The 57,671-nt window shown below is 64.4% G+C and carries 44 protein-coding genes and 1 tRNA gene (2 of these 45 cut by a window edge); 20 read left to right on the forward strand and 25 right to left on the reverse strand.

Features of this window, described 5'->3' with window-relative positions; genetic code table 11:
• Window positions 1-867 carry the 5' end (the start) of a TonB-dependent receptor gene (locus NCR93_RS18765; RefSeq protein ID WP_239294388.1) on the reverse strand. It extends 1,350 nt beyond the left edge of the window, so the window shows 867 of its 2,217 coding nt (coding positions 1-867); the start codon lies at window positions 865-867; its stop codon lies off the left edge, out of view.
• A gap of 241 nt (window positions 868-1,108) precedes the next feature.
• Window positions 1,109-2,326, reverse strand: coding sequence for a PepSY-associated TM helix domain-containing protein (locus tag NCR93_RS18770; protein WP_175979524.1), 1,218 nt, complete (start codon window positions 2,324-2,326; stop codon window positions 1,109-1,111).
• Window positions 2,327-2,584: 258 nt separating this feature from the next.
• Between NCR93_RS18770 and NCR93_RS18775 the strand changes: the two genes are divergently transcribed.
• Together NCR93_RS18775 and NCR93_RS18780 are read left to right on the forward strand one after the other, a co-directional pair.
• Complete coding sequence (locus tag NCR93_RS18775; RefSeq protein ID WP_175979525.1) at window positions 2,585-4,750, forward strand: TonB-dependent siderophore receptor; 2,166 nt, start codon at window positions 2,585-2,587, stop codon at window positions 4,748-4,750.
• A gap of 170 nt (window positions 4,751-4,920) precedes the next feature.
• Window positions 4,921-5,844 (forward strand): sterol desaturase family protein, encoded by a 924-nt coding sequence (locus NCR93_RS18780; protein ID WP_008352862.1) that lies wholly within the window; start codon window positions 4,921-4,923, stop codon window positions 5,842-5,844.
• A 63-nt stretch (window positions 5,845-5,907) separates the two neighbouring features.
• Here the strand turns inward: NCR93_RS18780 and NCR93_RS18785 are convergent, their stop codons facing one another.
• Window positions 5,908-7,470, reverse strand: a complete 1,563-nt coding sequence (locus tag NCR93_RS18785; RefSeq protein ID WP_175979526.1) for an MFS transporter — start codon at window positions 7,468-7,470, stop codon at window positions 5,908-5,910.
• A 143-nt stretch (window positions 7,471-7,613) separates the two neighbouring features.
• On the opposite strand from NCR93_RS18785, the gene NCR93_RS18790 reads away from it, so the two are divergent.
• On the forward strand, window positions 7,614-8,333 hold the full coding sequence (locus NCR93_RS18790) for a hypothetical protein (protein ID WP_175979527.1): 720 nt from the start codon (window positions 7,614-7,616) through the stop codon (window positions 8,331-8,333).
• Here the strand turns inward: NCR93_RS18790 and NCR93_RS18795 are convergent.
• Together NCR93_RS18795 and NCR93_RS18800 are read right to left on the reverse strand one after the other, a co-directional pair.
• A complete protein-coding gene (locus tag NCR93_RS18795) occupies window positions 8,269-9,447 on the reverse strand; it encodes a porin (protein ID WP_008352860.1) in 1,179 nt (392 codons plus the stop codon). The genes NCR93_RS18790 and NCR93_RS18795 overlap by 65 nt on opposite strands.
• A 117-nt stretch (window positions 9,448-9,564) precedes the next feature.
• Window positions 9,565-9,972: a hypothetical protein gene (locus NCR93_RS18800; protein WP_008352859.1), complete on the reverse strand. Its 408-nt coding sequence runs from the start codon at window positions 9,970-9,972 to the stop codon at window positions 9,565-9,567.
• Between the two features lie 267 nt (window positions 9,973-10,239).
• Here NCR93_RS18800 and NCR93_RS18805 point away from each other — a divergent pair, with 267 nt between their 5' ends.
• Together NCR93_RS18805 and NCR93_RS18810 are read left to right on the forward strand one after the other, a co-directional pair.
• Window positions 10,240-10,497 (forward strand): hypothetical protein, encoded by a 258-nt coding sequence (locus NCR93_RS18805; protein WP_033536715.1) that lies wholly within the window; start codon window positions 10,240-10,242, stop codon window positions 10,495-10,497.
• 76 nt (window positions 10,498-10,573) lie between these two features.
• The gene (locus NCR93_RS18810) at window positions 10,574-12,970 is read left to right on the forward strand and encodes a phosphoketolase family protein (protein ID WP_008352857.1); all 2,397 of its coding nucleotides are present in this window, start codon (window positions 10,574-10,576) and stop codon (window positions 12,968-12,970) included.
• Window position 12,971: 1 nt separating this feature from the next.
• Here the strand turns inward: NCR93_RS18810 and NCR93_RS18815 are convergent, their stop codons facing one another.
• Both NCR93_RS18815 and NCR93_RS18820 read right to left on the reverse strand, forming a co-directional pair.
• Complete coding sequence (locus NCR93_RS18815) at window positions 12,972-15,278, reverse strand: mechanosensitive ion channel family protein (protein WP_175979528.1); 2,307 nt, start codon at window positions 15,276-15,278, stop codon at window positions 12,972-12,974.
• A 96-nt stretch (window positions 15,279-15,374) separates the two neighbouring features.
• Entirely contained in the window at window positions 15,375-15,998 is a 624-nt protein-coding gene (locus tag NCR93_RS18820) for a TetR/AcrR family transcriptional regulator (RefSeq protein ID WP_008352853.1), read from the reverse strand.
• Between the two features lie 272 nt (window positions 15,999-16,270).
• Here NCR93_RS18820 and NCR93_RS18825 point away from each other — a divergent pair, with 272 nt between their 5' ends.
• Genes NCR93_RS18825 through NCR93_RS18835 form a run of 3 tightly spaced genes read left to right on the forward strand, consistent with a single transcriptional unit; the run spans window position 16,271 to window position 22,043 of the window.
• Window positions 16,271-17,392 carry an efflux RND transporter periplasmic adaptor subunit gene (locus NCR93_RS18825; protein ID WP_175979529.1) on the forward strand — a complete coding sequence of 374 codons (1,122 nt, stop codon included), beginning with the start codon at window positions 16,271-16,273 and terminating at the stop codon, window positions 17,390-17,392.
• Window positions 17,389-20,511, forward strand: a complete 3,123-nt coding sequence (locus NCR93_RS18830) for an efflux RND transporter permease subunit (RefSeq protein ID WP_175979530.1) — start codon at window positions 17,389-17,391, stop codon at window positions 20,509-20,511. Before NCR93_RS18825 ends, NCR93_RS18830 begins: the two co-directional genes overlap by 4 nt.
• Window positions 20,508-22,043 carry an efflux transporter outer membrane subunit gene (locus tag NCR93_RS18835; RefSeq protein ID WP_175979531.1) on the forward strand — a complete coding sequence of 512 codons (1,536 nt, stop codon included), beginning with the start codon at window positions 20,508-20,510 and terminating at the stop codon, window positions 22,041-22,043. The genes NCR93_RS18830 and NCR93_RS18835 overlap by 4 nt, the downstream gene beginning before the upstream one ends.
• On the opposite strand, the gene NCR93_RS18840 is transcribed toward NCR93_RS18835, so the two are convergent.
• The 3 genes from NCR93_RS18840 to NCR93_RS18850 form a co-directional block, all read right to left on the reverse strand.
• Complete coding sequence (locus tag NCR93_RS18840; RefSeq protein WP_175979532.1) at window positions 21,968-23,260, reverse strand: chloride channel protein; 1,293 nt, start codon at window positions 23,258-23,260, stop codon at window positions 21,968-21,970. The two genes, NCR93_RS18835 and NCR93_RS18840, sit on opposite strands and share 76 nt — an antisense overlap.
• 91 nt (window positions 23,261-23,351) lie before the next feature.
• On the reverse strand, window positions 23,352-24,353 hold the full coding sequence (locus NCR93_RS18845; RefSeq protein ID WP_175979533.1) for a sulfate ABC transporter substrate-binding protein: 1,002 nt from the start codon (window positions 24,351-24,353) through the stop codon (window positions 23,352-23,354).
• A 95-nt stretch (window positions 24,354-24,448) separates the two neighbouring features.
• Window positions 24,449-25,048 (reverse strand): RBBP9/YdeN family alpha/beta hydrolase, encoded by a 600-nt coding sequence (locus NCR93_RS18850; RefSeq protein ID WP_008352843.1) that lies wholly within the window; start codon window positions 25,046-25,048, stop codon window positions 24,449-24,451.
• Between the two features lie 159 nt (window positions 25,049-25,207).
• Here NCR93_RS18850 and NCR93_RS18855 point away from each other — a divergent pair, with 159 nt between their 5' ends.
• The 7 genes from NCR93_RS18855 (at window position 25,208) to NCR93_RS18885 (ending at window position 32,147) form a co-directional block, all read left to right on the forward strand.
• The gene (locus NCR93_RS18855) at window positions 25,208-26,014 is read left to right on the forward strand and encodes a GntR family transcriptional regulator (RefSeq protein ID WP_008352841.1); all 807 of its coding nucleotides are present in this window, start codon (window positions 25,208-25,210) and stop codon (window positions 26,012-26,014) included.
• Between the two features lie 68 nt (window positions 26,015-26,082).
• Complete coding sequence (locus tag NCR93_RS18860; protein WP_175979535.1) at window positions 26,083-27,819, forward strand: fumarate reductase/succinate dehydrogenase flavoprotein subunit; 1,737 nt, start codon at window positions 26,083-26,085, stop codon at window positions 27,817-27,819.
• A gap of 10 nt (window positions 27,820-27,829) precedes the next feature.
• Entirely contained in the window at window positions 27,830-28,075 is a 246-nt protein-coding gene (locus NCR93_RS18865; protein WP_008352838.1) for a 4Fe-4S dicluster domain-containing protein, read from the forward strand.
• 17 nt (window positions 28,076-28,092) lie between these two features.
• A complete protein-coding gene (locus tag NCR93_RS18870; protein WP_008352837.1) occupies window positions 28,093-29,499 on the forward strand; it encodes an ABC transporter substrate-binding protein in 1,407 nt (468 codons plus the stop codon).
• A gap of 4 nt (window positions 29,500-29,503) precedes the next feature.
• A complete protein-coding gene (locus tag NCR93_RS18875; protein ID WP_208456974.1) occupies window positions 29,504-30,322 on the forward strand; it encodes an ABC transporter permease in 819 nt (272 codons plus the stop codon).
• Window positions 30,319-31,149, forward strand: coding sequence for an ABC transporter ATP-binding protein (locus tag NCR93_RS18880; protein WP_175979536.1), 831 nt, complete (start codon window positions 30,319-30,321; stop codon window positions 31,147-31,149). Before NCR93_RS18875 ends, NCR93_RS18880 begins: the two co-directional genes overlap by 4 nt.
• Entirely contained in the window at window positions 31,146-32,147 is a 1,002-nt protein-coding gene (locus tag NCR93_RS18885; protein ID WP_175979537.1) for a HEAT repeat domain-containing protein, read from the forward strand. Before NCR93_RS18880 ends, NCR93_RS18885 begins: the two co-directional genes overlap by 4 nt.
• Here the strand turns inward: NCR93_RS18885 and NCR93_RS18890 are convergent.
• The 10 genes from NCR93_RS18890 to fdnG form a co-directional block, all read right to left on the reverse strand.
• Window positions 32,113-33,912, reverse strand: a complete 1,800-nt coding sequence (locus tag NCR93_RS18890) for a RecQ family ATP-dependent DNA helicase (protein ID WP_175979538.1) — start codon at window positions 33,910-33,912, stop codon at window positions 32,113-32,115. The two genes, NCR93_RS18885 and NCR93_RS18890, sit on opposite strands and share 35 nt — an antisense overlap.
• A gap of 70 nt (window positions 33,913-33,982) precedes the next feature.
• A tRNA-Sec gene (locus NCR93_RS18895) sits at window positions 33,983-34,078 on the reverse strand.
• A 67-nt stretch (window positions 34,079-34,145) separates the two neighbouring features.
• Window positions 34,146-34,763: a DedA family protein gene (locus NCR93_RS18900; protein ID WP_175979539.1), complete on the reverse strand. Its 618-nt coding sequence runs from the start codon at window positions 34,761-34,763 to the stop codon at window positions 34,146-34,148.
• A 22-nt stretch (window positions 34,764-34,785) separates the two neighbouring features.
• On the reverse strand, window positions 34,786-36,789 hold the full coding sequence (locus NCR93_RS18905) for a VTT domain-containing protein (RefSeq protein ID WP_008352831.1): 2,004 nt from the start codon (window positions 36,787-36,789) through the stop codon (window positions 34,786-34,788).
• Between the two features lie 27 nt (window positions 36,790-36,816).
• The gene (gene selB, locus NCR93_RS18910) at window positions 36,817-38,724 is read right to left on the reverse strand and encodes a selenocysteine-specific translation elongation factor (protein ID WP_175979540.1); all 1,908 of its coding nucleotides are present in this window, start codon (window positions 38,722-38,724) and stop codon (window positions 36,817-36,819) included.
• Complete coding sequence (gene selA, locus NCR93_RS18915; RefSeq protein ID WP_175979541.1) at window positions 38,721-40,166, reverse strand: L-seryl-tRNA(Sec) selenium transferase; 1,446 nt, start codon at window positions 40,164-40,166, stop codon at window positions 38,721-38,723. The genes selB and selA overlap by 4 nt, the downstream gene beginning before the upstream one ends.
• The gene (fdhE, locus tag NCR93_RS18920; RefSeq protein ID WP_175979542.1) at window positions 40,163-41,137 is read right to left on the reverse strand and encodes a formate dehydrogenase accessory protein FdhE; all 975 of its coding nucleotides are present in this window, start codon (window positions 41,135-41,137) and stop codon (window positions 40,163-40,165) included. The genes selA and fdhE overlap by 4 nt, the downstream gene beginning before the upstream one ends.
• A 103-nt stretch (window positions 41,138-41,240) precedes the next feature.
• The gene (locus NCR93_RS18925) at window positions 41,241-41,891 is read right to left on the reverse strand and encodes a formate dehydrogenase subunit gamma (protein WP_008352824.1); all 651 of its coding nucleotides are present in this window, start codon (window positions 41,889-41,891) and stop codon (window positions 41,241-41,243) included.
• Entirely contained in the window at window positions 41,878-42,822 is a 945-nt protein-coding gene (gene fdxH, locus NCR93_RS18930) for a formate dehydrogenase subunit beta (protein ID WP_008352823.1), read from the reverse strand. The genes NCR93_RS18925 and fdxH overlap by 14 nt, the downstream gene beginning before the upstream one ends.
• 10 nt (window positions 42,823-42,832) lie before the next feature.
• Window positions 42,833-45,901 carry a formate dehydrogenase-N subunit alpha gene (fdnG, locus tag NCR93_RS18935; protein ID WP_144403755.1) on the reverse strand — a complete coding sequence of 1,023 codons (3,069 nt, stop codon included), beginning with the start codon at window positions 45,899-45,901 and terminating at the stop codon, window positions 42,833-42,835.
• Window positions 45,902-46,151: 250 nt separating this feature from the next.
• Between fdnG and NCR93_RS18940 the strand changes: the two genes are divergently transcribed.
• From NCR93_RS18940 to NCR93_RS18950, 3 genes are all read left to right on the forward strand, one after another.
• Window positions 46,152-47,486 carry a YihY/virulence factor BrkB family protein gene (locus NCR93_RS18940; RefSeq protein WP_175979543.1) on the forward strand — a complete coding sequence of 445 codons (1,335 nt, stop codon included), beginning with the start codon at window positions 46,152-46,154 and terminating at the stop codon, window positions 47,484-47,486.
• A 325-nt stretch (window positions 47,487-47,811) separates the two neighbouring features.
• On the forward strand, window positions 47,812-48,975 hold the full coding sequence (locus NCR93_RS18945) for a porin (RefSeq protein WP_008352819.1): 1,164 nt from the start codon (window positions 47,812-47,814) through the stop codon (window positions 48,973-48,975).
• A gap of 240 nt (window positions 48,976-49,215) precedes the next feature.
• Window positions 49,216-50,148: a glycerophosphodiester phosphodiesterase family protein gene (locus NCR93_RS18950; RefSeq protein ID WP_008352817.1), complete on the forward strand. Its 933-nt coding sequence runs from the start codon at window positions 49,216-49,218 to the stop codon at window positions 50,146-50,148.
• Window positions 50,149-50,154: 6 nt separating this feature from the next.
• Here NCR93_RS18950 and NCR93_RS18955 read toward each other — a convergent pair whose 3' ends face one another.
• The 4 genes from NCR93_RS18955 to NCR93_RS18970 all read right to left on the reverse strand — a co-directional run bounded on the left by NCR93_RS18955 (window position 50,155) and on the right by NCR93_RS18970 (window position 54,233).
• Window positions 50,155-51,021, reverse strand: coding sequence for a proteasome-type protease (locus NCR93_RS18955; RefSeq protein ID WP_008352816.1), 867 nt, complete (start codon window positions 51,019-51,021; stop codon window positions 50,155-50,157).
• A gap of 67 nt (window positions 51,022-51,088) precedes the next feature.
• Complete coding sequence (locus tag NCR93_RS18960) at window positions 51,089-51,868, reverse strand: transglutaminase family protein (RefSeq protein ID WP_175979544.1); 780 nt, start codon at window positions 51,866-51,868, stop codon at window positions 51,089-51,091.
• A gap of 3 nt (window positions 51,869-51,871) precedes the next feature.
• Window positions 51,872-52,825 carry an alpha-E domain-containing protein gene (locus tag NCR93_RS18965; RefSeq protein ID WP_250532275.1) on the reverse strand — a complete coding sequence of 318 codons (954 nt, stop codon included), beginning with the start codon at window positions 52,823-52,825 and terminating at the stop codon, window positions 51,872-51,874.
• Window position 52,826: 1 nt separating this feature from the next.
• Window positions 52,827-54,233 (reverse strand): circularly permuted type 2 ATP-grasp protein, encoded by a 1,407-nt coding sequence (locus NCR93_RS18970; RefSeq protein ID WP_033536712.1) that lies wholly within the window; start codon window positions 54,231-54,233, stop codon window positions 52,827-52,829.
• A 139-nt stretch (window positions 54,234-54,372) separates the two neighbouring features.
• Between NCR93_RS18970 and NCR93_RS18975 the strand changes: the two genes are divergently transcribed.
• Window positions 54,373-55,947: a 3'-5' exonuclease family protein gene (locus tag NCR93_RS18975; RefSeq protein WP_175979545.1), complete on the forward strand. Its 1,575-nt coding sequence runs from the start codon at window positions 54,373-54,375 to the stop codon at window positions 55,945-55,947.
• Here NCR93_RS18975 and NCR93_RS18980 read toward each other — a convergent pair.
• On the reverse strand, window positions 55,944-56,687 hold the full coding sequence (locus NCR93_RS18980) for an SDR family oxidoreductase (RefSeq protein ID WP_175979546.1): 744 nt from the start codon (window positions 56,685-56,687) through the stop codon (window positions 55,944-55,946). The genes NCR93_RS18975 and NCR93_RS18980 overlap by 4 nt on opposite strands.
• Before the next feature lie 121 nt (window positions 56,688-56,808).
• On the opposite strand from NCR93_RS18980, the gene NCR93_RS18985 reads away from it, so the two are divergent.
• Window positions 56,809-57,671 carry the 5' portion of a LysR family transcriptional regulator gene (locus NCR93_RS18985; RefSeq protein ID WP_250532276.1) on the forward strand. Its footprint extends 40 nt past the window's final position, so the window shows 863 of its 903 coding nt (coding positions 1-863); its start codon is at window positions 56,809-56,811; its stop codon lies beyond the right edge, outside the window.

The following is a 57,671-nucleotide window of genomic DNA, read 5'->3' on the forward strand; positions in this document are numbered from 1 at the left end:
GCGCTGATACAGGAAATCGGCGTACAGACGCAGTTTGTCGCCGCGCCAGTCGAGCGCCACGGCGGTCGTGTTATCCCGCCGATGTTCGTTGTCGATCGACGTCTCGCCGTCGTGATTCGCCTGATTCACGCGGATGCCGAACTGCCCTTCGCTGCCGAATCGGCGGCCGACATCGACATGCGCGCCGATCGTACCGGACGTCTCGCCATCGATCGTCACGCGCGTGAGCGGCTTGTCGTCGGCGCGCTTGAGTTGCAGATTCAGCCCGCCGCCCACCGCCGAGCCGTTCGGCGATGCGCCGTTCAGAAACGCGTTCGCGCCCTTGAACACATCGACGCGTTCGAGCGCATCCGTCGAGACGAGCTGACGCGGCGTGATGCCGTAGAGACCGTTGAGCGAGACGTCATCGCCTTGCAGCTCGAACCCGCGAATGATGTACACCTCGGAGAAGTTGCCGAAGCCGAACGCCGTACGCACCGCCGGATCGTTCGCGAGCACGTCCGAAAGCGTGCGCGCCTGCTGGTCCTCGATCAGCTTCGACGTGTACGTCGTCATGCTGAACGGCACGTCGATCATCTTTTGCTGGCCGAGCACCCCGAAATCCGCGCCGCGCGCGACCTGGCCGCCAGCGTAGGTCGGCGCGAGATCGCCGGGCAACTGTTCCTTCGACGCCTGAACCTTGACGGCGGGCAGCGTGCTCTCGGCGGGCGAATTCGCGCCTTCAGCGTTGCTTGCGCCGGACGATTGCGCGTGAGCGGACAAGGAAAACACCGCCGCGACAGCCGCGACGATGGCTACGCTCGACGCGCGACGGACGAGCGCCTTCGCAGGCGTGGCCTGCAAGGTGGAAACACGGGAAACGGGCATGAATCAGAGAGGAACGTCGAAGTTGGTCGGTCTTCCGTCCCGGGGCGCGAATGGAATCCGGGCGGCATTGTTCTGAGCGTCGAAGCAAGCCGCGCAAGCGCGCGGCAGCCCGAGGCCGTTGTGCGCCGCATTATATTGCAAATAAGAGTCGTTATCATTCCGAAAACGAGAGATTTGTCGTAACGCAACGTCTGACGCGCGTCAGGCTTTTGAATCGCGCTTTATGCGAGGATCCTCGGATTTACGAAGTCATTGAACGTGCCGACCGCGCATCGGCGACGGCGGCCGAATGACGGCGCGCCGCGCGCTTCCTGAACCAGATGATGAGCCCCGTCGCGCTGAGCACCGCGACTGCGATGCCCACGGCGCTCACGAGAATCCGTCCGCCGAGGCCGACGATGCGCCCCGAGTGCAGCGGAAACTGCGCCTGCATGAAGATGTCGCCGGCCGAGCCGCGGCCCGGAATCGTCGATCCCGCGAGCGCGCCCGTCTGGGCGTTGTAGTACAGCCAGGCGTTGCCGAGACCGACGTCGCCGTGATCGTGCCCCGGCGCGAAGAAACCGACGCCGTAAGCCTTGAACATCGGCGCGTAGTAGAGCGCGCCCGGCGGTTCGGTCAGGTTCTCGCGTTTCGCGTCGCGGGCGGCCATCTCCAGAATCTGCTCGCGCGTCGCTGGCGCCTTGCCCGGCGGGCCGGCGCGCACGAGTTCGGGGTTGTCGAGGAAAGAAGGCGAAAGCTTCGAGAACATCGATACGACCGGGCGCATCACGGGTTCGGAAAGATTCATCGAGATCGAGGTGAGCGCCATGACGAGCAGAAGGCCCCAGATCCACACGCCGCCCGAGCGATGCAGGTCGAACGTCAGCGCGTAGCCGCCGCGCTTCACGCGGAACGCGAACGACTTGCGCCACGCCTTCACGCTCGGAAACGACAGAATCAGCGCGATGCCGCTATCGAAGAACCAGAGAATGCCCACGATGCCGATGAGCCACGTGCCGATATCGAAGCCGCCGACGACCGGCAAATGCAGCGTGTAGTGCAGCTTGTAGAGGAACGGCATCAGATCGATGCGCGCGAGCGACACCGCGCCCCACATGCGCTGCGCCTGCACCTGCCCCGTCGCGGGATCGACGGCGATCTGGTTGTACGGCACGTCGAACGGCGCGTTCGTCGCCGGATTCGTGCGCGGCATCACCATCATCTGCGCGGTGTGCCCCGGCTCGATGCCGAGCGGCAGGTACGTCACCTCGACGCGCGGATCGGCCGCTTCGACGCGCCGCGCGAGTTCGAGCGGCGGAAGCGCGGGCGCATCGGTGCGCGCGTTGAAGAACGACGGATTCAGCAGCGCGTCGATCTCGTGATCCCACGCGATGATCGCGCCGGTCAGACCCGAGACGAAGAGAAAGAGCGCGGTCGCGACGCCGAGCCAGCGATGCAGGCGAACCAGAACCGGCCTCATGCCCGCTCCTCGGAGCGATAGTCGTGCGCGACGGCGATCATCTTTTCGACGTGATGTAAATAGGAATTGTTCGCAATTCTATCGACGACTGATCGGCCACACAAGCTTCTCGTAAGCTGCTTACCGATTTTTTGTCGCGAATCCGTGCCGACAGTGGAGCAAAAGTTTACAAGCTCGCGATGTTCAGGGCAGAATGCCGTCGCCCGATAATGCGAACGATTCGCATTTAAAACAACTTCAAACGACGACGGACAGACCATGAAATCAGCGACGCGTTCGCGCGCATTCCCGGCCACATCGACGATGCGGCCTTCGACCCTCGCCGCCCTGCTGCTCTTTGCGATGAGCCAGTCCGCGATGGCGCAAGGCAGCGACGGCGCGCAAGCCGCCGATCAACCCCACGAGGCGTCGCTGCCGGCGGTGTCCGTCACCGCGTCGCAGGACACGCTACAGCATCTGCGCGACGACGTGTCGAGCGGCGCGCTCGGCTCGCGCACGCAACTGGAGACGCCCTTCTCGACGACGATCGTCACCGGCGAGGAGCTCGCCGACCGGCAGGCCAACAAGCTCGGCGACGTCTTCGCGCAGGACGCTTCCGTGTCGGACAACAGCAATCCGTACAACGCGTGGGCGAGCTACATCACCGTGCGCGGCATGCAGCTCGACTGGCAGAACGGCTTCAAGCTCGACGGCCAGCCGTACAACGGTTACGGCATCACGATGCCTTACGAGCAGCTCGAAAGCGTCGAACTGCTGAAAGGGCTGTCGGGCTTCATGTACGGCTTCGGCGCGCCGGGTGGCGTCGTGAACTACGTGACGAAAAAGCCGCCCGCGACCGACAGGCAGATCGCGAGCGTCGATGTCGGCTATCGCTCGACGTCGGTCTGGACCGAGCATCTGGATCTCGGCGGGCGCGTCGGCCCGGACAGCGTGGTCGGCTACCGCTTCAACGCGACGCACGAGGAAGGCAAGACGTACAACGACGGCAACGTGCGGCGCGATTCCTTCTCGCTCGCCGCCGACGCGCGCCTGACCCGCGATCTCACCGCGACCTTCGGCGCGCTGTATCAGGAGCGGCATGCGTCCGGCATCACGACGGCGATTTCGACCGCGCGATATACCGGCACGTCGCTGCCAGCGACGCTGTCCGGCGGCAGCAGCACGCTGCAGACGCCCGATCAGCATCTGAACACCAACCTGCAGATCTACACCGCCGGCCTGCAGTACAACCTGAGCCCGGACTGGACGCTCTCGGCGACGTACAGCTTCAGCAAGAGCACGCGCTATCGCAACGAAGGCACCTGGTATCTGCTCGATCAGGCAGGCGATTACGACGACTATCGCTTCGAAGGCAAGGAAGGGCATCAGCTGAACACGTTCCGCGTGATGGCCGAAGGTCTCGTGAAGACGGGACCGCTCAGGCATCAGCTCGTGTTCGGCGCTGATTACCAGAAGCAGACGACCGACTACGGCGCGAACTCCTTCTATGCGCAGCTCGGCACGGGCAACCTCTATCAGCCGAACGTGAATCGTTACGACAGCTCCGGCTTCTACACCTATCGCGCCGCCGACGTCACGCAGAAGGCGCTGTTCGCGAGCGACACGATCGCGCTGACCGAGCGCTGGTCCGTGCTCGGCGGCCTGCGCTACACGAACTACGAGCAGCACGGTTACGGCCTCGACGGCAGCACGTCGTCGACGTACACGCAAAACGGCGTGCTCACGCCAACCGTCGCGCTGATGTACAAACTCACGCCGGGCACGACGCTCTATGCGAGCTATGTCGAATCGCTCGAAGCGGGCAACGTCGTCGGCGACACCTATGCGAACGCCGGGCAATTGCTCAAGCCGCTGCGCAGCAAGCAATACGAAGTCGGCGTGAAGAGCCAGAACGCACGCTGGAGCGCGACGGCCGCGCTGTTCCGCATCGAGCGCGGCGCGCAGTATGCCAACAGCGACAACGTCTTCGTCGAGGACGGCGAGTCGATCTTTCAGGGTGCCGAAGCGGGCGCGGACGTGCGTCTCGGCCGGGACTGGACCGTCGGCGCCGATCTGATGTGGATCGCGACGCACTACGAGAAAGGCTCGACCAACAACGGCAATCGCGTCGCGGGCGCGCCGGGATTCGTCGCGGCGGCGCACGTGAATTACGCGGTGCCCGTCGTTCCGGGCCTGACGCTCGGCGCCGATGCGAAATTCACCGGCAACACGAGCCTCAGTCCGTCCGGCGACATCAAGGTGCCGGGCTATCTGGTGATGAACCTCGGCGCCACCTACACGACGCGCATCGCCGGACATAACGTCGGGCTGCGCGCGGCCATCGACAATCTGACGAATCGCCGCTACTGGGAATTCCAGTACGCCGATTACATCCAGCCGGGCGAGCCGCGCACGCTCTCGCTCAACGCGCGCGTCGAATTCTGATCCTTGCCGCGCGACATGCCTTGAAATAACTGGTCCGAGAGGCCCGCCCCTTGTGCCGCAAGGCTTGGCGGGCGGGCCGTGACATTCCGTGAAATAGTTTGCGCGTGGTTTTTAACCGGGCCGATCGCCACAATGGGTTCATTCGCAACCACCCACCAAGGCGAACAATCATGGAACTGGAACTGCTCGGAAAAATCTCGATGTACGTGATGGGCATCGTCCTCACCGCGTCGCTGCTCGAGGCCGTCGTCCTGCATTTCAAGTACAAGGGCACCGACAAGGCGTTCGACTGGCACGAGACCTGGATCTCGCTCGTCGATCTCGTCGGCCGCAAGCTCCTCGCGTTCCTGCCGCTCTCGCTCGCGACGCCCGTCTTCAACTTCGCGTGGGAGCATCGCATCCACACGGTCACGACGAACACGGCGCTCACGCTGTTCCTGCTCTTCATCGGACAGGAGTTCTGCTACTACTGGTATCACCGCGCGTCGCACACGATCCGCTTCTTCTGGGCGAATCACGCGGTGCATCATTCGCCGAACCAGTTGACGCTGTCGTCGGCGTATCGGTTGGGCTGGACCACCAAGATCGCGGGCTCGGCCATCTTCTTCACTCCGCTCGTGTGGTTCGGCGTGAAGCCCGACGTGGTGCTCGCGGTCGTGTCGATCAACCTCCTCTATCAGTTCTGGCTGCACGCAACGTGGATTCCGAAGCTCGGCTGGCTCGAATATGTGTTCAACACGCCGTCGGCGCATCGTGTGCACCATGCATCGAACGCGACATATCTCGATGCGAACTTCGGCGGCGTGCTCGTCATCTTCGATCGCCTGTTCGGAACGTACGTGGAAGAGCGCGCCGATGAGCCGTGTGTCTACGGCCTGACGACGCCGGTGACGTCGCATAACCCGATCGTCGTCGAGATGCAGCACTGGGTCAGCCTCGCGAAGGACATGTACAACGCGAAGAGCGTGTCGGATGCGGTCGGCTTCCTGCTGCGTCCTCCGGGCTGGCTGCCGAACGGCGAAGGCGACACCACCGAAGAATTGCAGAAGCGCGCCAAGTCGATCGAACAACAACCGGCCCACGCGGGCCGATAACGAAAGCCTCCCAGCGGTACTTTCGAATCCCGATGTCCGGTTCAGCGCCGGCATCGGGTTTTTTCATTTGCGGCGCTGGATCGTCGCAGCCGCCGCGCCCGCCGCCGCAAACGCGCACGCGGCGGAGAGCGCGGCGACGGCGCGCAACGCATCGGCGATGGCATCGGCTTGCGCGCGGGCGAGCGGCGCCGATGACGCTTCGGACGTCGGCTGGGCGTCCAGCGCGCGCATGCTGTCGCGCGGTACATGCAGCCGATCGAGCCGCGCCGACAAAGCCGCGTCGTGCGACCACACGAACACGATGCCGAGCACCGCGATCGCGAGCAGGCTCGCCACGCGCGCGACCGCGTTGTTGATGCCCGACGCGATGCCCGCGCGCTCGCTTCCCGCCGATGCCATCACGGTCGTCGTCAGCGGCGCGACGGTGATCGTCATGCCGAGCCCGAGCACGACGAGCGCTGGCAGAAAGCCCATCCAGTAGCTGCCCGCGACGAACGGCAGCGCGAGCATCGCGAAGCCCAGACCCGCCACGCACGGACCGGCGATCAGGAGCGCACGCGCGCCGAAGCGGCTCGTCAGCCCGCCCGTGAAACGCGACAGCAAACCGATGATGAGCGGCATCGGCAACACCGCCGCGCCCGCTTCCGTCGCGGTGAAACCGTATGCGCGAATCAGCGTGTACGGCAGGAAAAACAGCACGCCGCCGAGCCCGAAGTACAGCAGCAGCGTGACGATATTCGCGCCGCTGAAATCGCGCGAACGGAAGATGTCGAGCGGGACCATCGGATCGCGCGATTTGGCTTCGATCGCGATGAACGCGGCGAGCAGCACGATGCCCGCGCCGATCATCCCGAGCACGAGCGGATCGGCGAAACCGCGCGACGGCGCTTCCGTGAGACCGTAGGTCAGCATCGCGAGGCCCGCTGCCGTGCTCGCCGCGCCGGGCCAGTCGAGGGTTGGCGGCGCGTCGGCGTCGTGGCTGTCGGGCACGGAAGCCATCGCCAGCGCGATCGTCGCGGCCGCGAGCGGCACGTTGAGGAAAAAAATCGCGCGCCACGAAAATGCATCGACGAGCCAGCCGCCCGCCGCCGGACCGACCGACGACGTGATCGCGCCGACGCCCGCCCACGTGCCGATCGCGCGCCCGCGCGCCTCGCCGTCGAACACCGCGCCGATGATCGCAAGGCTGCCCGGCACGAGCAGCGCCGCGCCGATGCCCTGCAATGCGCGCGCCGCGATCAGCCAGCCCGTGCCCGGCGCGAAGCCGCACGCCGCCGACGCGACCGTGAAGATCGCGACGCCCGCGACGAACACCTTGCGCCGTCCGAGCTTGTCGCCCATCGCGCCGCCGACCAGCACGAGCGCGCCCAGAAACAGCAGATACGCGTTGACGACCCACTGCATCGCCGCAATGCTCGCGCCGAGTTCGCTCTGGATCGACGGCAGCGCGACGTTGACGACCGAGCCGTCGATGAACGCCATGCTCGATCCGAGAATCGTCGCGGACAGCGCGAGGCGCTTGCGATGGCACGGCTGATCGGCGGCGACGGGTTGCGCGCGGATCGCGAGTTCGTCGCAAGGACTCACGGGCGAGGCGACGGCGTGCACGCGTTGCGGGTTGTTCAATGGCGCTCCTGGTCGACGAATCCGCGGATAGAAGAGGCTAACCGGTTCTGCATTTTCACGCCCGCGACGTGGTTGGCACGCTCGCGCGCACGCCCCGGCCCGGCGGGTTAAGCTAATTGCTTCACTCGCATCGGGATGCCGCCATGAGTCGAACAGACGGAGTCGCGCAAAGCCGATGGCTCGTAGATGCGCGCGAGGAAATCGCCGCCGCGCTTCGGACTTCCGACGAAGCCTGGCTTCACGACATGAGCATGCGCTGGGGTTGCCGTCTCGCGATGCTCGTCGCGGATTTCGGCGTGCGCGTGATGCTGCGTGAGGAAGGCGTCGTCATGAAGCTCGAGCCGCCGCCGGAGGTCGACAGCGCGCTCATCGAGTTCTGCGAAGGGAAGGCCGATTCGCTCGCGCGCGCCGCGTGGATCAAGCTGTCGAAGTTCGAAGAGCACGCGATCGCCGTGCTCGAAGCGAGCGCGCTCATTCAGGGCGATGCGCAATGCACCGCCTGCCGCGAAACCATTCTCGCGTGGCGTCAGATGCTCATCGCCGCGAACGAGTGGCCGCGCGAGGAAGCCGATCCGTACATCAGCCACGCCTGCCGGCCGATATTGAAGCAGTTCATGAATCTCGCGTCGTGCGCGACGGACGGGCATCAGTTCGAGCTCGCGCGCGCAGGCGATTACGAAGAGACATGGCGCGAGTTCGAGACCTTCTGTTCCGATGAAGATGCGCCGCCCGTGACCGGCTGGGGCCGCAAGTATCGGCATCGGGCAAACGCATTGCCGATGCCTCGTGCGTTCGAAGTCAGAACCGATGCCGCAAGCCGACCGTCGCTTCGACCTGATTGCTCGTCGACGATGGCGCCGTGAGGCCGTTGATCCAAGCCACACCCAATGGCGAATTGGCGCTGGCGCTCACGCCTTGCCATACGCCCTGGATGTAGACATCGGTGCGCCGCGAGAAGGCATAGCCGGCCATCGCGCTGACCTGATTCCAGTGCGGATTGCCCGCGCCCGCGAGCCCGCCCGCGCGCGAATACGTGTACGCGGCCGAAAGTTCGACGGCGGGCGTCAGCGCGTAGCGCACGTTGCCTTCGAAGTTCTGGACATGCGTCGAAGAGCCGGTCTGGAACAGCTCCGTCAGATTCGTCTGCGTATAGACGAGGCCCGCCACCGCCGGGCCGATCGCGTAGCTCACGCCCGCGCCCCACGTCTGCTGACGGCCCGCCAGCGCGCCTAGCGGAACGGCCGTCGTCGTGAGCACGCCCTGTAGCGAAGAGCCGGTCGTATCGGTGACGGCGCCGTTGGTGTTCAGCTGCCCCGGCGTCGCGGCGTCGCTGTTCAATTGCAGGAAGCCCGCGCCGAAACTAAGCGGTCCCCACATATACGACATGCCGAAGCTATACGCACGATTGTTCGAAAATCCGCCGGCCTGGTTCGAGAAACCATATAACGCACCGAGCTTGAATCCCGCGAAATCCGGGCTCTGATACTTCACGGCGTTGTTGATCTGGAACGAATCGTTGAGGTTATCGATATCGAATGGATGTGCGAAATGCGTGCCGCCATACTCCGTGCCCGTCAACGATAGTGGCGCGACGAAATCGACCATGTCGTCGGTCTGACGGCCGAACGTGATAACGCCGTAATCGCGGCTCGACAAGCCGACATACGCCTGCCGGTTGAAGAGGCGGTTATTCACCGACGATTGTCCATTGTTCAGATTGAAGCCGCTTTCCAGATTGAAGATAGCTTTCAATCCCCCGCCGAGATCTTCAGCGCCGCGCAAGCCCCATCGGCTGTATTGGACTGGGCCGCTTTTAAGTTCCCAATTGCTGTGGCCGCCGCCGGTCGGCGTGATCTGATTGTTCGAGTACGTGATGCCGGCGTCGATGAGGCCGTAGAGCGTCACGCTGCTTTGCGCGTGGGCCGCGCCCGCGCAAGCGATCATCGTGGCCGCACCGCTCATAAGCAACTTTTTCATTTGCCGAGGCTCCATCGATGTCGGGTAAAGACACGCATGCCTCATCCACTTTATGCGACCGAAACGATAACCGGCAACCTGAAAATATCGCGCGCGAGCACGGGCTCGGGCGTTCGCTTAAAAGTCGTGGCGCACCGAGAATGTCATGCCCTTTTCATGCTCGTGATTCACGCCGAGCTGCGGATTGGCAGAGAAATGCCAATCGTCCGTGTCGTTCGTGATGTCGTCGCGCGGCTGCACCCGAACGGGCGCCGAATTGGGCGATAGCGGCAAGGGATAAGCCCGCGCGAGCTGGCTCAGATCGGGATGAACATTTCTTTCGTACTTCGACAATGCGATGGCGTCGAGCGCGTCCATCGTGCCCTTGAATGCATATCGCGGATGACGAGGCCCGACGCGAGACACGCTTTCCGTCGAGACAATGGCTGGCGCGGGAAAGAACAGCACATTCGCCGCCACGCGCTGATTGGGAATCAGGCGAGCCTGTTCGCTGGCTGATGCGAAGCTGCCGACAACAAAAGCCATGATGCCGGCGACGCAATACCTTCGGATAAGACGTGTCATCGAATGCCCGAAAGACGCTACGGTCGAATGAAATTCAGCGCTCTTAAATCATTTTAATTCATTTGGCGGTGCGTTTCCTGACAATGACGCCATCGAATCGTAATCACGAATTGTGCAACGAATCGAAATGTGATTCTCGAATTGCATGACGGGTTTCACAACTGTGCGCGCAGCATCTATCTTGAAGAGCGGATCGACTCCGATCACGCATCTTCCGGAGACCACATCATGTTTGCGCGCAAGCTCCGACTCATTGCCTTGTCCACTGCAATACTCGTCTGCGCCATACCGAATGCCTCTTTCGCAACGGAACAGGCACAACAACGCCGCGCGGGACGCGACGTCCGCCAGGACACGCGACAGCACGCACGCCATACGAAACAGGATTGCCGCGCGGCGAATCAGCAATCGAACGCGAGTTGCCGTCACGACAAACGCGACACGAAGCAACAGGGACGACAGGCAGCACGCAATATCAAGTATTGATGTGCGGGACAGGTTGTTTCCTGTCCATAGCATTCCCGCAATCGCCGATGAACCTTCAATGAAAGGAGACCTCGTGATGAGCAAGCACTCCAGAAATGGCGCGTCGCATTCTTCTGCTCTCGAAGGCGATGAACTTCGCCTCGTCGATGCGTGGTGGCGCGCGTGCAATTATCTTTCGGCGGGCATGATCTTTCTCGCCGATAACCCGCTGCTGCGCGAACCGCTGAAGGCCGAACACGTCAAGCACCGGCTGCTCGGGCACTGGGGCGCGAGTCCCGCACTGTCGTTCGTATGGGCGCATCTGAACCGCGTCATCAGGCGCGACGACATCGACGTGATCTTCATGGCCGGCCCCGGTCACGGCGCGCCCGGCGTGCTCGGTCCCGCGTATCTCGAAGGCACGTATTCGGAGGTCTATCCGGACAAGAGCGAAGATGCCGAAGGCATGCAGAAGTTCTTCAAGCAGTTTTCCTTTCCGGGGCATATCGGCTCGCATGTGACGCCCGAAACGCCGGGATCGATCCATGAAGGCGGCGAACTCGGCTATAGCCTTTCGCACGCTTATGGCGCGGCACTGGACAATCCGGAGTTGATCGTCGCGTGCGTCGTCGGCGACGGCGAAGCGGAAACCGGTCCGCTCGCAACGGCGTGGCACTCGAACAAGTTCATCAATCCCGCGCGCGATGGCGCGGTGCTGCCGATCCTCAATCTCAACGGCTATAAGATCGCGAATCCGACGATCCTCGCGCGCATCGGTCATGACGAGCTGGAGGCCTTGTTCGTCGGTTATGGTTATCGGCCTTATTTCGTCGAGGGATCGGATCACAACGAGATGCATAAGAAGATGGCGGAAACGCTCGATGCCGCGACCGCCGACATCCGCGCGATCTGGGACAAGGCGCGCAACGATGGCCATGTGAAACGGCCGCGCTGGCCGATGATCGTTTTGCGCACGCCGAAAGGCTGGACCGGTCCGAAGGAAATCAACGGACATAAGGTCGAAGGTTCATGGCGCGCCCATCAGGTGCCGTTCTCCGACGTGCATAACAATCCCGCGAATCTCGCCGTGCTCGAACGCTGGATGCAAAGCTATAAGCCCGAAGAACTCTTCGATGAAACCGGCCGCCTGCGTGAAGAGATCAGATCGATCGCGCCCGTTGGCACACGGCGCATGAGCGCGAATCCGCATGCGAATGGCGGCACGTTGCGCAAGGAACTCAAGCTGCCCGATTTCCGCGACTATGCCGTCGATGTCGGTCAGGCCGGCAAGCTCCTGCACGAAAATACCCGTCCGCTCGGCGCATTCCTGCGCGACGTCATGCGCTGCAACATGGACCGGTTCCGCGTGTTCGGCCCCGATGAAACGGCCTCGAATCGGCTTCAGGCGATCTATGAAGTCAGCAAGAAAGTCTGGATGGCCGACCTTCTACCCGAAGACGAAGACGGCGGCGAGTTGTCCCGCGACGGCCGCGTGATGGAAATGCTTTCCGAGCACACATTGCTCGGCTGGCTCGAGGGTTATCTGCTTTCAGGGCGGCACGGTTTCTTCCACACGTACGAAGCGTTCGCGCATGTCATCGATTCGATGTTCAATCAACATGCGAAGTGGCTCGACATCTGCAAGAACCATGTGCCCTGGCGCGCATCGGTTTCGTCGGAAACGATTCTGCTTTCATCGACGGTATGGCGGCAGGATCACAACGGCTTCTCGCATCAGGACCCGGGCTTCATCGATCTCGTCACGAACAAGAGCCCTTCGGTCACGCGCGTGTATCTGCCGCCCGATGCCAACACACTGCTCGTCGTGGCCGATCAATGTCTGCGCTCGACCGACTGCATCAACATCATCGTCGCGGACAAGCAGAAGCATCTGCAATTCGCGACCATCGACGAAGCGATCGTTCATTGCGCCAAAGGCATCGGCATATGGCGGCGCGCGAGCACCGATGAAGGCGAGGAGCCCGACGTCGTGCTCGCCTCTTGCGGCGATGTCGCGACGCAAGAAGCGCTAGCCGCCGCGGCGATCCTGCGCGAGCAGTTGCCCGAATTGAAATTGCGCTTCGTGAACGTAGTCGATCTCTTCAAGATGCAGCCCGACACCGAGCATCCGCACGGATCGAGCGCGCGTGAATTCGATAGCCTCTTCACGCTCGACAAGCCTGTGATCTTCAACTTCCACGGTTATCCGTGGCTGATTCACAAGCTCGCTTATCGCTTTCACAATCACGAGAATCTGCACGTTCGCGGCTATAAGGAAAAAGGCAACATCAACACGCCGCTCGAACTGGCGATACTCAATCAGGTCGATCGTTTCAATCTCGTCATCGATGTGCTCGATCGCGTGCCGCGCCTCCAGGCAAGGACCGCGCACTTGAGGGAGGACATGAAGAACGCGATCATCCGTCACCTCGATTACGCGCATACGCACGGCACCGACAAGCCGGAAATCGCCGACTGGGTATGGCCCTTCTGAATCACGGAGATTCCTTGAGCACGCGAAGATCCGGCTGCACGGCGCCATCCGCTGCATGCCGGGTCTGAGCCTGCGAGCGTTCGTCGCTCTCCTTCGATGTCTGGATGTGCATCTGCGGCAACATCATCTCGATGCCCGCTTCATCCATCTTGAGTTTGAGCCTCGCATTGAAGGCGCGCGCGACGCTCCATTGCTGGAGCGGTTTCGTCTTGATCTGCCCTTTCACGACGATGCAGTTCGACTCGAAGCGATCGAGTCCCCACACTTCGACCGGCCCGATTATTTCGTTGCGAAAGCGAAAGTCGGCCATCATGTCGGCGCCCACTTCGTTGATCATGCGCGTGATGTCGTCGAGCTTCGCCGAGAACGGCACGCGCACTTCGAACACGGCATTCGCGAAATCGCGCGACAGGTTCTTCACGATCTTGATCTGCGAAAACGGAATCGTGTGAACCGCGCCTTGTCCGTCGCGCAGGCGCACCGTGCGGATCGTCAGGTCCATCACGGTGCCCGCGTGTCCGCCGTCGATGTCGATCCAGTCGCCGACCGAAATCGTCTCCTCGACGATGATGAACAGCCCCGTGATCAGATCGGTGACGAGCGATTTCGCGCCGAAGCCGACCGCCAGGCCGATCACGCCGGCGCCCGCGAGCAGCGGCGTCAGGTTGATGCCGAGACTCGCGCACGCGACGATGGCCGCGAGGCTCGCGACCGTCACGAAGATGCCATTGCGCACGAGCGGCAACATCGTGCGGGCGCGCACGCCGGGACTCAGTGCCTTGTTGCGCGAACTGTTCTGGCCGAGCGCTTCGAGTATCACGGTATCGAGCACGATCCAGATGAACCACGCGCCGAACACCGTCGCGACGACCGCGATCAGCGCGTGCCTGAAGCCGGGCGTCATCGCGCTGTGCCTGATGAGCCGCGCGATCGGTCCGCTCCATAGCTCGAGCTCGAAGCGCAGATAAGCCAGCCAGATCAACAATACGATCAGCGTGCATCCGAAGCGCAACAGGCGCGTGAGATGCGGCGCGCGGCGCTGCGCGCGCGTGTCGCGCCGGCGCGTCAAATGCAGCAGCAGCGCGGACGCGAACAGCGTAAGCACGAGCAGCGCCGCGCTCAATAACGACGGCCGCAGCACGTCGCCTTCCGCGCCGCGCCCGTCGATGATCGCGACCACCGATGCCACCGCGATCAGCAGTATCGGGATATGCCATAGCGACGCGAGGATATCGAGCGCTTCCGTCGCGAACTGATGATCGCGCCTGCGCGCATACGGCCGATTGCGGATCAGATGCGTCACGGGCCGCCGGTAAGCGAGCGCGAAATAGCCGCACAGCAACGCGGCGGCGAGCCCCGCGAAGGTCGAGATGATGCCCGCGAGATTGGGGCCGAGCTGCCGCGTGACATCGGCGTTGGCGGTGGCATCGCCGAGCGCGCCGGATGCGCCGATCGCAAAGAGCGGCCAGAGCGTGCGCGTCAGCAGTTGCTGCACGGCCACGCGCCGATGCGCCGTGCTGAACACCGAAAACACGATCATGCAGATGGCCGAGAAGATCGAGCCCGCGACAATCGCATAAGCAATGACGAGCCCGAGCGTGCGGCCGAGCGCATCGGGCATCGCGCGCACGAAGAGCAGCACCGCGATGAACGCGACGACCCACGGCCCCGTCTGACGCAGCGCGAACGCGAGCAATTGCGTCGATGTCGGATTCGGCGCGAGCGCGACGTCGCGGCCATAGCGCGCGAAGATGCGCCGCTGCACGCGGATCAGCAAGAACGCGCACAGGCCCCATCCCGCGAGCGTCGCGCCCATGCCGCTGACGATCCTGCCGAACGATTCGCCTTTCGCGCCCGTGACGACGGCCTGCAATTCGCCCGCGGCCGCACTGCCGCGCGCGGTCCAAAAACGCATCGGCGTGAGCCCTTCGCTGAGATTCGTTTCGACGGATGCAATGCCCGATGCGATCGCGCCTAGAAGATCGGCGTTGGCGGGCGCTGGCGTGGCGGGCGCGGCGCTCTGCGTCGCATCGCGTAACGCTTTCAATTGCGTGACGAGCGCGCTGCGTTGCGCGTCGTTGTCGAGCGTGCCGATGAGGTTGTTCAGCGAACGCACCATTTCGGCCTGACTCGCGGACGACGGCGCGGACGCCGCGGTCGCATCGGCGGGCGTCTGCGGCGCGATGAACTTCTGCATCGCACCGGTCAGCGGCGCGGCCATCGCCGGAAACACGCACGAACATCCGATCAAGACACCGAGTGCCATCAGGACACGCCTCGCATCGATGCGCCGCGTGAATGCGCTCATGGAGTCGCCCTCCAGGATCATCGCCGTTGCGCGAGATCGCGAACGGCTCTCGCGCAAAGATTAGCGTATCGAATTCAGGCGTGCCATCAGGCTGTCCTATTCGGCGGCGCCGCTCAGCACGACACGCCGGAAGAATTGCGCGAGGACGTCCTCGGCGAATTGCGCCGGCACCGACTGCGGGTCCGACGAATAGAAGAACTGCACGCCGTCGCACAGCGCGATGAGGCCGAGCGCCATCTGTTCGGGCGGCATGGTGAGCGGCGTGCCCACGCGTTCGGAAAAAGCGCGGATGTAATCGGTCGTGGTCTGACGCAGTTCGCGCATCAGCGCATTGAAGCTCGCGCGGAACCTCGCGTCGCGGCTCGCGTGCAGCTTCGCTTCGACCCACAGAAGAAAGCACGCGTTGTTCTGATAGCACTCGCTGTAGTACTGCAGCACGCGCGCTTCCATGTCGGCGCGCGACGCCTCGCCATCTTCGAAAATCGTGGAGAGGCGCTGCATGATCGTGTCGTGATCGCGCTTGAGCACTTCGAGCAGCAACTCGGCCTTGCTAGAAAAGTTCGAATAGAACGCACCGCGCGTGTAGCCCGCGTCGGCGGCTACATCTTCGACGCTCGATGCGCCGAATCCTTTCTTCGTGAAAACCGCTTGCGCAGCGTCGAGCAGACGCTGGCGCGTCTGGTCACGGCTCTGCTCGCGGGTGAGACGGACTGGTTTCATGCGCGCAGTGTAGCACCGCAGGGCTTACGAATCCGTCTTTGCATTCAGATACAAGTGTGTATTAGAATTCACTTCGTATTTGCGTCCGGGTCGTCGAAACCCTTGCCGGACGGGGCTTTCAGGTCGATGCATCAATCCGCCCCATTCAGGCTCGTTTCTCGAAATTGCTGCCGGACAGCCCCGGACAACCCATTTCCCCTGCTTTGCCCACGAGCGGCGCGTCACGTCTTCGCGGCGCGCGGCACCATGCCCTTGCGGGCGCCGAGGTTCCTGTGAAGCTCTTGCACTCACCCGCGTCGGTCGTGGCGCGCGCGGCATTCGTCCCGATCGTCTGTGTTGCGCTCGTCGCCTGCAAGCGGCATGAAGCGCCTGCGCCTGCGCCGCGTCCGGTCGTCGCCGTCGCGGCACAAGCCGACGGCCACGCGACCGCGTCGAGCCTGCCCGGTCAGGTGCAATCGCGTTATTCGACGCCGCTCTCGTTTCGCATCAACGGCAAGATTCTCGAACGGCGCGTGCGCCTCGGCGATAGCGTGAAGGCGGGGCAAGTCGTCGCCCGGCTCGATCCCGCCGATGCCGAGAAGAACAGCGCCAGCGCCCGCGCGCAGCTCGATGCGGCCGAGCATCAGCTCGTCTATGCAAAGCAGCAACTCGATCGCGATCGCGCGCAGGCCGCCGAAAATCTCATCGCGCCCGCGCAGCTCGAACAGACGCAGAACGCGTATGCGTCGGCGCTCGCGCAGCGCAATCAGGCGCAGCAGCAAGCGGGGCTCTCCGCCGATCAACTGCGCTACGCGACGCTCGCCGCCGATCACGCGGGCGTCATCACCGCAGAGCAAGCCGACACCGGCCAGAACGTCACGGCAGGCCAGGCCGTTTATACGCTTGCATGGAGCGGCGATATCGACGTGATCTGCGACGTGCCCGAAGCCGCGCTCGCCGCGTTCGCCGTCGGACGCGAAGCGAACGTGAAGCTCGCGGCACTGCCCGGCAAGACCTTCAAGGCGCGCGTGCGCGAACTGTCGCCCGCCGCCGACACGCAAAGCCGCACCTGGCGCGCGAAGCTCACGCTCGAAGCGCCGACGCCCGATGTGCGGCTCGGCATGACGGCGGACATCGCGTTCGCGGCAGCCAGCGACGCGAAAGGCGCGTTCACGATTCCATCGACGGCGCTCTTTCACGACAACGGCCATCCCGCCGTGTGGATCGTGAAGCAACCGGGCGATGCGCTCGAACTGCGGCGCGTCGAAGTCGCGCGCTATGGCGAGCGCACGGTGACGCTCGCGGGCGGCATCGCGGCGGGCGAGCGCATCGTGTGGCAAGGCGTGCATACGGTGTCCGCGGGCGAGAAAGTGCGCGTCGTCGCGCCGCTGCATCCCGAGGACTTCGCGTCATGAGCGATACACGCGAAGACAACGACGCCTATCGCCACGAAGAAGGCCGCTTCAATCTCTCCGCGTGGGCGCTGCGGCATCGCGCGCTCGTCGTGTTTCTCATCGCGATGGCGACGATCTTCGGCATCCTCGCGTACACGCGGCTCGCGCAGTCGGAAGACCCGCCTTTCACGTTCCGCGTGATGGTGATCCGCACGTTCTGGCCCGGCGCGACCGCGCGACAGGTGCAGGAGGAAGTGACCGACCGCATCGCGCGCAAGCTGCAGGAAACGCCCTACACGGATTTCATGCGCAGCTATTCGCGTCCCGGCGAATCGCTGATCTTCTTTCAGATGAAAGATTCCGCGCCCGCGAAAGACGTGCCCGAGGAGTGGTATCAGATCCGCAAGAAAGTGGGCGATATCGCCGCGACCTTGCCGCCCGGCACGCAAGGCCCTTTCTTCAACGACGAGTTCGGCGATGTCTACACCAACATCTACGCGCTCGAAGGCGACGGCTTCTCGCCCGCGCAACTGCACGATTACGCCGATTCGCTGCGCACGGTTCTGTTGCGCGTGCCGGGCGTCGCGAAGGTCGATTACTTCAGCGATCAGGAAGAGCGCATCTATGTCGAGATCCCCAATACGACGCTCACGCGTCTGAACATTTCGCCGCAGCAGATCGCGCAGGCCATCGACGGGCAGAACGCCGTGTCGAGCGCGGGCGTGCTGACCACGCCGAACGATCGCGTATTCGTGCGTCCGAGCGGCCAGTTCAAGAGCGTGGACGCGCTCGCCGATACGCTCATCAACGTGAACGGGCGTTCGTTCCGGCTCGGCGATATCGCGACGATCAAGCGCGGCTACATCGATCCGCCCGTCACGCAGATGCGTTCGGCGGGCGTGCCCGTGCTCGGCATCGGCATCACGATGCAGCCGGGCGAAGACGTCGTGCGTCTCGGCAAATCGCTCGATGAAACGATGATCAAGTTGCGTGCGCAACTACCGGCGGGTTTGAAGCTGACGGAAGTATCGAGCATGCCGCAAGCGGTTTCGCATTCCGTCGACGACTTTCTCGAAGCGGTCGCCGAAGCGGTCGTCATCGTGCTGATCGTGAGCCTCGTATCGCTCGGCGCGCGAACGGGCATGGTCGTCGTGATCTCGATTCCCATCGTGCTCGCCGTCACCGCGCTCTTCATGTATTTCTTCGATATCGGCTTGCACAAGGTTTCGCTCGGCACGCTGATTCTCGCATTGGGTCTGCTCGTCGACGACGCGATCATCGCCGTCGAGATGATGGCCGTGAAGCTCGAACAAGGCTGGAACCGCACGCGCGCCGCCGCGTTCGCCTACACGAGCACGGCGTTTCCCATGCTGACCGGCACGCTCGTCACCGTCGCGGGCTTTCTGCCGATCGCGCTCGCGAAGTCGAGTACCGGCGAGTACACGCGTTCGATCTTCGAAGTATCGGCGATCGCGTTGATCGCATCGTGGCTCGCGGCGGTCGTGCTGATTCCGCTGCTCGGCTACAAGCTGCTTCCCGAGCGCAAGAAAGAAGCGCATCTGCCCGACGATCACGAACACGATATCTACGACACGAAGTTCTACGGACGCCTGCGCCGATGGGTCGGCTGGTGCGTGAAGCGGCGCTTCGTCGTGCTCGCAGTCACGGTCGTGCTCTTCGTCATCGCAATGGCCGGCTTCACGCTCGTGCCGCAGCAGTTCTTCCCCAGCTCGGATCGACCCGAACTTCTGATCGACGTGAGATTGCAGGAAGGCGCATCGTTCGAAGCGACCTTGCGCGAAGCGAAGCGTCTCGAAGAAGCGTTGAAGGGCCGCGATGAAATCGATCATGTGGTGAGCTTCGTCGGCACCGGCGCGCCGCGTTTTTATCTGCCGCTCGATCAGCAATTGCCGACGCCCAACTTCGCGCAGTTCGTCGTCACCGCGAAGTCGGTCGAAGCGCGCGAGCAGCTCGCGCGCTGGCTCGATCCGATGTTGCGCGAGCGCTTCCCCGCCGTGCGTACGCGCCTGTCGCGTCTGGAGAATGGTCCGCCTGTCGGCTATCCGGTGCAGTTTCGCGTGAGCGGCGACGATATCGGCACGGTGCGTCATATCGCGGAACAAGTAGCCGCCGACATGCGTGCCGACTCGCGCACGACGAATGTGCAGTTCGACTGGGACGAGCCATCGGAGCGCTCGGTGCGCTTCGAGATCGATCAACAGAAGGCGCGCGATGCGGGCGTCACGTCGCAGGACATATCGAGCTTTCTCGCGATGACGCTGACCGGCACGACCGTCACGCAGTATCGCGAGCGCGACAAGCTCATCAGCGTCGACTTGCGCGCGCCGCGCGCCGAGCGTGTGGATCCTTCGCGGCTCGCGACGATCGCGATGCCGACGCCGCACGGACCGGTGCCGCTGGGGGCGCTCGGCCGCGTCGTCGATACGCTCGAGTACGGCGTGATCTGGGAACGCGACCGCCAGCCGACCATCACCGTGCAATCGGATGTGAAGGGCGACGCGCAAGGCATCGACGTGACGCACGCCATCGACGAGAAGCTCGACGAGATTCGCCGCGCATTGCCCGTGGGTTATCGCGTGGAAGTGGGCGGATCGGTGGAGGAAAGCGGCAAGGGTCAGGCGTCGATCAACGCGCAGATGCCGGTGATGGTGATCGTGGTGCTCACGCTGCTGATGATTCAATTGCAGAGCTTCTCGCGCGTGATGATGGTCGTGCTCACCGCGCCGCTCGGACTCATCGGCGTGGTCGTCACGCTGCTCGCATTCGGCAAGCCGTTCGGCTTCGTCGCGATGCTCGGCGTCATAGCGATGTTCGGCATCATCATGCGCAACTCGGTGATTCTCGTCGATCAGATCGAGCAGGACATTGCGTCGGGGCACAAGCGATTCGATGCGATCATCGGCGCGACGGTGCGGCGCTTCCGCCCTATCACGCTGACCGCAGCCGCCGCCGTGCTCGCGCTGATTCCGCTTCTGCGCAGCAACTTCTTCGGCCCGATGGCCACCGCGCTCATGGGCGGCATCACGAGCGCGACCGTGCTCACGCTTTTCTATCTGCCCGCGCTCTATGCCGCGTGGTTTCGCGTGAAGCTCGACGAACGCGAAGGAGCATCGTCATGAATCGCCGGCTATTGATGACTTGCGCGTGCGTCGCGTTGAATGCGTGCGCGCTCGGCCCCGATGGCAAGCCGCCCGCGATGCCGCAGCCCGCGCATTACGGCGCCGAAACGCAAGTGCAGGCGAGCGTGAGCGCAGAAGGCGCGTCGCAACGTTTCGATGTGGGCGCGAAGCCCGTGCCCGAATGGTGGAAGCGCTATCGGTCGGATACGCTGAATGCACTCGTCGATGAAGGCTTGCGCGCGAGCCCGAATCTCGCGGCAGCCGACAAGAGCCTCGTCGCGGCGCGCGAACAGTTGCGCGCGCAAGTGGGTTCGTCGCTGTTGCCGCAGATCGATGCGGGCGGACAAGCGACGCGGCAACGCGGCTTCGGCATTCCGCAGGGCGGCCCGCCGACCGTGCTCTACAACCTCTTCGTCGGGCAGATTCAGGCGCAATACACGTTCGATCTCTTCGGCGCGGCGCGCTATGCGAATGCATCGCTTGCCGCGCAGGTCGACCAACAGGCCTTTCAACTCGATGCCGCGCGCCGTGCGCTTGCTGCGAACATCGTGACGGGTGCGATCGGCGCGGCCGCGTTGCATGCGCAGATCGACGTGACGACGCGTCTCGTCGCGCTAGCCAACGACGACGCGCACGATGCCGAACGCCGCTACGCGCTCGGCTCCGCATCGCGCGCCGACATGCTCGCCGCGCAGCAGAACGCGGCGTCGCTCGCATCGCAATTGCCGGGCTTGCGCGCGCAATGGCTTGCGACCCGCCACGCGCTCGCCGTCCTGCTCGGACGCACGCCCGATCAGGCGCCCGACGATCTCGATCTCGCGAGCCTCGCCGTGCCGTCCGATGTGCCGGTCGTGCTGCCGTCGGAATTGCTGCAGACGCGCCCCGACATCCAGGCCGCCGATTCGGCGTTGAAGGCGTCGGCGGCGCAAGTCGGCGTCGCGACGGCGCAGTTGTTTCCGAGCTTGTCGATATCGGCATCGATGGGCAAAGGCGGCTTCGACTGGCCGACCGCGCTCTCGGGCGCGGGCGCGTTGTGGAGCGTGGGCGCATCCCTGTCGCAGCCGATCTTTCATGGCGGCGCGCTGCTCGCGCAACGGCGCGCGGCCATCGCCACGTATGAGGCCGCCGTCGCGCAGTACAAGCAGACCGTGCTCGCGGCGTTTCAGAACGTCGCGAACACGCTGGCGTCGCTCGAAACCGACAGCGAAACGCTCGCCTTCGCCGATCGCGCGAGCAACGCGGCACGCGATGCATCGGCGGATGCGGCTGCGCGCGTGCGTCTCGGCGCGATCCCGCCTCGCGCGGCGCGCGGCAGCGAGCAGCAGCATCTCAACGCGCGGCTTGCGACGATCCGCGCGAGCAGCGCGCGTCTGAGCGATACCGCCGCGCTCTTTCAGGCGATGGGTTCGCCGGTTGCGCCGGAAGCATCGGTCGTGCAAACGCGATGTTCGGACGATCAGTCGGAGAGACCTCGCAACGTTTGCTGCGGCGCGGCCGAAGGCGCGGGCGAACGTTGCGCGAGCCAGCGATAGGTGAGCGTCGCGCCCGCTATCGCAATCGCCGACGGAATCAGGAAGTCGTGATCGAAACGCGTGAATTCGAGCATCAGCACGAGCGCGGTCAGCGGCATCTGCATCGCCGCGCCGAGAAACGCACCCGCGCCGATGACCGCGAACGCGCCGAGCGGCGTGCCCGGCCAGATGCCGTTCCACAGACTGCCGAGCACGATGGCGAGCAGCGCGCCGTTGGTGAGGCCCGGCGTGAGCAGGCCGCCTTGCGCGCCCGCGCGCAGCGAGCTCACTTCGATCGTTACCTTCAGCACGAGCAGCACGCCCGCGAGCGCGAAGCTCACGTGATCTTCGAAGGAAAGACCGGCCGGACCTTTGCCGTTTCCCGCGAGCTGCGGGTAATACATGACCAGCGCGCCGACTAGCGCGAAATTCGCGATCGTCAGCACAGGCAACGTCTTGCCGCGTGGCGCGTTTTCGCGTGCGGCGCTCGTGAGCTTCGCGAAAAGACGCGCGGCCGCCCCGAAAACCGGCGCCATGACAACGGCCCACGCGAGCAGTTGCGCGTTCAGCGTGAAGTCTGGCAGATGGTACTGATGCCCGTCGCCGAGCCCGATCCACGCGACCATTGCCGCGATCGACGACGTCACGAACGCCGCCGCGATGATCGCGCCATCGAACGTGCAGAGCAGCACTTCCAGCACGAACACGGCGCCGCCGAGCGGCACGTTATAGACGGCGGCAAGCCCCGCGCCCGCGCCGCACGCGACCATGATGCGCGATTGCGCGGGCGTGAGTCCCGCGTAGTGCGCGAGCCAGCCGGACCATAACGCGCCGATTTCACGCGGCGCGACTTCGCGGCCGAGCGGCGAGCCCATCGCGACCGTGACGATCTGCAGGAGCGCATGCGCGATCGTGCTGCCGGGCGGCATGCGCGGATCGTCGGCCTTGACGGCCTTCGCGATGCTGACGAGCGGTTTGCCGAAGCGATGCACGCACCACCAGCCGACGCCCGCGACGACACCGCAAAGCGTCAGCACGATGAAGCGCCGCGCGGGCGACGCAGCCGAAATGCCTTCGAGAAAGCTTTCGCCGCTGGTGAACGCATCGAGGCTGTAGCCGAACGCGACGTGCTGGATCAGATGCAGCAAGAGCGCCAGCGACATGCCGCCGAGACCCGCGCCCAGACCGACGAGCACGGTAACGACGATGAGCTTCGCGCTTGCGTTCGACGAGGGCATCGCAGTCACCGTTGGGGGAAAACGTACAGCTTAATCCCAACTTCGCCCGTTGCTCTTCGCGCTGCGCACGCAGTTTCGAATACGAACGACGCTAGTTCTTGTCCGCCACGACCTGATCGAACGTGCCGCCATCGGCGAAATGCGTCTGCTGCGCCTTCTGCCAGCTTCCGAACATCTGCTCGACGGTGAAGGTTTTCAGCGGCTTGAACTCGCTCGCGTGTTTTGCAAGCACGTCGGCGTTGCGCGGACGCAGATGATGCTGCGCGATGATTTCCTGCGCGGCAGGCGTGAACAGAAAGTCGAGATACGCCTGCGCTTCCTTGCGCGTGCCGCGCTTGTCCACGACCTTGTCGACGATCGACACAGGCGGTTCCGCGAGCAGACTCACCGACGGATACACCGCCTCGAAGTCCTTCGCGCCCGGTCCCGCGCTCATCAGGCCGACTTCGTTTTCGAAGGTGACGAGCACATCGCCGATGCCGCGCTGCGTGAAGGTCGTCGTCGCGCCGCGCCCGCCCGTATCGAGCACGGGCACGTTCTTGAAGACGGCTTTCTCGAAGTCTTGCGCCTGCGCGTCGCTTGCGCCTTGCTGCTTCTTGAAGCCCCATGCCGCGAGATACGCATAGCGTCCGTTGCCCGATGTCTTCGGATTCGCTATCACCACTTGCACGCCGGGCCGCGCGAGATCGCTCCAGTCCTTGATGTTCTTCGGATTGCCCTTGTGGACGAGGAAAACCATCGTCGTCGTGTAGGGCGCGCTCGCGTCCGGCAGACGGCTGCGCCAGTTCGCGGGCACGAGCTGACCGCGCTCCGCGAGCAAGTCGATGTCGTTGGGTTGATTCATCGTGACGACATCGGCCTGCAAACCTTGCGTCACCGACAACGCCTGCGCGCTCGATGCGCCGTGCGACTGCCGCACCGATACCGTCGCGCCCGACTTCTTTTTGTAGTCCGCGACGAAGGCCGCGTCGATATCCTTGTACAGCTCGCGCGTCACGTCATACGAGACGTTGAGCAGCGTCGTGTCCGCATGCGCGAAGCTCGCCGCGATGCCGAGTGCAACCGTAACCATCAGCTTCTTGTGAACTGCCATTTTCTCTCCAGAGACAAGGGGTTTGTCTACCGCACAACAGACAAAGGCCGCCCGAGGGCGGCCATGCATACATTGAACGAATTCAGACAGCGGGGTCAACCATACGCGCGCTGTTCCTCCTCTTCGTATTCGGGCGACGCGCGGCGGGCGAGCGTTTCGACGAAATGCTTCGCGAGCGGCCACGGCCCGAATCCCGCCGATGTATTGATATGCCCCGCATCGCCGAGATTGACGAACGCGCTGTTCCAGCGCTGCGCGAGCGTGCGCGCGTCGTCGAGCGGCATCCACGGATCGGTCTCGCTGCCGACGACGAGCGACAGCGTATCGAGCCTGCGCGCATTGAACGCGCCCGCGAAACGGAACTTCGCCGGGCTCGCGGGCGCGACGAACAGCACGCCCTTCACGTTCGGCAAGTATGCGTGACTCAGCGCATGTCCTGCCGCAAGACAGCCGAAGCTATGCGCCGCGATGACGACAGGACCGTCGATGCCCGCGAGGACGTCGAGGACGGCATCGCTCCAGATCGCGAGATTCGGCGTGCTCCAGTCGCGTTGCTCGACGCGCCGCGTGCCGGGCATCTCGCGTTCGAGCCAACTCTGCCAGTGCGCGTCCTCGCTGCCGTGCAAGCCGGGCACCGTGACGAGCGTGACCGCGTTTCCTGCGTTTCGTGCATCGGGCGCGTTACGATGATTCATCTTCGATCCTCGCTGGACTCGAACTGGACAGGTTCCATTCTCGTGCAGCGCGCAGCGGGCGCTAACCAATATTTCGTCATTTGTTTATGGCGATGCCGCCGGGGCGCGCCGCTATAATCGCAGCTCGAAGCGCCCGCCTTCCTTCCCCTTCCCGCTCTCATGCCGACCCGTCGCCCTTCCGTTTCGCTCGATTCGCACGTACCGCTCTACACGCAGATCAAGGACGTGCTGCGCTCCGGCATTCTCGATGGCCGCTATCCGCCGATGAGCCGCATGCCCTCGGAAAGCGAGCTGATGACGATGTTCGACGTGAGCCGCATCACGATCCGCCAGGCGCTCGGCGACCTGCAAAAGGAAGGGTTGATCTTCAAGGTCCACGGCAAGGGCTCGTTCGTATCGCAACCGAAGGCGTTTCAGAACGTGACGTCGCTGCAGGGTTTCGCCGAGGCGATGTCGGAGAGCGGACACGAGATCATCAATCGCGTCGTGCAGATGCGCGTCGTGGCCGCGCCGCCCGAAGTCGCCGCGCAACTCGCGCTTGCCGAAGGCAGCAGCGTCGCCGAGATTCATCGCGTGCGCCTGCTCAATCGCGCGCCCGTTTCGTACGAAGTGACGTTCCTGCCCGAAGCCATCGGCAAACGCCTGAAGCGCACGGAGCTCGCCACGCGCGATATCTTCCTGATGCTCGAAAACGACTGCGCCGTGCCGCTCGGTCACGCCGATCTGGCGATCGACGCCATCGCCGCCGCGCCCGACATCGCGGATGCGCTCGACGTGAAAAAAGGCGCACCGCTTCTGCGCATCGAGCGCCTCACGCACGATGCCGGCGGCAAGCCCATCGACTTCGAATACCTCTATTTCCGAGGCGATACGTTCCAGTATCGGCTGCGCATCGATCGCGAACGGACCTCGCCCGCCGCATCGCGCGTTATTCGAAGCAGGCACAAGCAAAGCAAAAACAATTGATTCCCTCGCGGTTCGCGCACTTCTAGAATCTGGTCCTGACTTGTCATAACAAGCGGCGAAACCAGATCATGCAGACCCACGAACTCGAATACGACATCGTCGTCGTTGGCGGCGGCACGGCTGGGCCGATGGCCGCCGTCAAGGCGAAACAGCGCGACCCGAATCTGCGCGTGCTGCTCATCGACAAGGCGCACGTGAAGCGCAGCGGCGCGATCTCGATGGGCATGGACGGCCTGAACAACGCGATCATTCCCGGCCACGCGACCCCCGAGCAGTACACGAAGGAAATCACCGTGGCCAACGACGGCATCGTCAATCAGGCCACGATTTATGCGTATGCGCGCCACAGCTTCACGACCATCGAGGAGCTCGATCGCTGGGGCGTGAAGTTCGAGAAGGACCATACCGGCGACTATGCCGTGCGCAAGGTGCATCACATGGGCGCGTATGTCTTGCCGATGCCCGAAGGTCACGACGTAAAGAAGGTGCTGTACCGGCAATTGAAGCGTGCGCGCGTGGAGATCACGAATCGCGTCGTCGCCACGCGTCTTTTGAATGGCCCGAATGGCGAGATCGCGGGCGTCATGGGCTTCGATTGCCGCACCGCCGACTTCTACGTGATCCGCGCGAAAGCGGTCATTCTCTGCTGCGGCGCGGCCGGCAGATTGGGCCTGCCCGCATCGGGCTATCTGATGGGCACGTACGAGAATCCGACCAACGCCGGCGACGGTTACGCGATGGCGTACCACGCAGGCGCGGAACTCGCCAATCTCGAATGCTTCCAGATCAATCCGCTCATCAAGGATTACAACGGCCCGGCATGCGCGTATGTGACGGGACCGCTCGGCGGTTATACGGCGAATGGCAAGGGCGAGCGCTTCATCGAATGCGATTACTGGAGCGGGCAAATGATGTGGGAGTTCTATCAGGAACTCCAGAGCGGCAACGGGCCGGTGTTTCTCAAGCTCGATCATCTCGCGGAAGAAACGATTCAAACGATCGAAACGATCCTGCACACCAACGAGCGGCCGAGCCGTGGGCGCTTTCATGCGCGGCGCGGTAACGACTATCGCTCGCGCATGATCGAGATGCACATCTCGGAGATCGGCCTGTGCAGCGGACACAGCGCATCGGGCGTATGGGTCGACGAGCACGCGCGCACTTCGGTGCAAGGGCTTTACGCGGCGGGCGACATGGCCGCCGTGCCGCACAACTACATGCTCGGCGCGTTCACTTACGGATGGTTCGCCGGTGAAGATGCCGCCGCGCATGTCGCCGGCCGCGCGCTGCCCGCGCTCGACGCATCGCAGATCGAACATGAGCGTGCCCGCATCTTTGCGCCGCTGTCGCGCGAACATGGCCTGCCGCCCGCGCAAGTCGAATACAAGCTGCGCCGCTTCGTGAACGACTATCTACAGCCGCCGAAAGTCACGCGTCGCATGGAGATCGGCCTGCAACGCTTCGCGGAGATTCGCGAGGACATCGAGCGTCTCGGCGCCGCCGATCCGCACGAGCTGATGCGCGCCGCTGAAGTCGCCGCGATCCTCGATTGCGCGGAAATGGCCGCGCGCGCGTCGCTGTATCGCACGGAGAGCCGCTGGGGCCTTTATCACCATCGCGTCGATTTTCCTGAGCGCAACGATGAAGAATGGTTCTGCCACACGCATCTGAAGAAGGATGCATCGGGACGCATGACGTCCTTCAAGAAACCCGTGGAACCGTACGTGGTTCCCGTCGACGAGTCCGAGCGCGGCGCGTATTCGCGTCTGCGCGTGGCTCGCACGTCGCAGCCCGTCGCTGCATAGGAGAGAGAACATGGCACTCGTGCCCCGCGAAGCGCGCCAGCGCTCGAGCCTTCCCGTGATGATCGACGAAGACAAGTGCATCGCCGACAAGGGTTGCACGGTCTGCATCGATGTCTGTCCGATGGACCTGCTCGCAATCGATCCCGACACCGGCAAAGCCTTCATGAAGTTCGACGAATGCTGGTACTGCATGCCCTGCGAACGCGATTGCCCGACCAATGCCGTGCATGTCGACATTCCCTATCTTCTTCGATGATGACGAGGACTCGCTTCATGAAACGAACGCTATCCATCGCGCTTGCAGTCGCCTTGTTCGCGGGCGCTGCGCATGCGGAAACGATCCGCGTCGCTATCGGCACGCAGGACACGACGATCAATACCGCAGCCGGCGGCGCATTGATCCGCGAACTGCATCTGCTCGAAAAGTACTTGCCGCACGATGGCAAATACAAGGACGCGCAATACGACGTTCAATGGAAGAACTTCACGAGCGGCGCGCCGATCACGAACGAGATGGTCGCGGGCAAGCTCGATTTCGGCTCGATGGCGGATTTCCCCGGCGTGTTGAACGGCGTCGCGAATCAGAAGGCCGGCAAGAGCAGCATCTTCATCAGCGTGTTGTCGGGCAGCGTGCGCGGCAGCGGCAACGGCATCGTCGTGCCGACGGATTCGCCCGCGCAGTCCATCGCCGATCTGAAGGGCAAGACGATCACCGTTCCGTTCGCATCGACCGCGCACGGCATGTTGCTGCGCGCGGTCGCGGCGCAAGGATGGGACCCGGAGCGCGATGTGAATATCGTCACGCAGGCGCCCGAAGTCGCCGGACCCGCATTGCAGACGCGCAAGATCGACGCGCACGCGGACTTCGTGCCCTTCGCGGAGCTGTTTCCGTATCGCGGCTTCGCGCGCAAGATCTACGACGGCTCGCAGGCGGGATCGCCTACGCTGCACGGCACGCTCGTCGAAAAGGACTATGCGCAGAAGTATCCGGAGATTGTCGTCGCGTACTTGCGTGCCGCGATCGAAGCGAATCGTCTGCTCACGGCGGAACCCGAGAAGTACAGCGAGCTGATCGCGAAGGTGACGGGCATCGAGCCTGAAGTCGACTATCTCTTTCACGGTCCGCTCGGCTTGCAGACGCGCGATCTCACATGGAAGCCCGAGTATCGCAAGGCCGTGCAGACATCGTTCGATACGCTCAAGCTGCTCAAGCGTGCCGACGGCGATCTGAACGCCAATAGCTTCATCGACGATAGTTACTTGCGCGCCGCATTCAAGGCCGAGCATCTCGACTACGAAGCGGCACTGAAGAACTATGCGCCGACGCCGCTCGTCGCGAACGATGCGCTGACGGGCAAGCCCATCGCAAAGACGGATCGCGTCGCGCAGATCTGGGTGCGCGGCGAGCCGAAGGTGCGCAGCTATGCGTCGCCGGAAGAAGCGGTGCGCGAGCTCGGCACGCTCGAACGCGATGGCAAACAGGTGCGCGCGTTCTATGCGCAGGATCGTGAGAGCGGCATCAAGCTGCTCGGCAATCAGGCATGGTTCGCGAAGACAGGCGACGGCCAGTTGAACGCGTTCCTGCTGAAGGATCGCGCCGAGGCCTGGGCGAACGCGCACGGCGGACAAGTGCTCGACTTCGCCGCCGCGCGCCAGCCGACCGCGCTCGCCAACCGATGAGGCCATGATGGCGACGCTCGCATACTCCGCTCCTTCGTTGCTGCGTTCACGCGGCGCGCGCGCCGGCGTGCAGTGGGCGTCGCTCGCGCTGTGCATCGCGTTATGGCATCTGGCGACGACGCATCGCTGGAACCTCGGCATCGTCACGTTCGAGAATGTGCCGACGCCCGCCGATACGCTCGCGGCCATCATCGATCTCGCGCATTCGCCCAAGCTCGTGGCCGATCTCGCGAGCAGCGTGAGACGCATCGCGGCGGGTTATGTCGCGGCGGCGGCGAGCGGCGTGGTGCTCGGAATCGCCATCGGCCGCTCGCAATGGTCGCGCCTCGCGTTGCTCACGCCGCTCGAAGTATTGCGGCCGATTCCCGCCGTCGCGTGGATTCCGCTCGCGATCCTGATGTTTCCTTCCTCCGAAATGTCGATGATCTTCATCACCTTCACCGGCGCGTTCTTTCCGATCCTGCTCGGCACGATACACGGCGTCGAAGGCGTGGAGCCACGGCTCGTGTCGTCGGCGCGCAGTCTCGGCGCGGGCAATCGCGTGATCCTGCGCGAAGTGATCCTGCCGGGCGCGGCGCCCGCGATCGTCACCGGCCTTGCCATCGGCATGGGCACGTCGTGGTTCTGCCTCGTCACCGCCGAGATGATCTCGGGGCAATACGGCATCGGCTATTACACATGGCAGTCGTACACGGTGCAGCGTTATCCCGATGTCGTCGTCGGCATGTTGCTGATCGGCCTGCTCGGCATGGGCAGCAGCGCGCTCGTGCGCGTCGCGGGCACGCGGCTCACGCCGTGGCTCGCCGCAGGGAGGATTCGATGAGCGCGGGCCGCATCCAACTCGAAGCGCTCGGCATTGCGTTGGGCGACGGCGCGAGCGCATTCACCGCCGTGCGCGATGTGAACGCGGTCATCGAGCCGGGCGAATTCGTCTGCATACTCGGGCCGTCGGGCTGCGGCAAGTCGACCTTGCTTGCCGCGCTCGCGGGACATGTCGCGCCGAACGCGGGCCGCGCGACGCTCGATGGCAAGCTCATCGAAGGACCGCATCCCGAGCGCGGCATGGTGTTTCAGCAACACACGCTGCTGCCGTGGCGCAAGACGCTCGATAACGTCGCGTTCGGACTGAAGATGCGCGGCGTGAAGAAACGCGAGCGGCATCTGCGCGCGCGGGCGTTGCTCGATCGCGTCGGGCTGGGCGCGTTCGCGGAGCGCTATCCCGCGCAGCTTTCGGGCGGCATGCAGCAACGCGCGGAGATCGCGCGCGCGATGCTCAACGAGCCGCGCGTGCTGCTGATGGACGAACCCTTCGGCGCGCTCGATGCACAGACGCGCGCATCGATGCAGGCGCTTCTGCTCGATGTATGGAGCGAGCGCCGTCCGACGGTCATGTTCGTCACGCACGACATCGACGAAGCGCTCTTTCTCGCTGATCGCGTTCTCGTGATGAGCCATAGCCCGGGCACGGTGCTCGAAGAACTGCGCGTGCCGTTTGCGCGTCCGCGTGAACGCGAGCTCGTCACGGAAGCCGGATTCGTCGCGTTGAAGCGTCGTTGTCTCGCGTTGCTTCGTTATCCGCTTGCGAGCCCGATGGCCGCATCGAACGACGCGCCCGCGCGCATCGACATATCACACTCCGTTCTCTCATGACGCACACCAATCCACTTTTCGATACCGTCACCGACGCCGCCCTCGCCGCGCGCTTCAACGATGCCGATGCCGCCGTGCGCCGTCTCGCCGTGCTCGAAGCCGCCGACCTCGAAGACGAAGCCTGGCTGCCCCTGCTCGCCGATGCCCTGCGCCACGACACGGATGCCGACGTGCGTCGCACCGCGGCGCAACGTCTCGGCGCGTGGGAAACGGACGAAGCAGTCGATGCGCTATGCGCCGCGCTCGACGACGCCGATACCGATACGCGCGAAGCCGCCGCCGACAGTCTCGCTGCGTTGAAAGATCCCGTCGCGGGCGAACGCCTGCTGCCGCATCTCGCCGATGCCGATACCGATGCCGGCGCGTTCAAGCGCGCGGCCCTTTTGCGCGCGTTGCGCGAATTGCGCTTGCCGAGCGCGGCCGGACCTGCGCTTGCGGCGCTAGCGAATGCGTCGCCGTTCGTGAGGCGCGAGGCCATCGGCGTGCTGGGCTGGCTGCGTCATGTGGATGCGCTGCCGCAGTTGAAGCACATCGCGCGCACCGATGCTTCGACGGAAGTGCGTCACGCTGCCGTCGGCGCATTGGGCTTCGCCACCGACGACGGCGTGATCGAAACGTTGATCCACGCGCTCTCCGATCGAGCGTGGCGCGTGCGTGAGGAAGCCGCCGCGACGCTCGGCAAGCTGCGTCTCGTCGCCGCGCGCAATGCATTGGAAAACGCCCTCTCCGACGACTATTGGCAAGTCACGTTGCAGGCGACACGCGCGCTCGGACGTTTGCGCGATGTCGCAAGCACGCATGCCGTGTCGGAACTGCTGACGTTTCCGATCAGCAACGTGCGCAAGGAGGCCGCGCTTTCACTGGGCGAACTCGGCGATACGCATGCGCTCGCCGTGCTCGAAGCCGCACTCGACGACGGCGATCCGGAAGTGCGCAAGGCCGCGCGCATCGCGATTGCGCAGATCAGCGAGCGGCACGCTTCACATAGCGCGCGATGAAGGTGCGCGTCTCGTCATCGGGAAAGCGCACGGCGACGCGCTCGCCGCTGATCATTTCGACAATGCCTTCGCCATAACGACGCACTTTCACGCGCTCGCCCGGCGCGAACGCCTTCGTCTTGCGATCGGCTTGCTCTTCTTCTTTGGCGCGCATCTGTTCGCGCACTTCGCGCGGACTCTCGATCACCTCCGGCGGATGCACGCAGTTATCGCACACGCCGCAGTGGCCGCCGTCGAGTTCGTCGTCGGGCGCGCGGTAATGCACATCGCTCGCGCGCAGCGGCGCGGACGTGCGCGCGTCGTTCATGTCGTCGGCGAAGTAGTCGAGCAGCATGCGCCAGCGGCACTGCGCGCTCTGCGCATACGCGATCATGCGCTCGAGCACCGCGCGATCGCGTTCGCTGCGCGCCGCGTATTCCTGCGACGCCCCTTCGAGCTTCGCGATGGCCGCATCGTCGTCGACGAGCTTCATGCCGCCGCGCCGCGTGCGACGCGTCACGCCGAGATCGTTGAGCAGCGCCGCCGCCACGCGCAGCTTGTTCGCGCCGATGTTCGGCAACGCTTCGCGCAGACGCGCAAGCGGCTTGTCGAGCGTGCGGGCGGCATCGTCGCTCGCGAGTTCGCGCACTTTCTCCGCGACGCGCGCAATCATCTCCGCGCTCGGATATCGGCCGCTCATGAAGAACTGCTGCACCTGCTTGTCCTTCATTTCGAACAACAGCGTGCAACGCGCGGTCTCGCCGTCGCGGCCGGCGCGCCCCGCTTCCTGATAGTACGCATCGAGACTGCCGGGCATCTGCGCGTGAATGACGAAGCGGATGTCGGGCTTGTCGATGCCCATGCCGAACGCATTGGTCGCGACCATCACGCGCGCGCGGTTCTCCATGAACGCGTCCTGCGATGACGAGCGCGCGCCCGACGACAGCTTGCCGTGATAGCGCTCGGCCTCGACACCCGCATCGACGAGCGCGGCATGCAGCGCCTCGCATTCCGCGACCGTCGCGCAATAGACGATGCCGCTCCCCGCTTCGCCCGTCGCGATCTCGATCGCGCGCCGGCGCCGGTCATCCGGGTTCGTGAGTTGTTCGACGCTGAAATGCAGGTTGTCGCGAAAGACGCCCGTATGGATGACGTTCGCGCGCTTCATCTCCAGTTCGCGCACGATATCGACGATGACGGCGGGCGTCGCCGTCGCGGTGAGCGCGAGCACGGGCGGACGGCCGAGCGTCTTGATCGCGTGGATCAGTTCGACATATGCCGGCCGGAAATCGTGGCCCCATTGCGAGATGCAATGCGCCTCGTCGATGACGGCAAGCGCGATCGGCGGCATGTCCTTCGCGGTGAGTTCGGCGGTGAATTCGGCATCGACGAGACGCTCGGGCGTGACGAAGAGCATGCGGATTTCGTGTCGCGCGATGGCCTGCATCGCGTCGCGCTGTTCACTCGCGGAGAGCGTGCTGTTGAGCATGGCGGTCGCAATGCCCGCTTCGACCAGCTTCGTGAGCTGATCGCGCATCAGCGAAATCAGCGGCGACACGATGACCGTCATGCCATCGAATTGCAGCGCGGGCAATTGATAGCACAGCGACTTGCCCGCGCCGGTGGGCATGACGGCGAGCGTGTCGTTGCCGTCGAGCACGCTGCGAATCACGTCTTCTTGTCCGGGACGCAAGTGCGGAAAGCCGAAGACTTTGCGCAGCGCGGTTTCGAGTTCGCGATCGAGCGGCTTGCGCGATTGCGTGTGGATGTCGGCTCTGTCGTTCATTCGAAGGTAACGCGGATCGTGGATGCGCAATGGCATCCGCAATTGGCGTTCCTTGCGAGACAGGCTTGCTTGGCGGAAGGCAGCCGGAGTCGAACCGACCTGGGAACGTCTGACATCCCCAACCGGGTTTGAAGCCCGGCCGCACCACCGGATACGGATGCCTTCCTTTGAAAACCACGGCGCCGCACGTCCGATCGAATTTCGACCGGGCGTCCGATTATAACGGCGCGTTCTCAGCCGTTGCCATCGCGCGAGCGCGGCTGTCGCCGCCGCAGCAGCCGATAAGCGCAATAGACGAGCGCCGCCGCGACGAGCACATCCACCACCGTCGCGCCATGCGATTCCAGTTCGAGCACGGCGACATGCAGTTGCCGCTCGAAAAGCGCGCCGCCCAATACCCAGAACGACGCCCACGCGGCAATTCCAGCCGTATCCCAGAAGAAGAACGCGAGCGCGGCGATGTGCGTCGTGCCCATCAGCGGCGGCGTGACGAGACCGAGACCCGGCACGAACTTCGATACCGCGACGATCGGCGCGCCATGACGCTCGAACAGTTCGCCGGTCGTACGCATCCCGCTGTCGACCGCATACGATCTGCGCGAGAGCGCCGCGACGAGCCGACGTCCGTAGATGCGCCCCGCCGAGAACCACACGCTGTCGCCGAGCAACGCGCCGCACAGCGCCGCGAACAGCACATGCGCGAAAGAGAGGCGTCCGCTCGCCACGGCCGAGCCCGCGAACACGAGCAAAGGCGCGGACGGCAGCGGCACGCCGAGGCGCGTCAGCAGAACGTTCGCGAAGACGGCAGCGCCGCCCCATTGCACGATCGCCGACGGAGGAATCTGGATCAACCGGCACCTCTCGATCGCAACATCATTCGGACCTCGACTCGACGAGCATCACCGGCACGTTGCCGCATCCCGCGCTGCTCGCAATTTCGATACCGCGCCAGGGCGTGCCCTCGCCATGATCGAAGGCCATCGGATCGACGCGCCGGTCCGGGCGCAGCACGTTGAACGGCCACGACGGACGGCGCAGGCGCTCGTGCACGACCGAGCCGAGCCAGATCGGCGCGGGCGGCGCGCCTGCGTCCTGGCGCACTTCGTAATGCGTGGGCCAGAAGCGCAGCACGTCGCGCTCGTCGGCGCCGCGCACGGAACGCGCGAACACGAGCTTCGACGGCTCGCCGTTGTTCAGGCGCGGCAACGCGGGCAACGCGATGGCGGGCGCATTCGGCAACACCACCGACATCACGCTCTTCAGGCTCACGTGCGACACCTCCGTCCAGCCGCGCGATGCCAGTTGCGCGCGAATCTGCTCGGGCGTCGCCGCCCATTGCACGGTGATCGGCTCGCGACGATCGCCCTCCATGCTCGCTCGATAACAGGAAAACGTGCGCCATACCGAATCGGTCCACTGAATCGGCGTAATGACGACGGTCGATGGCACGACGCTGTGCGCCTCCGTTTCATCGCTCGTTTGCAGCGCGACGCTCGCGCAGATCACGGCAAGCACGGCGACCGGCATCAGCGGCCGCGGCGGCGGCTTGCCGGGATTGCGCCATACCGCCGTGAGCGCGATCAGGAAGACCCAGACGGCGGCGAGCGCCGCGCTGCCGAGCGCATCGGAGATGGTGAAGCGGCCGAAGTACAGCCCCGCCAGACCGACCGCCGTCACGATGGCCGAGGTCGCCGTCGCGATGAACACGCCCGTCAGGATGCCCACGCGCCGCAGCAGCAGGAACGCGAGAAAGCCGTAGATCACGACCGTCGCCGCGACGTCGCTGTTCGGAAAGCGATGCTCCGACGGCGCGAACGAAACGAGCGCCGGCTCGTGCGCGGTGAAGCGGATCGCCGCGACGAGCAATTGCGAAAACGCCACGGCCACGACCCAGTACGTGACCGTGCGCCAACGCCGTTCGAAGCTCATCCACACGATGACCGTCGCGCCGAGCGCGAGCAGCGTCTGCGTGCTGCCGAGCGTCGCGGCGACATCGAGGATCGAATCGGTCCAGGTCGACTGGAACGATTGCAGCAGCCGGTAAATCGACACATCGACCTGAACGATCGACGCGCCGCGCGCCACGTTCGCGAGCACCGAGAAAAAGAGGATTGCGGACGCGAGCAGCAGCACCGAGATCATGACGATGAGGCCCGTCGCCGGATTGCCCGGATCGAGCGCGCGCGAGACGAGCCGCGCGGGCAGGCCGTTGCCCTTCCGCGCCCAGGAGAGCAGCGCGTCGCGCGACGCGATGGTCCAGCGCATCGCGTGCGAAACGATCACGCGCGCGAGATTGAACACGATCCACGCTAGCGCCGCGACGAGAATCAGAATCACGACGAGCCGGATCGACACCGCGCCCGCCAGTTCGATCGACGCGCCGAACACGACGCCCGGCAGGATATGCGTCGGCGCCCAGATGAGCGCGCTCAGTATGTTGACGACGAGAAAGCGCGCCGGCGTCATGCCGGTCACGCCCGCGACGACCGGCACGACCGCGCGCATCGGCGCGACGAAGCGCGCGAGCACGACGCTCTTCGCGCCGTGCTTGTCGAAATACTTCTTGCCGGCGACGAGCGCGCCCGGATGCGAGCGGAACGGCCACATCTGCGCGATGCGGTCCGCGTAGTGCTGGCCGAACCAGAAACTCGCGGCGTCTCCCGCAATGGCGCCCGCGATCGCGCAGACGAATACCCAGCCGAGATTCAGCGCGCCCGCGCCGACGAGCGCGCCCGCGATGAACATGGCCGTGCTGCCCGGCACGAACGTACCGATGAACGCGACCGATTCGAGAAACGACGCGAGCAGCACGACCGCGAGCGCCCACTCGGGGTGGCTCGACATGACATGCAGCAGCCTGAAGTAGAGATGCTCCATCGTGATGGAAGGACGAGCGCGCAATCGTCAGACGGACTCGTGCCAGCGGCTATCGGCGCGCAAGAGGTGCAGGTCGCGGTGGAATCGAGTGTACCCAACCCGGTCGAAGAACTCCAAAATCTGTATCGCGCGCTTGCGGCCGAGCGCGCTCGCATCGCGGAAAGCGGCCGCACCGACCGCGCCGCCCTGCGTTTGCGCCGATTGCGCGACGAGTTGCGCCAGCGCGCCGATCGACGCGCGGCAATAAAACAGATCGCGCACCACCTGATACACGTCGCCGCGGCGCGCGAGCTTCCTGAGCAGCCTGCGCATCTCGTCCTCGCCGACGCCCTGCGCCTTCGCCAGATCACGCACCCAGGGCGGATCGAAACGCCCTTCTTCGAGCGATGCGAGCACCGCGCGAGCGAGCGCTTCCTCGTTGTCGTCGAGCGTCACCGCATGCGACGGCAGATGCAGCCACGGCCCGCTCTTCGCGATCGCGCAGCTCGTCACCGCATCGTCGACGAGCGCGCGCCACAGCGCGTCCGGCGCGAGCGGCGCGGCCATGCGGCGCAGACGCGCGGCGTCGGGGCCTTGCTCGTCGGGAAAGCGTTCGTGGAAAGCGGCTAGCGCATCGAGCAGGCGCGCCTTGAGCGCATCCCAGTGACGCGCCGCGATGTAGAGCATGTCATCGTGCGTGGGCACGGCGCGCACGCCTTCGGGCGACAGGCCGCGCCCGTACAAATGCTCGACAAGCGAGCGCGGCAAGCCATACGGCGCTTCGTCGAAAAGCGCATCGGCGCGACCGGTATCCAGCATCGCGACGAGCGCATCGAGCCACGCGCGGCGCTGCGGCGTGCGGCGCTTGCGCGCGGGCGCGAACGGATCGAGCACGCGCCCGCCGCCGACCGTCCGGTTCGCCTGCGCGTTGCGCACGATGAAGCGATCGCCGGGCAGCGCGCAAACGGGTTGATCGAAGACGAGCTGCACGCGCGCCGTGTTTCCCCCAGCGAGCGTATCCGCTTCGAGCAGCGCCACATGCGCGACGCGATGCGTCGTGCCGAGATGCACATGCAGGGGCGCCCAATGTGTGAGCGTGAGTTGCGCATCGCCGAGCAAGCTCAGTTCGACATCGAGCCGTTCGGATGCCCGCGCGAGCCGCGCATCCACGATCCAGTCGCCGCGTGCGAGCGCATCCTTGTCGATGCCCGCGAGATTGAGCGCGCAGCGCTCGCCCGCACGGCCCGTCTCTGCGGCGCGATTCTGCGCGTGAATGCTCCGCGCGCGCACGGGCTCGCCGCCGGATTCGCGCGGCGCGAGCGCCAGCATGTCGCCGACGTTCACGCAGCCCGCGAACACCGTGCCCGTCGCGATCGTGCCCTGCCCCGTCAGCGTGAACACGCGATCGACCGCGAGCCGGAAGAAGCCATCGTCGCGGCGCGTGCGCCAGTGCGCGGCGGCATCGTGAAGATACGCTCGCAACGAAGCGACGCCCGCGTCACCGTCTTGAGTGGCATCGGTGTCGAACAAGGGCGCATCGCGCAACGGGCCGCGCGCGAGCAACGCCGCGATTTCGGCGTGCACGTCGCGCACGCGCGATGCCTCCACGCGATCGCACTTCGTCACCGCGACCGCGCCGCGCGTCACGCCGAGCAGTTCGAGGATCGCGAGATGTTCGCGCGTTTGCGGCATCACGCCGTCGTCGGCGGCGATCACGAGCAAGGCGAAGTCGATGCCGCACGCGCCCGCCGCCATCGTGTGCACGAGTTTCTCGTGTCCGGGCACGTCGATGAAGCCGAGCACGCCGCCGTCGTCCAAAGGCACGTACGCGTAGCCGAGTTCGATCGAGATGCCGCGCGCCTTCTCTTCCTTCAGCCGGTCGGTGTCCACGCCCGAGAGCGCGCGCACGAGCGTCGTCTTGCCATGATCGATATGCCCCGCCGTGCCGACGATCATTCGCGTGCGTCCTCGCCTGCATCCAACTGCGCGATGAACGCGGCTTCATCGGTTTCTTCGAGACAGCGCAGATCGAGACGCAGCGCGCCATCCGCGATGCGCCCGATGACCGGACGCGGCAACTCGCGCAGCCGCTTCTCGATGCGATTGAGTTGCCCGCCCGCGCGCTTGCCGCTCGCGAGGCGCACCGCGAGGCCGTAGCTCGGCAGCACGTCGACGGGCAATGCGCCGCTGCCGATCTGGCTGAACATCGGTTCGGCGCTGACAGTGAAGGCATCGCCGATCATGCGCTGCAACGCAGGTTCGATGCGTTCGGCGGCGAGGCGCATTGCGTCGGCGGGACGCGTGAGCAGACGCAATGTCGTGAGACGCTCGGCCAGCGTTTCAGGCGCGCGATAGAGACGCAGCACGGCTTCGAGCGCCGCGAGCGTGAGCTTGCCGACGCGCAATGCGCGCTTGAGCGGATGCTTCTTGATCTTCGCGATGAGATCCGCGCGCCCGACGATCAGGCCCGCTTGCGGCCCGCCCAACAGCTTGTCGCCGCTGAACGTGACGAGATCCGCGCCTGCCGCGACCGTCTCGCGCACGGTCGCTTCGCGCGGCAAGCCCCATTGCGCGAGATCGACGAGCGTGCCGCTGCCGAGATCGACCGCGACCGGCAAGTTCCGCGCTTTCGCGAGCGGCGCGAGTTCGGCGAGCGTGACTTCCTTCGTGAAGCCGCTCACGGCGTAGTTGCTGCAATGCACCTTCATCAGGAGCGCGGTCTTCGCGTTGATCGCTTCGTCGTAGTCTGACAGATGCGTGCGATTCGTCGTGCCGACTTCGCGCAGCTTCGCGCCCGCACGATTCATGATGTCGGGAATGCGGAACGCGCCGCCGATCTCGACGAGTTCGCCGCGCGACACGATCACTTCCTTGCGCGATGCGAGCGCGGAAAGCGTCAGCAGCACGGCCGCCGCGTTGTTGTTGACGACGGTCGCGGCTTCGGCGCCCGTCAGCTCGCAGATGAGGCCGTTGATGAGATCGTCGCGATCGCCGCGCGCGCCGGTGTCGAGATCGAACTCGAGATTCGCCGGACGCGTGAGCACTTCGGCGACCGCGCGCACCGCTTCGTCGGGCAGCAGCGCGCGGCCGAGATTCGTATGCAGCACCGTGCCCGTCAGGTTGAAGACGCTGCGCACGTTGCTGCGCGCGCGTTTCGCGAGCCGCGCGTCGACGGCGAGCGCGAGTTGCGCATCGCTCAGTGCATCGACGGACGCGCGGCCCGCTTGCGCATCGACGCGCCATGCATCGAGCGTCGCGCGCAATGCGGCGAGCGCCTGCGTGCGGCCGTACGTGGCGATCACCGCCTCGAACTCCGCGGATGCCAGCACGCGCTCGACCGATGGCACGCGAGCCATCAATGCGCGCAACTCGCCGCCGTCGCCTGTGACATCGCTCATCGATCGCCTTCCTGTTGTTCGGGCCAGAGCCACGGATGCGGCGCCGCGCGCCGAAAACCCGCATCGCCCATCAGGAGATCGAGCGTGAGGCTCGCGAGATCGTCGGCGTAAGGTTCGAAGTCGTAAGCCTTCTCCTGATAGCCGATCTTGCGGTACGTGCCGCATTCGTCGCACGATTCCGCCTTGAGCGGCGCGCTTGTCGCCTTCGCCGTTTTTTCTTCCTCGGGTTCGTCGCCCGTACCCATCACGTGATACGCGATGCCTTTGGTCGAATCGCAGTTCGTGCATTTCGCGCGGACTACGTGAAGCTCCGTCGCGCACAGTCCGCATTGCACGTAGCGATAACCTTCATACGCGCCGCCCACGCGCACGATGCTCGCGACCGGCACCGAGCCGCAGACGGGACATACGCCGGGCGTGTCGAGATACGGCACGTCCCGCATGTCGATGCGGCTGGCGAGATCGGTCCACACGACTTGCAGCGCGGCCGCGATGAGGGGCGCGGCGGCCGGATCGATTTCGGCGAAGCGCAGCGCGAGGATCGCGTCGGCTTGGGCGTCGAGCGCGGCGGCGTCGAGCGCGCGCAGACGGGCGACGAGTTGCGCGAGCGCGGGCGTTAGCGCGCCGGCGGCTTCGATGCCGTCGAGCAGCATGAAGAGTACGTCGCGCCACGCGGGATCGCGGTCATCCGTGAGCGCGGGAACGATCGGCATCGAATGACGCTGATTCAGTTCGATGGACTCGCGCGAGGGCATCGGCGCATTGAAATGCGCGAGCACGCGCTGCTGGGCGTCGGCGAGCGCGGCCATCAGGCGCAGATAACCGGAGATGGGATTGCTTGCGTCGGCGAGTTGCCGAAGACGTGCGGCGCGCGTGGCGAATATCGTCGCGCGCTCCGGCATGCGCAAACGCGGAATGGCCGACGGATCGAGCGATTCGATTCGCGAGGCTTCGACTATGCGTTGGACCACGGAAGGTTTCCTCGCGGGGTGAACGGTCGACCGAGCATATCAGCAAAACGGATATGAAATGGACCGCACCCCGCACGTATTGGCCCAACGTCGCGCCGGATTTCTACTTCCCGATCATCTCCCTGAACCACCGCGGATGATGCTTGCGCGCCCATCCATACGTGACAGTGCCGCGCGTCATCGCGCCGATCGAACCCTTCACCCAAAGCGCCGCATAGATATGCACGATGATCGACACGATCAGCACGAACGCCGTCGCCGCGTGCACGACGGATGCAAGACGAATCACGGTAATCGGGAAATAGAACGCGAAGTATCTGCGCCAGATCACGATGCCGCTCACGAGCAGCAACACGAGACTCGCCACCATCACGAAGAACAACAGCTTTTGCCCGGCGTTGTACTTGCCGATCTCAGGCAGGCGATCCTCGCGATTGGTGAGCACGTCGTTCATCTGCTTCATCCACTGGACGTCGTTCTTGTCCAGATAGTTGTGATGCCAGAAGCGCAGCGCAAGGATCATGAAGGAGATGAACATCACGCAGCCGACGAACGGATGCAGGATGCGCGTCCATTGCCCGCCGCCGAACACGGCATAGAGCCATGCCATCGACGGATGAAACATCGCGAGTCCGGACAGCGCGAGCAGCACGAAGGTGATCGCGGTGATCCAGTGATTCGTGCGCTCGTTCGGCGTGTAGCGCACGATCAGCCGATGGCCCTTCACGTCACGCAGTTCGCTATCGTGTTTCATCTGTACGCTCCTGTCCGCCTTCACGCCGACGCTGCACTTCTTCCGCTTCGCGATGCGCTTCGAGTTCGTCTTCCTCGCTGACTTCGTTCGGCCCGACGCGCGTGTAATGGAAGAAGCCCGCAAACGCCGCCAACGCGATGCCGATCATCGCGAGCGGCTTCGTCACGCCCTTCCATATCGACACGAGCGGACTGATGTGCGGATCCTTCGCGAGCCCGTGATACAGCTCCGGCTGATCCGCGTGATGCAGCACGTACATCACATGCGTGCCACCCACGCCCGCCGGATCGTAGAGGCCCGCGTTAGCAAAGCCGCGCTCCTTCAGATCCTCGACGCGATCGGCCGCCTGCTGCTGCATGTCGACCTTGGTGCCGAACATGATCGCGCCGGTCGGGCACGTCTTCACGCACGCGGGCTCCTGCCCGACCGCGACGCGATCCGAACATAGCGTGCACTTGTACACGCGATGATCTTCCTTCGAAAGCCGCGGAATATTGAACGGGCAGCCGGTAATGCAATAGCCGCAGCCGATGCAGTTCTCCTCGTGAAAATCCACGATGCCGTTCGTGTACTGAATGATCGCGCCCGGCGAAGGACACGCCTTCAGGCAACCCGGATCCTCGCAATGCATGCAGCCGTCCTTGCGGATCAGCCATTCGAGGTCGCCCTTCGGATTTTCGTATTCGGTGAAGCGCATCACCGTCCACGAATGCTCCGTCAGGTCGCGCGGATTGTCGTAGATGCCGGTCGTGTGACCGATATCGTCGCGCAGGTCGTTCCACTCCATGCACGCCGTCTGACACGCCTTGCAGCCGATGCACTTCGACACGTCGATGAGCTTCGCGACCGTGCCCGTCACCGGCTCGCGTATTTGCGTCTGCGGCACGGTCGTCGCGGAGAGACGCTTGATATCGAGCGATTGCAGAGCCATCTCGTCCTCCCTATGCCTTCTCGACCTTCACGAGGAACGACTTGAACTCGGGTGTCTGCGAGTTCCCGTCGCCCACGGAAGGCGTGAGCGTGTTGACGAGATAGCCCGGCTGCGTGAGGCCCTTGAAGCCCCAGTGCAGCGGCAGGCCGACGGTGTGCACCTTCTTGCCCTCCACAGTCAGTGGTTTGATGCGCTTCGTGACGAGCGCCACCGCGACGACATGCCCGCGATTGCTCGACACCTTCACGCGATCCCCCGCGACGACGCCGACTTCCTTCGCATGCTCCTCGCCGATCTCCACGAACTGCTGCGGCTGCACGATCGCGTTGAGCCGCGCGTGCTTGGTCCAGTAGTGGAAGTGCTCGGTGAGGCGATACGTGGTCGCGGTGTCCGGGAACTTGTCGGCGGTGCCGAACGCGGCGCGATCGTCGGGGAAGACGCGCGCGGCCGGATTGCTCGTCACCGCCTTGTTGTCGGGGAAGAACGGGTTATGGCCGAGCGGCGTCTCGAACGGCTCATAGTGCGCGGGGAACGGGCCTTCGTTCATGCCGTCGCGTGCGAAGAATCGCGCCACGCCCTCCGGATTCATGATGAACGGACTCATGCCCTTGTCCGGCGGTTCGTCGACCTTGAAGTCGGGGACATCCGGACCGCCCCACGCGCGCCCGTTCCACGCGACGAGCTTTCTCGACGGATCGAACGGCTTGCCGTTCACATCGCACGATGCGCGGTTGTACAGCACACGCCGATTCGCCGGCCACGCCCACGCCCAGCCGAGCGTCTGCCCGATGCCCGTCGGATCGGAGTTGTCGCGCCGGCCCATCTGGTTGCCCGCCTGCGTCCACGATCCGCAGAAGATCCAGCATCCGCTGGCGGTCGAGCCGTCGTCGCGCAGTTGCGCGAAGCTCGCCAGTTGCTCGCCGCGTTTGGCGAGGACCTTCGTCTGATCGGTCGGATCGGTGACGTCGGCGAGCGCGCGGCCGTTGAACTCCATCGCGATTTCCTCCGGCGTCGGGCTTTCCGGGTCCGCGTACGGCCACGTCATCTTCAGGATCGGATCGGGATATTTGCCGCCCTTCTCCTGATATGCCTTGCGCATGCGCAGCCACAATCCCGACATGATCTCGAGATCGCTTCGCGCTTCGCCCGGCGGCGTCGTGCCCTGCCAGTGCCATTGCAATACGCGCGACGAACTGACGAGCGAGCCGCGCTCTTCGGCGAAGCAACTCGTCGGCAGACGGAACACTTCGGTCTGAATCTTCGACGAATCGACATCGTTGAATTCGCCGTGATTCTTCCAGAACTCCGACGTCTCGGTCGCGAGCGGATCCATGATGACGAGCCATTTCAGCTTCGACAGGCCGAGCCCGATCTTCGCCTTGTTCGGCGCCGCCGCAAGCGGATTGAAGCCCTGGCAGATGTAGCCGTTCATCTTGCCCTGCGCCATCAGCTCGAAGACCTGCAGCATGTCGTAGGACTTGTCGAGCTTCGGCAGCATGTCATAGCCGAAGTTGTTGTCGGCCGTCGCGTTATCGCCCCACCACGACTTCATGAAGCTCACGTAAAACGCGCGATAGTTCTTCCAGTAGCTCAGTTGATTCGGCCGCAGCGGCTGCGACGCGCGCTTCTTGATGTAGTCCTCGTATTCCTGCTCGCCTTCCATCGGCAAGGTCATGTAGCCGGGCAGCAGATTCGACATCAGGCCGAGATCGGTCAGGCCTTGAATGTTCGAGTGCCCGCGCAGCGCATTCATGCCGCCGCCCGCGATGCCGATATTGCCGAGCAGAAGCTGCACCATCGCGCCCGTGCGAATCATCTGCGCGCCGACCGAGTGATGCGTCCAGCCGAGCGCATAGAGAATCGTGCCGGCGCGATTCGGCGCCGCGGTCGTCGCGAGCATCTCGCAGACCTTGAGGAACTTGTCGGTCGGCGTGCCGCAAACCTTCGTCACCATTTCCGGCGTGTAGGCGGCGTAGTGCTGCTTCAACAGGTTGTAGACGCAGCGCGGATGCTGCAAGGTCGGATCGGTCTTCACATAGCCGTCGTCGCCGCGCTCGTAATCCCAGCTCGTCTTGTCGTACTTGCGATGTTCCGCGTCATAGCCCGAGAACACGCCGTCCTTGAACGCGAAGTCCTCGCGCACGATGAACGACATGTCCGTGTAGTTCTTCACGTACTCGTGCTGGATCTTGTCGTTCGTGAGCAGATAGTTGATGACGCCGCCGAGGAACGCGATGTCCGTGCCGGTGCGAATCGGCGCGTAGAAATCCGCGACCGATGCCGTGCGCGTGAAGCGCGGGTCCACGACGATGAGACGCGCGCGCCGATGCGCCTTCGCCTCCGTCACCCACTTGAAGCCGCACGGATGCGCCTCGGCTGCATTGCCGCCCATCACGAGAATCAGGTCCGTGTTCTTGATGTCGACCCAATGGTTCGTCATCGCTCCACGGCCAAACGTCGGGGCAAGACCTGCCACCGTCGGGCCATGTCAGACACGCGCCTGATTATCGAATGCGAGCATTCCCCAACTGCGCACCGTCTTGTGCGTCAGATAGCCGACTTCGTTGCTTCCCGCCGACGCCGCCAGAAAGCCCGAAGTCAGCCATCGATTGACCGTCTTGCCGTCGGGCGTCTTCTCGACGAAATTCGCATCGCGATCTTCCTTCAACAACTCGGCGATGCGATCGAGCGCCTCTTCCCACGAGATGCGTTTCCACTCGTTCGACCCCGGCGCGCGATGCTCGGGATACGTCAGCCGGCTCGGGCTATGTATGAAGTCGATGAGCGATGCGCCTTTCGGGCAGAGCGTGCCGCGATTGACCGGATGATCCGGATCGCCTTCGATGTGGATGATGCTCGATTTTGCGTTCTTGGCGTTGTCGCCGAGACCGTACATGAGGATGCCGCACCCGACTGAACAGTACGGACAGGTGTTGCGCGTTTCCGTGGTGCGCGACAGTTTGTATTGCCGGACTTCTGCGAGCGCGGGAGCCGGAGAGAAGCCCATTGCCGCCAGGCTCGAACCGGCGAGCGTGCTCGCAGAGACCTTGAGGAACTGTCGCCGTGACATTTGGAGCATGATTGCCCTCGGCGCGTCGTAATGTGGGTTACTGGGTTACTAAAGTATATGGTGCCCGATTACATCCCGCAGACAGGTTGACACGGTATTTGCACCAATCACAGGTCTTGCGCGCGTTGCATGCAACGAATACTTCATACGCAACCTTGTCGCTTTAGCAAGCGCCGCGCCTGACCACGCATGTTCTGGAATGGAACGTGCTCGACGGGGTGAAACATTCGCGCTCCATTCATCGAACCGAGAGGTCGCCATGAGTTCCGTCTCAACCCAGAAGATCGAAGCGGTGGTGAAGAAAGACGCTTCGTGGGCGCTCGGCGCGCTGAAGCAGTTCTCGGAAGACCGCTGCGCCGCGATGGCCGCGAGCATCGCGTTCTACTCGGCGTTCTCGCTCGCGCCGACGCTCGTCATGGTGATCGCCGTCGCGGGCTGGATCTTCGGACCGGAGGCGGCGCGCGGGCAACTTTTTCATCAAGTGAACGGACTCATCGGCGATCAGGCCGCGGCGGGCGTGCAGAGCATCGTCGAGAACGCGCATCGCAGCAGCGGGACCGGCATCGCCGCGATCATCTCGTTCGTGCTGCTCGCGGTCGGTGCATCGGCGACGTTTTCATCGCTCAATACGGCGCTCAACATCGTCTGGCCGATGAGCGGCGAGCAGCGCTCCAGCATCATGACGCTGGTGCGCGTGCGGCTCGTGTCGTTCGGGCTCGTGCTCGGCGTCGCGTTTCTGCTGATCGTCTCGCTCGTGCTCGATACCGCGATTCAGGCGGTCGGCATGTGGCTGTGGGCAAATTCGCCGTTCGTGATCGTCGGCGACGTCGTGCAGCTCGTGGTCGGGCTCGCGATTCTCACCGCCGCGTTCGGCGCATTGATGAAGTTCCTCCCCGATGCGCCCGTGCAATGGCGCGATGCGCTCGTCGGCGGGCTCGTCTCCGCGCTGCTTTTCTCGGCGGGCAAGAAGCTGTTCGCCTTGTATCTGACCCACGCGGGCACCGCGAGCGCGTTCGGCGCGGCGGGTTCGCTCGCCGTGCTGCTGATGTGGCTGTACTTCTCCGCCGCCGTGCTCCTGCTGGGCGCGGAATTTTCGGCGGCGCGCGCGCGAATGCACGATCCGCGCGGCGCATGGGGACAGCAGAACAATGGCCGCGTGCCGCCGGGCAGCCGCGCGAAGATTGGCTCGCTGCTCGCGGCCTCGACGCGCACGGCTGTGCCGGTCGCGGGCGCCGCATCCGCCGCCGCGCCGCTCACGCCGGCAAGCGCTCCTGACGATGCCCCCGCCACGGCGAGCGCGCGCCGCGCGATCGGCGCCCGCGCACAACACGCGCAACAACTGACGGGACAGGCGCGCAGGAAGGTATCCGCCGTCGCGCGGGCGCTGGCGTTGTCGCGCAAGCTCGCGCGCGCCGAATCGACGGCCACGCGCGCCACCGCGCTCGCGATGGTCGGCGCTGGCCGCAAGGCATCGCATGCGAATGCTGCGGTGCGGCGGCATCCGTGGCGCGCGGTGCTCGTGGCGGCAGGCGCGGGAATGGCGCTCGCATTGCTTTCGCGTCGCGATGCCGCGCGTGAAAACGACCGCGGCTGAGGCGCTTGCGCGCTATGTCGCGCGGCTGTCCGTCGAATCCGAAAGATCGCGCGCCGGGAAAGCCATTTGTTATTTCAAAAGCAAGTAATCGAATATCGGCGTCCAGAAAATCCGATTCAAATGTCCGATTGCGCGCGGAACTTTTCCGGGATAGCCCTGTCTCCCAAAATTCCCCTTGCGACTGCCTGAGAACCTTGACAGGCGGGCTTCACGCCCAAGTGTGTGTTTTTCGAGACAGTCAATATTTTTTCGTTTCTGAAGTTACGAAACGTTGCGTTATTCTCTGCGCCGGCAACAACGATTAATCATTCGCGTGGAGAATTCGATGAAACGAATCGCACTGACGTCCCTCTCGCTGGCGCTGCTCGGCGCAGCAGGCGCGGCGCAAGCACAAACGAGCGTGACGCTCTATGGCGTGATCGATACCGGTCTCGCATATGTGAGCCACGCCAACGAAAACGGCGACCATCTGTTCGGCATGGTCAACGGCACGCTGTCCGGCCCGCGTTGGGGCTTGAAGGGTCAGGAAGACCTCGGTGGCGGCCTCAAGGCAATCTTCCAGTTGGAAAGCGGCTTCGATCCGGGCACGGGTCAGTCGAACCAGGGTGGTCGTCTGTTCGGCCGTCAAGCGTTCGTCGGTTTGAGCGGCAACCAGTGGGGTACGGTCACGTTGGGTCGTCAGTATGACCCGTCGGTCGACATGGTTCAGGGCCTCACGGCCGACAACTACTGGGGCGCTGCCTTCGCAACGCCGGGCGACGTCGACAACTACGACAACAGCCTGCGCGTGAGCAACGCCGTCAAGTACGTGTCGCCGGTGTTCTCCGGCTTCCAGTTCGAAGGCATCTACGGCTTCAGCAACCTCGCGGGCGCTACCGGCCAGGGCCAGACCTGGGGTGCCGCTGCAACGTACGGCAACGGTCCGTTCTCGTTGGCCGCCAGCTACCTGTACGTGAACAACCCGACGGCTGGCCGCACGACCGGCACCACCGGCTGGAACAGCCCGTCGTCGGATTCGCTGTTCAACACGGTGATCAACGTCGGCTACCAGACGGCCCACGCAGTCGCCATCGCGCGCGGCGCAGGCCAGTACGTGTTCGGTCCGTTCACGGCCGGCGCTTCGTACAGCTTCGCTCAGTACAAGAACGACGGCAGCTCGACGTTCACGGAACAAGAGAAGTTCAACGTCGCCAACGCGTACCTGAACTTCCAGCTGACGCCGGCAACGCTGCTCGGCCTGGGCTACACGTACACGCACGGCAGCGGCGACACGTCGGCGAACTACCACCAGGTTTCGATCGGCGCGGACTACTCGCTGTCGAAGCGCACGGACGTCTACGCTGTCGGCGCTTATCAGCACGCAAGCGGCACGCAGCGCAACGCGGACGGCTCGACGCAAGAAGCGCAAGCTTCGATCAGCGACTTCGGTTTCGCAAGCGGCCGCAGCCACCAGGAACTGGTGCTCATCGGCCTGCGCCACAAGTTCTAAGAACAACCGACTGGCGTGGCACGCGAGTGCCGCGCCGGAAGGACTGCAGCATCCTCGAACAGCCATCGGTTTTCCGATGGCTGTTTTTTTTCGCGTCCGAAAGCGGCAAGCGCAACAAAGTGTTGAATCAACCGCGTGCGCGTCATCCCGCCCGGACAACGGCGGCAGAATCGGCCGAATCTCAATGCCCCGGGGGTTCGCTGAATGCCGCTTCGCTCAAGACTTCTGGCTCCGCTTGCAATGGCCGCGTGCATCGCCGCAACCGCCTGCACGACAGCCGCGCATCGGTCCGATACTGCGCACGCGTCCGCCTTGCCGATGATCATCGCGCATCGCGGCGGCGCAGCCGATTACCCGGAGAACACGCTGATCGCCATCCAGGGCGCGCTGCACAATCGCGCCGATGCGATCTGGCTCACAGTGCAACTCACCCGCGATGGCGTGCCGGTGCTCTATCGCCCGGCCGATCTTTCGACCAACACGGATGGCAACGGAACGGTCGCGGACCACGACTTCGGCGCGCTGCAACATCTCGACGCCGGACGGAACTTCGCCCTCGCCGATGGAAACGGCGTGACGCGCTATCCGTATCGCGATCACGCGCTGCGTATTCCATCGCTCGCGCAGGCGTTGCGCGTGATTCCGCCCGACGTACCCGTGATGCTCGACATGAAGGCATTGCCCGCCGGACCTCAGACGGCGGCGGTCGCGCGCGTGCTGGACGAGGAAAACGCGTGGTCACGCGTGCTGATCTATTCGACCGATGCCGCCTATCAACGGGCCTTCTCGGCCTATCCGCAGGCACGTTCGCGGCTGTTCGAGTCGCGCGATGCGACACGCGCCCGCCTCGCCTACGTGGCGCTCGAATCCACGTGCAAGGACGCACCGTCGCCCGGAAGATGGACCGCGTTCGAGTATGCGAGAAAGATGGAATTGGTCGAAACGTTCACGCTCGGGGAAGCGCGCTCGGCGGTGACGTCGAGACTCTGGACGCCCGCAGCGGTGCAGTGCTTTCGCACCAGAGGCGAGACCCCGATCCTCGCGATCGGCATCGACAACGCCGACGATTATCGCGCCGCCGCCTGTATCGGCATGACGGCCGTGCTCACCGATTCGCCGCGAAAGATGCAAGCGGTCAGGTCGGGCATTGCGCTGCCGCTGCCGTGCCCCTGAAGCCGCTCACTGATGCGGCGCGTTGCCGTTCGATTCGACGTCTTGCGCGAGCGTCTGCGCGGGCGCGCCCGGGCACGGCAGATCGCCGATGACGAGCCGCGGCACCGTGCTGCGCGTCTCGCGCGGACGCAGCGGAACATTGTCGAGCTCGGTCCACGAAGGGTTCGGAATCTCGCCGAAAAGCTGCCTCAGACGCTCGCCCCAGGTCTTGTTGATCATCTGGTAGTACGCGCTGTTGTTGTCGAGCGTGGCGAAGCGCGTGACGCGCAGCGAGTCCTTCTCGTAGACCAGCAGATCGAGCGGCAGACCGACCGAGAGATTCGAGCGCAGCGTCGAATCCATCGAAATGAGCGCGCATTTGGCGGCTTCGTCGAGCGGCGACGACGGCGTGATCACGCGATCGATGATCGGCTTGCCGTACTTCGATTCGCCGATCTGGAAATACGGCGACACGCGCGTCGATTCGATGAAATTGCCCGCCGCGTAGATCATGAAGAGTCGCGGCGGCTGGCCGAAGATCTGTCCGCCGAGGATGAAGCTGCAATTGAAGTCGACGCTGAATTCAGCGAGCGACAGCGCGTCGCGCCGATGCACCTCGCGCACCGCATCGCCGACGATGCGCGCGGCTTCCGCCATCGTCTGGACGCTATACAGCGTGGGCGCGTTCGGATCGGAGGGCTCCACGAGCAGATGCGTCACCGCCTGCGTCAAGGCGAGATTGCCCGCCGCGAGCAGGACGAGTACGCGCTCTCCCGGCTGTTCGAAAACAGCCATCTTGCGCGCGGCGCTCACGTGGTCCACGCCGGCGTTGGTGCGCGTGTCGGACAGGAACACGAGTCCCTCGTCCACGCACATGCCCACGCAATAAGTCATGTCGATCCGTCCTGAAACAAGCAAACCCACATTGTACTGAGCGCGACCGCGCGTCGCATCGATGCGTTCACTGATCCGGCTGTGTATCGATGCTCACATGCACCGTCAGCGTTTCCTCTTTCCCGCCGACGCGCGAGCCGCGCACCGGCGCCGCCGATTCGTAATCGCGCGCGACGGCAAGACGGCAATGACGCTCGCCCGCGAACGCCGCCCGGGTCGCATCGATCGACACCCAGCCGTGCTCGATCCACACGTCGGTCCAGGCGTGCACGTCGGCATCCACATAGCCGCTCACGCAGCGCGCCGGCACGCCCCGCGCGCGGCAGCACGCGAGCATCAAATGCGCGAGATCGCGCGCATCGCCGAAGCCGCTCGCGAGCGCCTGCGCCGCCGTGCCCGCCGCATACGCCGGCTCCTTGCGATACCGCACGCGCTCGCCGATACGCTCCGTCAGCGCGATGAGCGACGCGGGCGTATCGAGCGCGTCGACGCCGTGCGCGAGCTCGCGGATCGCGGCATCGGGCGCGGTAAGCCGCGTGGGACAGGTGAAATGTTCGAGCGGAATCGGACCGGCTTCATCGAAGAGACGGCCATCGGATAAAGCCTCCGTTTCGATCTCGCCCGCCACGCTCACATGAATCTCGCTGTGCGGCTTCGTCAGCACGAGCGTGTGCAGCGCGTTGCCGTAGGCGTCGCGCGTGAGGTCGAGCTTGCCCGGCGCTTCGACATGCCAGTGCCGCACGATCTGCGACGCGCCGCTCGCCGGACTCACGCGAAACTGCTGGATCGAATACGTGACCGGCGTGGCGTAGCGATAGCGGATGTCGTGGCGAATGGTCAGCAGCATGATTCACGCGATCGGCAACATGAGGAAGGTGTGCATCACGCGCAGGCCGAGTTCGTCGACACGCTTGAGAAACTGCGTCAGCCACGCGTGCACGCCCGTTTCGAGTATCTGGCGGATGTCGGCATACAGCACATCGGCGCGCAGCTTGCCCGCGAAACGCTCGCATTCCTTCGACGCGTCCGTGCGCAATTTCGCGAGCGTGTCGCAGACGCCGTCGAGCGATGCCAGCAGCGAACGCGGCATCTGCTCGTTGAGGATCAGCAGTTCGACGACGCGCGCGGGCGTCACGACATCGCGATACACCTTGCGATAAATCTCCAGCGCCGACACGGAACTCAGTATCGACGTCCAGTAGTAGAAGTCTTCGAGCTGCCGCGCGGCTTCGCGCGAGTTCGGCGTGGCATCGGCGAAACGGACATCGAGAATGCGCGCCGTGTTGTCCGCGCGTTCGAGATACGCGCCGAGCTGCATGAAGAAAAACGCGTCGTCGCGCAGCGCGGTGCCCTGCATCACGCCGCGGCACAGATTCGAGCGGTACTTGACCCATTCGAACAGTGCATCCGGGCTCGTTTGCAGTTCCATGTTCGCGAGGCGCTGAGTGAATTCGAGCCAGGTGAAGTTGATCGTTTCCCAGCCGTCGGTGGTGAGCGTGCCGCGCACCGCGCGCGCATTTTCGCGCGTCGCCTTCAGGCACGAGAGGATGCTCGACGGATTGCGCGCATCGGCGACCATGAAGTGCAGCATGTCCTCGCGCGAGCGCGATCCCGGATGACGCGCGTCGAACATGTCTTCCAGCTCGGATATCTTCAGCACCGAACGCTGCGCGCGCGCTTCCTGCTCGGGCGTTTGCGGCAGGAGCGCGCCTTCCATGTTGATGTCGAGCATGCGCGCGGTGTTCTCGGCGCGCTCCATGTAACGCGCCATCCAGAACAGGTGATCGGCGGTTCGGCTCAGCATGTCATTCGACCATCCACGTATCTTTGGTCCCGCCGCCTTGCGACGAATTGACGACGAGCGAGCCTTCGCGCAGCGCGACGCGCGTGAGGCCGCCCGCGCACATCGACACTTCGCGGCCCGACAGCACGAACGGCCGCAAATCGATATGACGCGGCGCGATGCCCGCCTCGACGAAGGTCGGGCACGCGGAGAGCGCGAGCGTCGGCTGCGCGATATAGCCTTCGGGCCGCGCGAGCAGCAACGCGCGAAAGGTTTCGATCTCCTCTTGCGTCGATGCCGGCCCGACGAGCATGCCGTAGCCGCCCGCGCCGTGCACTTCCTTCACGACGAGCTCCGGCAGATGCGCGAGCGTGTACGCGAGATCGTCGGGCTTGCGGCACTGAAACGTCGGCACGTTGTTCAGGATCGGCTTCTCGCCGAGATAGAACTCGATCATGTCGGGCACGAACGGATAGATCGATTTGTCGTCGGCGATGCCGGTGCCCATCGCGTTCGCGAGCGTCACGCGCCCCGCGCGATACGACGTCAGCAAGCCCGGAATGCCGAGCGCCGAATCGGCGCGAAACGCGAGCGGATCCAGAAAGTCGTCGTCCACGCGGCGATAGATCACGTCGACGCGGCGCGGGCCGTGCGTCGTCCGCATGAAGACATAGTTGTCGTCGACGAAAAGATCCTTGCCCTCGACGAGTTCCACGCCCATCTGCTGCGCGAGGAAGGTGTGCTCGAAGTACGCTGAGTTGTACATGCCGGGCGTCAGCACGACGACCGCCGGATCGTCGACGCCTTCAGGCGCGATCGAACGCAATGTTTCCAGCAGCAGGTCGGGATAATGCGCGACCGGCGCGACGCGGTTCTGCACGAAGAGTTCGGGAAAGAGCCGCATCATCATCTTGCGGTTTTCGAGCATGTACGACACGCCCGACGGCACGCGCAAATTGTCTTCGAGCACGTAGAACTCGCCCGCCGCGCCCGCGCGCACCACATCGACGCCCGCGATATGCGCGTAGACGTCGAGCGGCACGTCGACGCCCTGCATTTCCGGCCGATATTGCGCGTTCGTGTAGACCTGTTCGGCCGGAACGCGCCCGGCGAGCACGATGTCGCCGTCGTGGTAGATATCGTGCAGAAAGAGATTGAGCGCCTGCACGCGCTGCCGCAAACCGGCTTCGAGCACGCGCCATTCGTCGCCGGGAATGATGCGCGGAATCATGTCGAAGGGAATGAGCCGCTCGGTGCCGGACAGATCGCCATTCACCGCGAACGTGATGCCGACGCGCCGGAACAGCACGTCCGCTTCGGCGCGCTTTCTCGCGATGGTTTCGGGGCGCTGCTGCGCGAGCCAGCGTGAAAACCGCGCGTAGTGACTGCGCACGGTGTCGTCCTGACGCATTTCATCGTAGATCTGCATCATTGCGTCCTTCGTTTTTTTACCGCATTTCCTTGCAGTATCGGACGAAAGTGCGCGACGTGCGCCACTTTTTTAGCGCGCGTTCATGGTGCACGGCCGTTTCGCGCTAGACTGCCCGCTCAACGCTCAACGTTTCATCATGTCCGACGCTTTCGAAGACGAAGCCGATTCCCTCGCCGATGCCCTTCTCGCAGGACTCGTGCGCCCGATCGTTTTCGTCGATCTGGAAACCACCGGCTCGAACGCGACCGAGGACCACATCACCGAAATCGGCGTCGTTGAAGCGAGCACGGCGGGCATCGAGCGCTGGAGCGTGCTCGTCGATCCGGGCGTGCCGGTGCCGCCGTTCATCGCGCGCCTGACCGGCATCGACGACGCCATGCTGCGCGGCCAGCCCACCTTCGAATCGCTCGCGCCCGCGCTCGCGGAGCGGCTGCACGGCAAGCTCTTCGTCGCGCACAACGCGCGCTTCGATTACGGCTTCCTCAAGAACGCCTTTCGCCGCGCGGGCATCGCGTTTCGCGCGGATACGCTGTGCACGGTGCGGCTGTCGCGCGCGCTCTTTCCATCGGTCGAAAGACATGGTCTCGATGCGCTCATCGCGCGGCTGAATCTCGCGCCCGAAGGACGCCATCGCGCGCTCGCCGACGCTGACCTGCTCTGGCAGTTCTGGCAGAAGATTCACGCGCTCTATTCGCAGGATCTCGTCGACGCAGCCATCAAAACGCTCGTGCGCCGCGCGAGCTTGCCCGCCGCGCTGCCCGAAGGCGCGCTCGATGCGTTGCCGTCGGCGCCCGGCGTCTATCTCTTTCACGGCGACGACGACGTGCCGCTCTATGTCGGCAAGAGCATCAACCTGAAACAACGCGTTGCGGCGCATTTTTCGGGCGATCACAGGCTTCAGAAGGACTTGTCGATCTCGCAGGCGATCCGTCGCATCGAATGCCGCGAGACGGTCGGAGAGCTCGGCGCGCTGCTGCTCGAAGCGAAGCTCGTGAAGGAGCTGAAGCCGACGCACAATCGCTTGCTCAAAGGCGCATCGGCAACGTGTGCGTGGCAGTGGCTACCGGGCGCGCACGCGCCGACGCTCGTGAAGGCGAACAAACGCGATCTGTCGCGCGAGGAACATCTCTTCGGCGTGTTCGCGTCGCGCGCGAAAGCGCATGCGTTCATGCGCCATCTGGCGGATGAACACAATCTCTGTCACGCGACGCTCGGCCTCGAAAAAGCGCCGCTTTCGCCGGGGCGCGGCTGCTTCGGCTATCAGGTGAAACGCTGCCTCGGGTCGTGTGCGGGAATCGAAACGCTCGCGGATCACGCCTCGCGTGCGCTCGATGCGCTCGAAGGCGCGCGCCTCGTGAAATGGCCGCACGAAGGGCCGATCGCCGTCTGCGAGCGCGATGAAGCATCGGGTCGCGAAGCGTGGCACGTAATCGATCGATGGTGCTATATCGGCACATGCGCGACACGCGACAGCATCGCGCCGCTGCTCGCCGACGCACCCGACCTACGCCCGTTCGACTCCGATGTGTACAGCCTGATCGCGAAGCGCCTCGCGCCGGAACAACTGCAATGGATCGCATGCGATGCGCGGCCTGCGTTCCAACTCGTCGTACAGGAAGCGCCCGCGCGCGCCGCCGTCACACAGCAGACGAAACGCGCGACGACGAAGCGCCGCGCACCCGCCGACGACCAGTTCCCGCTGATGCTTTAAGCGATGCCGCCGTTCGCGCGCAGCACCTGCCCGTTGACCCAGCCCGCATCCGGCCCGACGAGAAACGCGACGATCGAGGCGATATCGTCCGGCTGACCGAGACGTTCGAGTGGCGGCATCTTCGAGAACGTGGCGATCTGCTCGTCGGTCTTGCCCTCGAGGAACAGCGACGTCGCCACCGGTCCGGGCGCGACCGCATTCACCGTGATGCCGCGTCCGCGCAACTCCTTCGCGAACACATGCGTGAACGATTCGACCGCCGACTTCGTCGCGTTGTAGATCGCGTAGCCCGGCATATTGAGCGCGAGCGTCGTGCTCGAAAAGTTCACGATGCGCCCGCCGCCCTTCATGCGCGCCGCCGCTTCGCGCAGCGTGTTGAACGTGCCGCGCACGTTGATATCGAACGTCTGGTCGTAAAGCGCATCGCTCGTGTCGGCGAGCGGCGCGGTCTTCAGAACGCCCGCGTTGTTGACGAGCGCATCGACTTTGCCGAGCTGCGCTTCGACGGTCTCGAACATGTCGCGCACGTCGTCGGCTTTGGCGACATCCGCTTTTACCGCGATCGCCGTGCTTCCCGCTTCGCGCAATTGCACGACGAGCGCATCCGCTTCCTTCGCGCTCGACGCATAGTTCACCGCGACCGCGAAGCCGTCGCGTGCAAGACGCCGCGCGATCTCGGCGCCGATGCCGCGCGACGCGCCCGTGACGATCGCCACGCGTTTCGATTGAGTCTGACTCATGATGTGCTCCTCAAAGTGGCTGTTCGATGAGAAGCATGATGAATCATTCCGTTTTCGCGATCATCGTGCGTGGATTAGTATCATCGTTCCAGTAGCTTTAACAATTCACCGCCCATTCGCCATGGATCGATTCCAGGAAATGCAGGTCTTCGTGCGTATCGCGGAGCGGCACAGCTTCACGCAAGCGGCCGACGATCTGCAGATACCGCGCGCCACCGTCACTAATCTGATGAAGCGCATGGAAGAGCGGCTCGGCGCGCGCCTGCTCGAACGCACGACGCGCACGGTGCGCCTCACGCCCGATGGCGAAGAGCACTATCGGCGTTGCGTGCGTCTCATCGCCGATCTGGAAGAAGCGGAAGGCTCGTTCAAGCACGCGGAGCCGAAGGGTTTGTTGCGCGTCAATCTGCAAGGCACGCTCGCGCGGCATTTCATCATGCCGGGACTGCCCGCGTTTCTCGAGCGTCATGCGCAGATCGAACTGCATATCGGCGAGGACGACAGGCTCGTCGATCTCGTGCGCGAAGGCGTCGATTGCGTGCTGCGCGCGGGCATGTTGCAGGATTCGTCGATGATCGGCCGGCGCGTCGCGCTGCTCGAACAAGTCACCGTGGCGAGTCCCGCGTATCTCGCGCGTGAAGGCACGCCGGATGATCTCAAAGCGCTTGCATCGCATCGCGCGGTGAACTTCGTATCGAGCGCGACGGGTCGCGCATTGCCGCTGGAGTTCAGCGTCGACGGGCGTATCGAGACCATCGAATTGCAGGCGTCGGTTTCGGTGTCGGGCGTCGAACTCTATACGCAAGCCGCGCTCGCCGGACTCGGCATCGTGCAGGTGCCGCGCTATCACGTCGACGATGCTTTGAACGATGGTCGTCTGCGACTCGTGCTTCCCAACCTTCCGCCACCACCGATGCCTATCTCCGTGCTGTATCCGCATAACCGGCAGCTCTCCGCGCGCGTACGGGTTTTCGCGGATTCGTT

The organism is Caballeronia sp. ATUFL_F1_KS39 (genome assembly GCF_023630985.1).
In the GTDB taxonomy this organism is placed as follows: domain Bacteria; phylum Pseudomonadota; class Gammaproteobacteria; order Burkholderiales; family Burkholderiaceae; genus Caballeronia; species Caballeronia zhejiangensis.

Bases quoted from the DNA above. Each gene is read 5' to 3' on its own strand.
- selA (WP_175979541.1), bottom strand. From the start codon at position 40,166: ATGAGCGATGTCACAGGCGACGGCGGCGAGTTGCGCGCATTGATGGCT.
- NCR93_RS18860 (WP_175979535.1), top strand. From the start codon at position 26,083: ATGCAGACCCACGAACTCGAATACGACATCGTCGTCGTTGGCGGCGGC.
- NCR93_RS18770 (WP_175979524.1), bottom strand. From the start codon at position 2,326: ATGAGGCCGGTTCTGGTTCGCCTGCATCGCTGGCTCGGCGTCGCGACC.
- fdxH (WP_008352823.1), bottom strand. From the start codon at position 42,822: ATGGCTCTGCAATCGCTCGATATCAAGCGTCTCTCCGCGACGACCGTG.
- NCR93_RS18805 (WP_033536715.1), top strand. From the start codon at position 10,240: ATGTTTGCGCGCAAGCTCCGACTCATTGCCTTGTCCACTGCAATACTC.
- NCR93_RS18830 (WP_175979530.1), top strand. From the start codon at position 17,389: ATGAGCGATACACGCGAAGACAACGACGCCTATCGCCACGAAGAAGGC.
- NCR93_RS18870 (WP_008352837.1), top strand. From the start codon at position 28,093: ATGAAACGAACGCTATCCATCGCGCTTGCAGTCGCCTTGTTCGCGGGC.
- NCR93_RS18950 (WP_008352817.1), top strand. From the start codon at position 49,216: ATGGCCGCGTGCATCGCCGCAACCGCCTGCACGACAGCCGCGCATCGG.
- NCR93_RS18970 (WP_033536712.1), bottom strand. From the start codon at position 54,233: ATGCAGATCTACGATGAAATGCGTCAGGACGACACCGTGCGCAGTCAC.
- NCR93_RS18885 (WP_175979537.1), top strand. From the start codon at position 31,146: ATGACGCACACCAATCCACTTTTCGATACCGTCACCGACGCCGCCCTC.
- NCR93_RS18925 (WP_008352824.1), bottom strand. From the start codon at position 41,891: ATGAAACACGATAGCGAACTGCGTGACGTGAAGGGCCATCGGCTGATC.
- NCR93_RS18890 (WP_175979538.1), bottom strand. From the start codon at position 33,912: ATGAACGACAGAGCCGACATCCACACGCAATCGCGCAAGCCGCTCGAT.
- NCR93_RS18800 (WP_008352859.1), bottom strand. From the start codon at position 9,972: ATGGCTTTTGTTGTCGGCAGCTTCGCATCAGCCAGCGAACAGGCTCGC.
- NCR93_RS18795 (WP_008352860.1), bottom strand. From the start codon at position 9,447: ATGAAAAAGTTGCTTATGAGCGGTGCGGCCACGATGATCGCTTGCGCG.
- NCR93_RS18840 (WP_175979532.1), bottom strand. From the start codon at position 23,260: ATGCCCTCGTCGAACGCAAGCGCGAAGCTCATCGTCGTTACCGTGCTC.
- NCR93_RS18790 (WP_175979527.1), top strand. From the start codon at position 7,614: ATGAGTCGAACAGACGGAGTCGCGCAAAGCCGATGGCTCGTAGATGCG.
- NCR93_RS18980 (WP_175979546.1), bottom strand. From the start codon at position 56,687: ATGAGTCAGACTCAATCGAAACGCGTGGCGATCGTCACGGGCGCGTCG.
- NCR93_RS18880 (WP_175979536.1), top strand. From the start codon at position 30,319: ATGAGCGCGGGCCGCATCCAACTCGAAGCGCTCGGCATTGCGTTGGGC.
- NCR93_RS18875 (WP_208456974.1), top strand. From the start codon at position 29,504: ATGATGGCGACGCTCGCATACTCCGCTCCTTCGTTGCTGCGTTCACGC.
- NCR93_RS18945 (WP_008352819.1), top strand. From the start codon at position 47,812: ATGAAACGAATCGCACTGACGTCCCTCTCGCTGGCGCTGCTCGGCGCA.
- NCR93_RS18835 (WP_175979531.1), top strand. From the start codon at position 20,508: ATGAATCGCCGGCTATTGATGACTTGCGCGTGCGTCGCGTTGAATGCG.
- NCR93_RS18940 (WP_175979543.1), top strand. From the start codon at position 46,152: ATGAGTTCCGTCTCAACCCAGAAGATCGAAGCGGTGGTGAAGAAAGAC.
- NCR93_RS18815 (WP_175979528.1), bottom strand. From the start codon at position 15,278: ATGAGCGCATTCACGCGGCGCATCGATGCGAGGCGTGTCCTGATGGCA.
- NCR93_RS18955 (WP_008352816.1), bottom strand. From the start codon at position 51,021: ATGACTTATTGCGTGGGCATGTGCGTGGACGAGGGACTCGTGTTCCTG.
- NCR93_RS18845 (WP_175979533.1), bottom strand. From the start codon at position 24,353: ATGGCAGTTCACAAGAAGCTGATGGTTACGGTTGCACTCGGCATCGCG.
- NCR93_RS18905 (WP_008352831.1), bottom strand. From the start codon at position 36,789: ATGGAGCATCTCTACTTCAGGCTGCTGCATGTCATGTCGAGCCACCCC.
- NCR93_RS18965 (WP_250532275.1), bottom strand. From the start codon at position 52,825: ATGCTGAGCCGAACCGCCGATCACCTGTTCTGGATGGCGCGTTACATG.
- NCR93_RS18780 (WP_008352862.1), top strand. From the start codon at position 4,921: ATGGAACTGGAACTGCTCGGAAAAATCTCGATGTACGTGATGGGCATC.
- selB (WP_175979540.1), bottom strand. From the start codon at position 38,724: ATGATCGTCGGCACGGCGGGGCATATCGATCATGGCAAGACGACGCTC.
- NCR93_RS18820 (WP_008352853.1), bottom strand. From the start codon at position 15,998: ATGAAACCAGTCCGTCTCACCCGCGAGCAGAGCCGTGACCAGACGCGC.
- NCR93_RS18975 (WP_175979545.1), top strand. From the start codon at position 54,373: ATGTCCGACGCTTTCGAAGACGAAGCCGATTCCCTCGCCGATGCCCTT.
- NCR93_RS18855 (WP_008352841.1), top strand. From the start codon at position 25,208: ATGCCGACCCGTCGCCCTTCCGTTTCGCTCGATTCGCACGTACCGCTC.
- NCR93_RS18960 (WP_175979544.1), bottom strand. From the start codon at position 51,868: ATGCTGCTGACCATTCGCCACGACATCCGCTATCGCTACGCCACGCCG.
- NCR93_RS18775 (WP_175979525.1), top strand. From the start codon at position 2,585: ATGAAATCAGCGACGCGTTCGCGCGCATTCCCGGCCACATCGACGATG.
- NCR93_RS18850 (WP_008352843.1), bottom strand. From the start codon at position 25,048: ATGAATCATCGTAACGCGCCCGATGCACGAAACGCAGGAAACGCGGTC.
- NCR93_RS18865 (WP_008352838.1), top strand. From the start codon at position 27,830: ATGGCACTCGTGCCCCGCGAAGCGCGCCAGCGCTCGAGCCTTCCCGTG.
- NCR93_RS18810 (WP_008352857.1), top strand. From the start codon at position 10,574: ATGAGCAAGCACTCCAGAAATGGCGCGTCGCATTCTTCTGCTCTCGAA.